Origin of the sequence: Streptomyces sp. NPDC059785 (genome assembly GCF_042732375.1) — a bacterium.
In the GTDB taxonomy this organism is placed as follows: Bacteria; Actinomycetota; Actinomycetes; order Streptomycetales; family Streptomycetaceae; genus Streptomyces.
Genome location: NZ_JBHWHV010000011.1, coordinates 56987 through 114657, shown reverse-complemented (window position 1 = coordinate 114657; position 57671 = coordinate 56987). Strand labels below are relative to the sequence as shown.

The 57671-nt window shown below is 73.4% G+C and carries 44 protein-coding genes and 1 pseudogene (2 of these 45 running past the window's edge); 18 read left to right on the top strand and 27 right to left on the bottom strand.

Going from position 1 to position 57671, the window contains the following annotated elements:
• A protein-coding gene (locus ACFV6E_RS11320; protein ID WP_385460691.1) for an ABC transporter permease crosses the window boundary here: on the top strand, nt 1-580 show its 3' portion. The gene continues 332 nt to the left of window position 1, outside the view; the window shows 580 of its 912 coding nt (coding positions 333-912); the start codon falls outside the window, past its left edge; its stop codon occupies nt 578-580.
• A 17-nt stretch (nt 581-597) separates the two neighbouring features.
• Nucleotides 598-1335, top strand: coding sequence for a sirohydrochlorin chelatase (locus tag ACFV6E_RS11315; protein WP_385161580.1), 738 nt, complete (start codon nt 598-600; stop codon nt 1333-1335).
• 10 nt (nt 1336-1345) lie between these two features.
• Here ACFV6E_RS11315 and ACFV6E_RS11310 read toward each other — a convergent pair whose 3' ends face one another.
• Nucleotides 1346-1954 carry a TIGR03086 family metal-binding protein gene (locus ACFV6E_RS11310; RefSeq protein WP_385161578.1) on the bottom strand — a complete coding sequence of 203 codons (609 nt, stop codon included), beginning with the start codon at nt 1952-1954 and terminating at the stop codon, nt 1346-1348.
• 63 nt (nt 1955-2017) lie between these two features.
• Nucleotides 2018-3040, bottom strand: coding sequence for a ketopantoate reductase family protein (locus tag ACFV6E_RS11305; protein WP_385460689.1), 1023 nt, complete (start codon nt 3038-3040; stop codon nt 2018-2020).
• Nucleotides 3041-3078: 38 nt separating this feature from the next.
• On the opposite strand from ACFV6E_RS11305, the gene ACFV6E_RS11300 reads away from it, so the two are divergent.
• Entirely contained in the window at nt 3079-3918 is an 840-nt protein-coding gene (locus ACFV6E_RS11300; RefSeq protein WP_385161574.1) for an aldo/keto reductase, read from the top strand.
• Nucleotides 3919-3963: 45 nt separating this feature from the next.
• Here ACFV6E_RS11300 and ACFV6E_RS11295 read toward each other — a convergent pair whose 3' ends face one another.
• The gene (locus ACFV6E_RS11295; protein WP_385460686.1) at nt 3964-4509 is read right to left on the bottom strand and encodes a DUF1697 domain-containing protein; all 546 of its coding nucleotides are present in this window, start codon (nt 4507-4509) and stop codon (nt 3964-3966) included.
• A gap of 253 nt (nt 4510-4762) precedes the next feature.
• Between ACFV6E_RS11295 and ACFV6E_RS11290 the strand changes: the two genes are divergently transcribed.
• Nucleotides 4763-7030 carry an MMPL family transporter gene (locus ACFV6E_RS11290; protein WP_385460683.1) on the top strand — a complete coding sequence of 756 codons (2268 nt, stop codon included), beginning with the start codon at nt 4763-4765 and terminating at the stop codon, nt 7028-7030.
• An 88-nt stretch (nt 7031-7118) separates the two neighbouring features.
• On the opposite strand, the gene ACFV6E_RS11285 is transcribed toward ACFV6E_RS11290, so the two are convergent.
• From ACFV6E_RS11285 to ACFV6E_RS11265, 5 genes and pseudogenes are all read right to left on the bottom strand, one after another.
• The gene (locus ACFV6E_RS11285; RefSeq protein ID WP_385161568.1) at nt 7119-8306 is read right to left on the bottom strand and encodes a CDP-alcohol phosphatidyltransferase family protein; all 1188 of its coding nucleotides are present in this window, start codon (nt 8304-8306) and stop codon (nt 7119-7121) included.
• A 237-nt stretch (nt 8307-8543) separates the two neighbouring features.
• Nucleotides 8544-9792, bottom strand: a pseudogene (mgt, locus tag ACFV6E_RS11280) (macrolide-inactivating glycosyltransferase).
• A 90-nt stretch (nt 9793-9882) separates the two neighbouring features.
• Nucleotides 9883-11226 (bottom strand): ABC transporter substrate-binding protein, encoded by a 1344-nt coding sequence (locus ACFV6E_RS11275; protein ID WP_385460680.1) that lies wholly within the window; start codon nt 11224-11226, stop codon nt 9883-9885.
• Nucleotides 11226-12059: a carbohydrate ABC transporter permease gene (locus ACFV6E_RS11270; protein ID WP_385161588.1), complete on the bottom strand. Its 834-nt coding sequence runs from the start codon at nt 12057-12059 to the stop codon at nt 11226-11228. Before ACFV6E_RS11270 ends, ACFV6E_RS11275 begins: the two co-directional genes overlap by 1 nt.
• A gap of 65 nt (nt 12060-12124) precedes the next feature.
• A complete protein-coding gene (locus ACFV6E_RS11265) occupies nt 12125-13060 on the bottom strand; it encodes a carbohydrate ABC transporter permease (RefSeq protein ID WP_385161564.1) in 936 nt (311 codons plus the stop codon).
• 215 nt (nt 13061-13275) lie between these two features.
• On the opposite strand from ACFV6E_RS11265, the gene ACFV6E_RS11260 reads away from it, so the two are divergent.
• Nucleotides 13276-14139 (top strand): phosphotransferase enzyme family protein, encoded by an 864-nt coding sequence (locus tag ACFV6E_RS11260; protein ID WP_385161562.1) that lies wholly within the window; start codon nt 13276-13278, stop codon nt 14137-14139.
• Nucleotides 14140-14182: 43 nt separating this feature from the next.
• Here ACFV6E_RS11260 and ACFV6E_RS11255 read toward each other — a convergent pair whose 3' ends face one another.
• From ACFV6E_RS11255 to ACFV6E_RS11240, 4 genes are all read right to left on the bottom strand, one after another.
• On the bottom strand, nt 14183-14902 hold the full coding sequence (locus tag ACFV6E_RS11255; RefSeq protein ID WP_385161560.1) for a 3'-5' exonuclease: 720 nt from the start codon (nt 14900-14902) through the stop codon (nt 14183-14185).
• A 163-nt stretch (nt 14903-15065) separates the two neighbouring features.
• Nucleotides 15066-16304, bottom strand: coding sequence for an SAV2148 family HEPN domain-containing protein (locus tag ACFV6E_RS11250; protein WP_385161558.1), 1239 nt, complete (start codon nt 16302-16304; stop codon nt 15066-15068).
• Nucleotides 16305-16415: 111 nt separating this feature from the next.
• Nucleotides 16416-17723 (bottom strand): copper amine oxidase, encoded by a 1308-nt coding sequence (locus tag ACFV6E_RS11245; protein ID WP_385161556.1) that lies wholly within the window; start codon nt 17721-17723, stop codon nt 16416-16418.
• A 110-nt stretch (nt 17724-17833) separates the two neighbouring features.
• Nucleotides 17834-18652 (bottom strand): Tat pathway signal sequence domain protein, encoded by an 819-nt coding sequence (locus ACFV6E_RS11240; RefSeq protein WP_385460677.1) that lies wholly within the window; start codon nt 18650-18652, stop codon nt 17834-17836.
• A gap of 180 nt (nt 18653-18832) precedes the next feature.
• Here ACFV6E_RS11240 and glgX point away from each other — a divergent pair, with 180 nt between their 5' ends.
• Both glgX and treY read left to right on the top strand, forming a co-directional pair.
• Nucleotides 18833-20941, top strand: a complete 2109-nt coding sequence (gene glgX, locus ACFV6E_RS11235) for a glycogen debranching protein GlgX (protein WP_385161552.1) — start codon at nt 18833-18835, stop codon at nt 20939-20941.
• Nucleotides 20942-21120: 179 nt separating this feature from the next.
• Nucleotides 21121-23571: a malto-oligosyltrehalose synthase gene (gene treY / locus ACFV6E_RS11230; RefSeq protein ID WP_385460674.1), complete on the top strand. Its 2451-nt coding sequence runs from the start codon at nt 21121-21123 to the stop codon at nt 23569-23571.
• 39 nt (nt 23572-23610) lie between these two features.
• Here treY and ACFV6E_RS11225 read toward each other — a convergent pair whose 3' ends face one another.
• Nucleotides 23611-24873 carry a cytochrome P450 gene (locus tag ACFV6E_RS11225; protein ID WP_385460672.1) on the bottom strand — a complete coding sequence of 421 codons (1263 nt, stop codon included), beginning with the start codon at nt 24871-24873 and terminating at the stop codon, nt 23611-23613.
• 359 nt (nt 24874-25232) lie between these two features.
• Here ACFV6E_RS11225 and ACFV6E_RS11220 point away from each other — a divergent pair, with 359 nt between their 5' ends.
• Nucleotides 25233-26483 (top strand): M14 family zinc carboxypeptidase, encoded by a 1251-nt coding sequence (locus ACFV6E_RS11220; RefSeq protein WP_385161546.1) that lies wholly within the window; start codon nt 25233-25235, stop codon nt 26481-26483.
• 46 nt (nt 26484-26529) lie between these two features.
• On the opposite strand, the gene ACFV6E_RS11215 is transcribed toward ACFV6E_RS11220, so the two are convergent.
• The 3 genes from ACFV6E_RS11215 to ACFV6E_RS11205 all read right to left on the bottom strand — a co-directional run bounded on the left by ACFV6E_RS11215 (nt 26530) and on the right by ACFV6E_RS11205 (nt 29302).
• The gene (locus tag ACFV6E_RS11215; RefSeq protein ID WP_385460669.1) at nt 26530-27111 is read right to left on the bottom strand and encodes an SSI family serine proteinase inhibitor; all 582 of its coding nucleotides are present in this window, start codon (nt 27109-27111) and stop codon (nt 26530-26532) included.
• Nucleotides 27108-28553 carry a M14 family zinc carboxypeptidase gene (locus ACFV6E_RS11210; protein WP_385460667.1) on the bottom strand — a complete coding sequence of 482 codons (1446 nt, stop codon included), beginning with the start codon at nt 28551-28553 and terminating at the stop codon, nt 27108-27110. Before ACFV6E_RS11210 ends, ACFV6E_RS11215 begins: the two co-directional genes overlap by 4 nt.
• Nucleotides 28554-28750: 197 nt before the next feature.
• Complete coding sequence (locus tag ACFV6E_RS11205) at nt 28751-29302, bottom strand: FHA domain-containing protein (RefSeq protein ID WP_385161540.1); 552 nt, start codon at nt 29300-29302, stop codon at nt 28751-28753.
• Between the two features lie 193 nt (nt 29303-29495).
• Here ACFV6E_RS11205 and treZ point away from each other — a divergent pair, with 193 nt between their 5' ends.
• Nucleotides 29496-31253, top strand: a complete 1758-nt coding sequence (treZ, locus tag ACFV6E_RS11200; RefSeq protein ID WP_385460665.1) for a malto-oligosyltrehalose trehalohydrolase — start codon at nt 29496-29498, stop codon at nt 31251-31253.
• A gap of 182 nt (nt 31254-31435) precedes the next feature.
• Here the strand turns inward: treZ and ACFV6E_RS11195 are convergent, their stop codons facing one another.
• The 7 genes from ACFV6E_RS11195 to ACFV6E_RS11165 form a co-directional block, all read right to left on the bottom strand.
• Entirely contained in the window at nt 31436-32377 is a 942-nt protein-coding gene (locus tag ACFV6E_RS11195) for an aminoglycoside phosphotransferase family protein (protein ID WP_385460663.1), read from the bottom strand.
• A 100-nt stretch (nt 32378-32477) separates the two neighbouring features.
• Nucleotides 32478-33593, bottom strand: coding sequence for an aminopeptidase P family protein (locus tag ACFV6E_RS11190; RefSeq protein ID WP_385161534.1), 1116 nt, complete (start codon nt 33591-33593; stop codon nt 32478-32480).
• Between the two features lie 206 nt (nt 33594-33799).
• Nucleotides 33800-34669, bottom strand: coding sequence for a PDZ domain-containing protein (locus ACFV6E_RS11185; RefSeq protein WP_385460660.1), 870 nt, complete (start codon nt 34667-34669; stop codon nt 33800-33802).
• A gap of 155 nt (nt 34670-34824) precedes the next feature.
• A complete protein-coding gene (gene phsA / locus ACFV6E_RS11180) occupies nt 34825-36717 on the bottom strand; it encodes an O-aminophenol oxidase PhsA (RefSeq protein WP_385460657.1) in 1893 nt (630 codons plus the stop codon).
• Nucleotides 36718-37049: 332 nt separating this feature from the next.
• A complete protein-coding gene (gene cyc2 / locus ACFV6E_RS11175) occupies nt 37050-39266 on the bottom strand; it encodes a germacradienol/geosmin synthase Cyc2 (protein ID WP_385460654.1) in 2217 nt (738 codons plus the stop codon).
• A 106-nt stretch (nt 39267-39372) separates the two neighbouring features.
• On the bottom strand, nt 39373-40050 hold the full coding sequence (locus ACFV6E_RS11170) for a hypothetical protein (RefSeq protein WP_385460651.1): 678 nt from the start codon (nt 40048-40050) through the stop codon (nt 39373-39375).
• A gap of 60 nt (nt 40051-40110) precedes the next feature.
• On the bottom strand, nt 40111-41277 hold the full coding sequence (locus tag ACFV6E_RS11165; protein ID WP_385460649.1) for a damage-control phosphatase ARMT1 family protein: 1167 nt from the start codon (nt 41275-41277) through the stop codon (nt 40111-40113).
• A 224-nt stretch (nt 41278-41501) separates the two neighbouring features.
• Here ACFV6E_RS11165 and ACFV6E_RS11160 point away from each other — a divergent pair, with 224 nt between their 5' ends.
• Nucleotides 41502-42467 carry a lytic polysaccharide monooxygenase gene (locus tag ACFV6E_RS11160; RefSeq protein ID WP_385460646.1) on the top strand — a complete coding sequence of 322 codons (966 nt, stop codon included), beginning with the start codon at nt 41502-41504 and terminating at the stop codon, nt 42465-42467.
• A 224-nt stretch (nt 42468-42691) separates the two neighbouring features.
• Nucleotides 42692-43975: a cytochrome P450 gene (locus tag ACFV6E_RS11155; protein ID WP_385460643.1), complete on the top strand. Its 1284-nt coding sequence runs from the start codon at nt 42692-42694 to the stop codon at nt 43973-43975.
• A 9-nt stretch (nt 43976-43984) separates the two neighbouring features.
• Here ACFV6E_RS11155 and ACFV6E_RS11150 read toward each other — a convergent pair whose 3' ends face one another.
• The 4 genes from ACFV6E_RS11150 to ACFV6E_RS11135 form a co-directional block, all read right to left on the bottom strand.
• Nucleotides 43985-44416: a DUF742 domain-containing protein gene (locus ACFV6E_RS11150; protein WP_385460641.1), complete on the bottom strand. Its 432-nt coding sequence runs from the start codon at nt 44414-44416 to the stop codon at nt 43985-43987.
• Nucleotides 44413-45909, bottom strand: a complete 1497-nt coding sequence (locus ACFV6E_RS11145; protein WP_385460638.1) for an ATP-binding protein — start codon at nt 45907-45909, stop codon at nt 44413-44415. Before ACFV6E_RS11145 ends, ACFV6E_RS11150 begins: the two co-directional genes overlap by 4 nt.
• A gap of 134 nt (nt 45910-46043) precedes the next feature.
• Nucleotides 46044-46847, bottom strand: a complete 804-nt coding sequence (locus ACFV6E_RS11140) for a VOC family protein (protein ID WP_385460635.1) — start codon at nt 46845-46847, stop codon at nt 46044-46046.
• Nucleotides 46848-46951: 104 nt separating this feature from the next.
• Nucleotides 46952-48001: a GAF domain-containing protein gene (locus ACFV6E_RS11135; RefSeq protein WP_385161513.1), complete on the bottom strand. Its 1050-nt coding sequence runs from the start codon at nt 47999-48001 to the stop codon at nt 46952-46954.
• An 814-nt stretch (nt 48002-48815) separates the two neighbouring features.
• Here ACFV6E_RS11135 and ACFV6E_RS11130 point away from each other — a divergent pair.
• The 7 genes from ACFV6E_RS11130 to ACFV6E_RS11100 form a co-directional block, all read left to right on the top strand.
• Nucleotides 48816-50795, top strand: a complete 1980-nt coding sequence (locus ACFV6E_RS11130; protein ID WP_385460632.1) for a beta-ketoacyl synthase N-terminal-like domain-containing protein — start codon at nt 48816-48818, stop codon at nt 50793-50795.
• Nucleotides 50792-52324 carry an amino acid adenylation domain-containing protein gene (locus ACFV6E_RS11125; RefSeq protein WP_385460629.1) on the top strand — a complete coding sequence of 511 codons (1533 nt, stop codon included), beginning with the start codon at nt 50792-50794 and terminating at the stop codon, nt 52322-52324. Before ACFV6E_RS11130 ends, ACFV6E_RS11125 begins: the two co-directional genes overlap by 4 nt.
• Before the next feature lie 38 nt (nt 52325-52362).
• Nucleotides 52363-53562 (top strand): FAD-dependent oxidoreductase, encoded by a 1200-nt coding sequence (locus tag ACFV6E_RS11120; protein WP_385460626.1) that lies wholly within the window; start codon nt 52363-52365, stop codon nt 53560-53562.
• A 263-nt stretch (nt 53563-53825) separates the two neighbouring features.
• Nucleotides 53826-56579 (top strand): nitrate- and nitrite sensing domain-containing protein, encoded by a 2754-nt coding sequence (locus tag ACFV6E_RS11115; protein WP_385460623.1) that lies wholly within the window; start codon nt 53826-53828, stop codon nt 56577-56579.
• Between the two features lie 19 nt (nt 56580-56598).
• Nucleotides 56599-57030, top strand: coding sequence for a roadblock/LC7 domain-containing protein (locus ACFV6E_RS11110; RefSeq protein WP_385161503.1), 432 nt, complete (start codon nt 56599-56601; stop codon nt 57028-57030).
• The gene (locus ACFV6E_RS11105) at nt 57023-57397 is read left to right on the top strand and encodes a DUF742 domain-containing protein (protein WP_385161501.1); all 375 of its coding nucleotides are present in this window, start codon (nt 57023-57025) and stop codon (nt 57395-57397) included. The genes ACFV6E_RS11110 and ACFV6E_RS11105 overlap by 8 nt, the downstream gene beginning before the upstream one ends.
• Nucleotides 57378-57671: the beginning of an ATP/GTP-binding protein gene (locus tag ACFV6E_RS11100; protein ID WP_385161499.1), read on the top strand. 303 nt of this gene lie beyond the right edge of the window; only the first 294 of its 597 coding nucleotides appear in the window; the start codon lies at nt 57378-57380; its stop codon lies off the right edge, out of view. Before ACFV6E_RS11105 ends, ACFV6E_RS11100 begins: the two co-directional genes overlap by 20 nt.

Below are 57671 nucleotides of genomic sequence, written 5' to 3'. Positions count from 1 at the left end.
CTTCTTCTTCGCCCTGCTGATCGGCACGCCGCTGGGTCTGCTGGTGGCGCGGGTGAAGTTCGTCCGGGCGGCCATCGGCCCGATCCTGTCCGGGCTACAGTCGCTGCCGTCGGTGGCCTGGGTGCCGCCGGCCGTGATCTGGCTGGGCCTGAACAACAAGATGATGTTCGCGGTGATCCTGCTGGGTGCCGTGCCGTCCATCGCCAACGGCCTGGTGTCGGGCGTCGACCAGGTGCCGCCGCTGTTCCTGCGGGCGGGCCGCACGCTGGGCGCCACGGGCCTCAAGGGCACCTGGCACATCGTGTTGCCGGCCGCGCTGCCCGGCTACGTGGCGGGTCTGAAGCAGGGCTGGGCGTTCGCCTGGCGCTCGCTGATGGCGGCGGAGATCATCGCGTCCTTCCCCGATCTCGGGGTCGGCCTCGGCCAGTTGCTGGAGAACGGCCGCAACGCCAGCGACATGGCCATGGTCTTCGAGGCGATCCTGCTCATCCTGATCGTCGGTATCGCCATCGACCTGCTGATCTTCAGCCCGCTGGAGCGATGGGTGCTGCGCAGCCGCGGTCTCCTCGTCAAGAGCTGAGTGAAGAGCTGAATCCCATGTCCCGACCGGTGCTTCTCGTCATCGCCCACGGCAGCCGCGACCCGCGGCACGCCGCGACGGTGCACGCCCTCGTACGGCGACTGCGGTCGCTGCGCCCCGGGCTGCGCGTGGAGACCGGCTTCCTGGACTTCAACATCCCGTCGGTGCACGGGGTCCTGGAGTCCCTGGCGGCGGAGGGCGTACGGGACGTGGTGGCGCTGCCGCTGCTGCTGACCCGCGCCTTCCACGCCAAGTCGGACATCCCGGCGGTGCTGCGGGACGCGCCGTCCCGGCTGCGGATCCGCCAGGCGGCGGTGCTCGGCCCGTCACCGCTGCTGACGGCCGCGCTCGAACGCCGGCTGTACGAGGCGGGGCTCGGCCCCGCCGACAAGCCCTCGACCGGGGTCGTACTGGCCTCGGCGGGGTCCTCCGACCCGGAGGCGATCGCAGTGATCGCTGATATCGCGCGGGAGTGGCGGCACACCGGTTGGTGCGCCGTGCGGCCTGCGTTCGCCTCCGCATCCCTGCCGCGCACCGAGGACGCCGTGCGCGAGCTGCGCGCCCTCGGCTGCGCGAGGGTGGCGGTCGCCCCGTACGTCCTCGCGCCCGGCTTCCTGCCGGACCGGATCGCCCGCGGCGCCGCCGGGGCCGACGTCCTCGCGGACGTCCTCGGCCCCTGCCCGGAGGTCGCCGAGCTGCTGCTGCTCCGCTACGACGAGGCGCGCAGGCCGGCGCTGGCGGCGGTGGGCGCGTAGCACCCCCGCGTCACCGGGGGTCGCGTCCGCTCAGGGCCAGCGCGCGGTCGAAGAGGGGGGCGTCGTCCGGTACGGCAACCGGGGCTGCGAAGCCGTCGTACTGGCGGTAGAGGTCGCCGTACCGGTCGACCACCTCCAGGACGAGGCGGGCGGTGCCGTCCGAGACACGGAAGCGCTGGCCGGTGGCGACGGCGACGTCCCAGCCGTGCACCGCCGTCTCCTTGACGATCATCGCGGCGAGTTCCCCGGCGGGCGTCTTCGCCATCCCGAGGTCGATCTCGCCCTCCCACACCGCCGGGTCGTCCCAGGCGGCCACGGCGCGGTCGAGCTGCGCGGCGTACGCCTCGGCCCAGCCGGGCTCCGCGGTGAAGTCGCGCCCGGTCAGCTCGTCGGGGAGCGGCGTGCGCCGGGCGCGGTGCTCCATGCCGTGCGAGGTGTAGAGCACCCAGTGGTTCACCAGGGTGCGCACGTCCCAGCCGGGGCAGCGGCTGGGGCTGCCGAGCCGGTCCGCGGGGACGCCGCGGGCCACCCGGGCGGCCTCGGCGGCGCACTCCACCATCGACGGACGCACGCTGTCGTACGCGCTGTTCGAGCTGTTGGCACTCTTGGTACTGGTCATGCGCTCCACGCTAGGAGCGGTCCGGCCCCTGCTTCTTGAACAAACGCGACAGCACCCGGATTCCTACGGGTTCCGGGCGTCGGCCACGGCCTCGTCCGCGAGCCGGACCAGTTCGCGCACCGGCAGCGAACCCGCCGCCCTGCCCTCCCGCGCGAAGGTGTTGGCGAGCCGCTGGAGCAGGTCGTTCAGCGGCGTCGGTACGCCGTGCAGCCGGCCGAGGAGGGCGATCTCGCCGTTGAGGTAGTCGGCCTCTATGGTGCCGGTGCCGCGGCTGAGGGACTGCCAGGAGGAGCCGCCGCCGCGCTCGGCGCCGTCGAGCGGCGCCAGGGTGATCCGGTCGCCGCGGACGGCGCGCTGTTCCGCCTCGCTCGTGTGGTCGATCCCGGCGGCGGCGAGCACCGCCTCGCCCTCCGCGCGCACCCGCCGGAAGAGCGCCGCGCCCTCGTCGCCGAAGCGGGCGCCGCTGACCGCCTCGATCGCGTTGGCCAGGTTGGTCAGGAGCTTGGCGTACTGCCAGCGCGCCACGTCGGGCACGACCGGCGCCTCGAACCGTGCCTTCTCCAGGTCGGCGGCTATCCGGTGGACCGTCTCGTCGGTGCCGTGCGGGTGGCGGCCGAGGTGCAGGATGCCGGTGAGCGGGGTGCCCGCGGCGGAGACGACGCCCGGTTCGACGAAGGTGGCGGGCAGCCAGACGCAGACGCCGTAGACCCGCCGGAAGCGGCGCAGCGCCATGCGCTGGCCCTCGACCCCGTTCTGCGCGCAGAGCAGCGGCAGCCGCTCCGCCGCCGTGCCGCCGCCCGCCACGGGTGCCGGGCCCCAGGCCGCGAGGGCCGCCTCGCTGTCCTGTGTCTTGACGGCGAGCAGCAGGACGTCGTCCGTCCGCAGCTCGCCGAGGTCCGCCGGGCCCCCGGCCGTGGGCAGCCGGTACGTGTGCGGGCCGTCCGGGGTCAGGAACCGCAGCCCGTCCGCTCTGAGCACGTCGAGGTGCGCGCCCCGCGCGACGAGCACGACCTCGTGTCCCGCTCCGGCCAGCCGTCCGCCGATCGCCGCGCCGACCGCTCCTGCTCCGATGATGATGTAACGCATGCGCGAAGCCTCGCACGAACGCCTGTACGCTGCATCGAATGATCGCGGAAAGTTGGGTGCTGGGCGGCGAACTGCCGGTGCGCCGGCTCGGGTTCGGGACCGCGCAGCTCACCGGGCCCGGCTACTGGGGTCCGCGCGGGGACGCCCGGGACGCGGTGGCCGTGCTGCGGCGGGCCGTGGAGCGCGGGGTCACCCTGATCGACACGGCCGACAACTACGGCCCGTCGATCGCCGAGGAGCTGATCGCCGAGGCCCTGTATCCGTACGCCGACGGCCTGGTGATCGCCACCAAGGGCGGTGTGGTCCGTACCGGCGCCGACGCCTGGCACGTCGACGGGCGGCCCGAGCGGCTGCGCGCGATGTGCGAGGCCAGCCTGCGGCGGCTGCGGCTCGACACCGTCGATCTGTACCAACTGCACCGGCTCGACCCCGGGGTGCCGATGGCGGACCAGCTCGGCGCACTGGACGCGCTGCGCGCGGAGGGCAAGATCCGGCACATCGGTCTGGACACCGTCACGGCCGGCGAACTGCGCGCGGCGCTGGAGCTGACGGACATCGCGTCCGTGCAGAACCGCTACAACCTGCTCGACCGCGCCTGTGAGCCGCTGCTCGCCCTCTGCGCGGCGCGCGGCATCGCGTTCCTGCCGTGGTTCCCGCTGGGCAACGGCGCGCTGACCGCGGACCCGGTGTGCGCCCGCATCGCCGCCGCGCACGGGGCGACGCCGGGCCAGGTCGCCCTGTCCTGGCTGCTGCACCACTCCCCGGCCCTGTGCCCGACACCGGGCACGGGCTCCCGGGACCACCTGGACGAGAACCTGGACGCGGCTTCCGTACGACTCACGGACGACGACCTCGCCCGGCTCGACGCGCCGGCGTGACCTTCCGGGGCGCGACGGCGGGCGGCGGGGTACGCCGGACCGGGGTCAGGCGCCGGTCAGTTCCTCGAGCCTGACGACCGTGTTCCAGTTGCGGGTCGTGGCGAGCAGACCCCGGTGCAGGCGCGGTCTCGACAGGGTCTCGCCCAGCTTGGAGCGGCCGAGGCCGTCGGGGGCGTACAGGTAGAGGACCCGGTCGCCCAGGCGGTAGTCCTCCGGGGCGAAGGCCGCCGGGTCCACCGCCGCGAACCGCTCCGCGTCGACGGGGTGCGAGAAGTACATGGCGTGCAGTTGCTTCGCCTCCAGCTCGGCGGCCGGGAACGGGCAGTTCTCCCGTACCGCGCGCAGATAGGCGTGGTCGCGCACCAGCACGCCGACGGGGAAGCCGAAGTGCCGCTCGACGGCCTCCGCCAGCTCGGCGGCGAGCGTCTCCTCGTCGCCGTGGTCGCTGCTGAAGACGGCGTTGCCGCTCTGGAGGTAGGTGGTCACGTCCCCGTACCCGAGGGACTGCATCAGGGTGCGCAGTTCTGCCATCGGCACCTTCTTGCTGCCGCCCACGTTGATCCCGCGCAGCAGCGCCGCGTACGTCGTCATCCGCACACCTTAAGTCCGCCCCCTCATGGCACGGGCGCCGGGCCGGGGACCCTGATCCAGGGCCCCGAGACGCCCCGATAGGTGTAAGGGGCGTTCATCCTCCCCAGTGCGGAGGGTCCGGGGTCCGCACGGAGGAGCCGGGCGGCCCGCGGTTCACCGGGGAGCACGATGAGACGTCCTTACGCCGCTCATACCTTCATAGGGCGAGGTGGCGGCAGGGGGCCGGCACCGCACACGAGGGGGCAGGCCCGCGATGGGGAACCGAGACACGAGGGTGCGCGGCATAGCCGCCAGGGCGGGCGGCTGGAGCGCCCGGCACCGCTGGGCGGCCGTCGGCATCTGGGTGCTGTTCGTCGTCCTGGCGATGGGGCTCGGCTCGGCCGCGGGCCGTGTCGACGTACAGGACAGTGATCAGCTCAAGGGCGAGACCAGCACGGCCGCGCACATCGTCGAGGACGCCGGGATCGAGGAACCGGCCAGTGAGACCGTCCTCGTGCAGGCGAAGGACGCGGGCACGAAGGCCACGGACGCCGCGTTCCGCGAGGCGGTCGCCGCCGTGATGAAGGCGGTCGACGCGACCGGCGAGGTCACCGACGTCACCTCGCCGTACGACACGCAGACCATCTCCGGGGACGGCCGCAGCGCGCTCGTGCAGTTCGACGTGCGCGGGGACTCCGACACCGCCGGCGAACGCATCGAGCCGGTGCTGAAGGCCGTCGAGGAGGTGCAGAAGGACCACTCAGGGCTGCGGATCGAGGAGATCGGCGGCGCCAGCATGAACAAGACGTTCGACGACGCGTTCGGCGACGACTTCCAGCAGGCCGAGTTGTCCGCGGTCCCGGTCGCGCTCGGCATCCTGCTGATCGCCTTCGGCGCGGTGGTGGCGGCGCTGCTGCCGGTGGCGCTCGCGATCACCGCGATCATGGCGACGATGGGCCTGATGGGCATCATCAGCCACGTCATCCCGATGAGCGACACCGCCAACTCCGTGATGCTCCTGGTCGGTCTGGCCGTCGGCGTCGACTACTGCCTGTTCTACCTGCGCCGCGAGCGCGAGGAGCGCGCGGCCGGGCGGGACGCCCGGACCGCGCTGCGGATCGCCGCCGCCACCAGCGGCCGCGCGATCATCGTCTCCGGGGTCACGGTGTGCGTGGCGATGGCGGGCATGCTGTTCACCGGGCTCGCCGAGTTCGAGGCGATGGGCCTGGCCTCGCTGATGGTCGTGGCGGTCGCCATGGTCGGCTCCGTGACCGTGCTGCCCGCGCTGCTCTCGCTCCTCGGCGAGCGGGTCGAGAAGGGGCGGATCCCGTTCCTGCGCAAGGCCATGGAGCGGCGCGCCGCCCGCACGGGCGGGGAGAGCCGGTTCTGGTCGGCCGTACTGCGCGGGGTGCTCGCCAAGCCGCTGGTCTCCGTCCTCGTCGCGGCGGGCGTCCTGCTGGCGATCGCCGCCCCCGCGGTCGGCATGAAGACCCAGAACCTCACCATCGACCAGGAGTTCGGCGACTCGCTGCCGATCGTGCAGACCTACGACCGGGTCAACGAGGCGTTCCCGGGCGGCACCGAGCCGGCCGAGGTGATCGTCAAGGCCAAGGACATCAACGCCCCCGAGGTGAAGTCCGCGCTCGCCGCGTTCAAGGAGCGGGCGATCAGTTCGGGCGCCTCGCGCGGCCCGGTGGAGATCAAGCTGCACGACGCGCAGAACCTCGCCTACGTGTACGTACCGCTGGTCGGCGGCTCCGACCTGGACAAGGCCGGGGCGAGCCTGGACAAGCTGCGCGACGAGGTGCGGCCCGCGACGCTCGGCAAGGTCGACGGCGTCGAGGCGCCGATCACCGGACAGGTCGCCGGGTCGAAGGACTTCAACGACCAGCTGGCCGGCGCGGTCGTCCCGGTCTTCGCCTTCGTCGTGATCTTCGCCTTCGCGCTGATGCTGCTCTCGTTCCGCTCACTGACGGTCGCGATCACCTCGATCGTGCTCAACCTGCTGTCGGTGGGCGCCGCGTACGGCATCCTCGTCGCCGTCTTCCAGCACGGCTGGGGCGCCTCGCTGGTCGGCGCGGAGGGCGTGGGCGCCATCATCACCTGGCTGCCGCTGTTCCTCTTCGTGATCCTCTTCGGCCTGTCGATGGACTACCACGTCTTCGTGGTCTCCCGGATCCGCGAGGCGCGGCTGCGGGGGCTGGCCACCAAGGACGCCATCCGGCACGGGGTGGTCACCACGGCGGGCGTCGTCACCAGCGCCGCGGTCATCATGGTCGCCGTGTTCGCGATCTTCGGCACGCTGTCCATGCAGTCGATGAAGCAGATGGGCGTGGGCCTCGCGGCGGCCGTCCTCATCGACGCGACGATCATCCGCGGAGTGCTGCTCCCGGCGGTGATGTCCCTGCTCGGCGAGCGCAACTGGTACCTGCCGAAGTGGCTGCACCGGCTGCCCGACCTCACCCACGACGAGTCGCCGGAGGCGGTCTCGGGACCGCCGCAGCAGCCGCCGGCGGTCGAGGGGGAGCCGGTACGGGTCTGACGGCCGCTCGTCGCTCAGGTGGCCGGGGTGCTCGGTGAGCACCCCGGCCACGTCTGCGTGCCGCCTGCCGTCCGGACGTCCGTTCCGGTCAGGCCGCGGTCGTCACGTTCTCGCGGTCGAAGGAGTCGAGGGTGCGGGTGAAGTCGCGCGTCGACAGCAGCAGCTTGTAGACGATGGCGAGTTCGAAGACGAGGAGCAGGGCACCGGACACGGCCGTCACCTCGATCACCGAGTCGAGCAGCGGCCCGACGATGAACACGCCCATCTGGAACTCGATGCCGCTGATCAGGTGCGTACGGATGCGGTGGCGCAGCAGGAACGAGCGCAGGCGCAGGTACGCCGGGAAGCGGTGGCGGAACTCCTGGTGCAGGTCGATGACCTGCTTGCGGGAGGGCGCGGTCGTGGTGGTGTCCGTGTCCGTGGAGGCGGGGTCGTCCGTGGCGGCGGAGGTGTGGGCGGGCGGGGCGTCGTGAGCGAGCTGGGCGGCCGGGGCCGCCGGGAAGCCGTCCGCGGCGGGTGCGGTCAGGTCGCCATGGGTGGCCGGGACGGCGGGGGCGGCCGGGGCGTCGTACGTGGACGGGGCGTCATGGGCGGCCAGATCGTCGTACGTGGCCGGGGTGGCGTCCGTCGTGGCGTAGGCGTCGCCCGCCGCCGCGGCCTTGCTGAGGTCCTGCTCGATGTCCGCCTCGGGGTTGTCGCGCAGCAGGTCCTCCATGAAGGCGACGCCGGCGTTGTTCTCCGCGCGGCGCGCCTCCCGGATGCGGGACTTGATCTGCTTGCGCATGGTGTGCCGGGTCTTGAAGATCTCCAGCGAGTTGATGTAACGCAGCCCGTCCAGGAAGACGACCGCGGCGGCGAGCCAGATGTAGAGGGTCTCGCCGGTGCGGTGGTACTGGCCGGCCATCAGCGCGACCGCGCAGGCCATGACCCGGATCCGGTCGAATATGTAGTCCAGCCAGGCGCCGAACACCGAGCCCTGCCCGGTGAGCCGGGCCACCTTGCCGTCCATGCAGTCGAGGATGAAGCTCAGGTGGTAGACGAGCGCGCCGGCGATCAGCCAGCGCCAGTCCCCCATCGCGAAGCAGCCCGCCGACACCAGCCCGAGCAGGAGCGCGCCCCAGGTGATCTGGTTCGGCGTGATCCGGGTGTATCTCGCCGTGAGCCGCACCAGGGGAGTCGCCACCGGATCGACGAGGATCACCGTCCACCACGCGTCGCGCTTCTTCTGGGTGATGCGGCGGACCTCGGCGAGCGGCGGGATGTCACGGGATGGCATGGGTCAACTTCCTGGCGGACGAATCAAGTTCATCTCACGGTAGGAATCCGTTAAGAGAAGGCACAAGATCCGCCTTGTGCAACCTTTCCCGAGGGGTAACGGTCATACCTGTCGAACGAGTCCGTGGACCCACCAGGAAGCGCCTGCGTTACCCGGCCGTTATCAAGTGATCTGACTGTTATGTGAAGTGCGCCAGCTTTTCACCGTTTCGAGGCAACCGCGGTACGCCGGAACACCTCAGGCGGGACGCCTCCCGGGCAGCTCCGCCTCGATCAGGTCCGCCGCGCGCGGTGTTCCGCCCTCCCGTGCCATCCCCTCCTGGATCTCCTTCAGCCGCCGCGCCACCTCGGGGTCGCCGGCCATCTCGAGCACCGCCGCACGCAGCGTCCGCGCGCTCGCCTCCGCCATCGGTACGTGCCGGGCGACGCCCAGCGCCTGGAGCATGTCCGCGTTGCCGAACTGGTCGACCGCCTGCGGTACGGCGACCATCGGCGTCCCGGTGGCCAGCCCCTCCTGACTGCCGCCCGCGCCGGCGTGCGTGATGAAGACGTCGGCCTGCCGGAGCACGGCGAGCTGCGGCACCCACGAGTGCACCTCCACGTTGTCCGGCACCTCGCCCAGCTCGGCCGGGTCCACGAACTTGCCGATCTGGAGCACGACATGCCAGCCCGGCAGATCGCCGAACGCCTCCACGCAGGCCCGGTAGAAGTCGGGCTGCTTGGTGAAGCTGGACCCCAGCGACACCAACAGCACCTTCTCGGCACCGGCGGGCCGCCGCCAGTCGCCCTGAGCCGCGCGGTCGCCCTGGCAGGCCCCGACGAAGGTGTACCGCTCCTCGTCGACACGGTCGGCGTTCGGCTGGAGCGCCTTCGGGATCAGGACGAGGCAGCGGTCGGGCCGCCCCATGAAGTCCTCGACGCTCAGCTCCATGCCGTTGTCCGCGATCCAGCGGCCGAAGGTCTCGTAGAAGGCGGCGCCGCGCGGCGTCCGCTTCAGCGGTTCGAACATCGGCCGCCCGACCTCCTCCTCGTACCCCTCCCAGGCCACCAGGTTCGGGGAGAGCTGCACGATCGGGACGCCCCAGCGGTGGGCGAGGACCCGCGCCGGGTAGGCCGTGATGTCGTACAGCACGAGGTCCGGTTCGTCGCCCGCGTACGCCGCCGCGAGCTGCGGCTCCGCCTGGAGCGCGTCCGCGAGAAACGGTTCGATGTGGTCGATGAGTTCGGTGCCCCAGGCCTCCGGGTCGTCGTCCGTGGGCAGCGTCGAGTTCCACAGGACCGGCTCGGCCCCGGTCGCGGCCACCTTGTCGGCGAAGGCGGGCGGGATCGCGTAGGTGACCCGGTGCCCCCGGTCCACGAGCTCGCGGACGACGTCGAGGCTCGGGTTCACATGGCCGTGGGCGGCGATGGAGAACATGGCGATATGAGCGCGCTGACTGGTCATGCCCGTGAGGCTAGGCGAGACGATACGTCTCGTGCAACGCGATTACGTCCCACCTGCCCTGCCCGGCCCCCGCTCCGCCGGGCGGGCCCTGCGTCGCCACGTGGGCCCGGCCCGGAATGCGGGCCGGACCGCGTCATCTCTGGTAGCGCGCCAGTACCAGGTTCCCGTCCTTCACCAGCCTGCGTCTCAGCTCGGCCAGGCCGATCGCCCCGCTGTAGTACTCCTGGAAGGCGGGCGTCGCGACCTTGTCCTTCCACTCGGGGTAGCCGCGGACGGACTGGGCGGGGGCCGAACGCAGCCGGGTGGCGAGCGCGGTGCCGGTCGCCCAGTCGTCCTTGGTGGTGTGCAGGGCCGGATCCGCCAGGGCCGCCGTGCCCGTGGGCAGCATCCAGTCGCCGAGCGCGAGACGGACCATGTTGTCCGGTCTGAGCAGGAAGTCGATGAACTCGGCGGCCTCCGTCTTGTGCGGGCTGTCCTCGGCGACGGACAGCGTCTGCGGGCTGACGCCCTGGGTGAGCCCGTCCGCGCCCGCCGGGGCCGGCAACACCTGCCAGTCGAAGCCCTTCGGCGCCTGCTGGGCGAGCTGCTGCCGGTAGGAGAACCCGAGCGGCACCATCGCGTACTTGCCGCCGAAGAACCCGGGCAGCGTGTCGGAGCCGCCCATGCCGAGCGTCGTGCCCGACGCGCTGCCGTCCTCGTTCACCTGGTCGTGCACGGTGCGCGGCACGACCTCGTCGGCGGCGTCGAAGCGGACCTCCACCCGGCCGTCCGCGCCCCGGTGGAACAGCTCGCCGCCGGTGGACAGCGACAGGTTGAGGGTGGCCGACACCGGCTCCTTGAGCGGCCAGGCCACGCCGTACTTCCCGTCACCGCTCAGGCGCTTCGTGACGGTCCGGAACTCCGCCCAGCTCCACGGCCGCTCGGGCGTCGGTATCCGCACGCCCGACTTCTTCAGCCACGTCGTGTTGGCGATCAGCACCCGCGGCTCCTGGAGGAACGGCACGCCGTAGATCCCGTCGCCGTCTCCCTCGCTGAAGGTCGTCGTCTCCCAACTGCGCTGCGGGATGTCCGACTTCAGGCGCCGCGGCAGCAGCTCGGTGAGGTCGGCGAGATAGCCGCCGTAGGCGAAGTCCGCGAGGTCGTCCGAGGCGTCGTGGATGATGTCCGGCGCCTCCCCGCCCTCGAACGCGGTGAGCAGCTGGTCGTGGACGCTGTCCCAGCTTCCCTGGACGTACTCGACCTGGACGTCCGGGTGGCTCGCGTTCCACTCCTGCACCAGCTCCTTGTTGGCGGTGACGGACTCGTCCTGCCAGGCCAGCGACTGGAATCTGAGCCGCACCGGACCGCCGTCGCCACCGTCGCCGCCCGCGCCCGAGCAGCCGGCGAGCAGCAGGCCCACTGCCGCCAGGACCCCGGTCCATCGCGTCCGCCGCGTCCCCCGCGACCGTCGCGTGCGTCGCGTCCGTCGGTTCCGCATCAGCTCTTCACCGCCCCGGCGAGCATGCCGCCCGTGATCCGCTTCTGGATGACCGCGAAGACGACGAGGGAGGGCAGCGTCGCGAGGAACGCCGCCGCGGCCAGCGGTCCCAGGTCCGCGACGCCCTCCGCCCCGATGAAGTGCGTCAGGACGACCGGCAGGGTCTGTTTCTCCGGCGTCTTGAGCAGCACGAGCGCGAAGAAGAACTCGTTCCACGCGGTGATGAAGGCGAACAGCGCCGTCGCCACGATGCCCGGCGCCAGCAGCGGCGCGGTGACCGAGAACAGGACGCGCGCCCGCCCGGCCCCGTCCACCGCCGCGGCCTCCTCCAGCTCGGCCGGCACGGCCCGTACGTACCCGACCAGCATCCACAGGGCGAACGGCAGCGCCCACACCACGTAGACCATGACCAGTCCCGGCACCGAGTTGATCAGCCGCAGGTTCTTCAGGACCAGGAACAGCGGGATGATCAGCAGCACGAAGGGGAACGCCTGGCTGACCACGACCCACCCGGTGGCCGCTCTCGCGAGCAGCGTGCGGCGCCGGGCCATCACGTAGGCCATGGGGGTCGCGACGACGACGGCGATGACGGCCGCGCCGACCGCGGCGAGCAGCGAGTTGAGCGCGGCGTGCAGCAGCGGCTGCTCGTCGAACGCCTGCCGGAAGTTGTCCAGCGTGGGGTTCTTCGGGATCCAGGTGGGGTGCAGGTCGGCCAGCTCGCGCGGCGGCTTGAAGGCGGTGGAGATCAGCCAGAGGAACGGGAAGGCGAGGAAGACGAGGTAGGCAAGGAGCGCGAGGTACTGCCCGGCCCGCGCCTTGCGGTTGGTACGGATGCCCGTACCGGAGCCGGTGCGGGCGCCGCGTCCACCGGTGCGTGCTTGTGTTCGTGCTCGTGCCGTCATCGGTCGCCGTCTCCCCTCAGCCGCCCCACCAGGTGCACGGCGAGCAGCACCGAGATCACCGCGACCATCACGCATCCCATCGCCGCCGCGTAGCCGAACTGCCCGTACCGGAACGCCTCCTCGTACGCGAACAGCATCGGCAGCCGGGTCCGTCCGCCGGGGCCGCCGTTGGTGAGCACGTAGACCAGGGCGAAGGAGTTGAAGTTCCAGATGAGGTTGAGCGCCGTGATGGCCGCGGCGACCGGTCTGAGGGCGGGCCAGGTGACGGTGCGGAAACGGCGCCAGGCGCCCGCGCCGTCCATGGCGGCCGCCTCGTGCAGCTCGCGCGGGGTGTTCTGGAGTCCCGCGAGGAGGGCGACCGTGGTCTGCGGCAGGCCCGCCCAGACGCCGACGACGATCACCGCGGGCAGCGCCGTGGCCAGTCCGCTCAGCCAGTCCCGGCCGTCGCCGAGGCCCAGGTCGCGCAGCGTCTCGTTGAGGATGCCCGCGTCCGGGTTGTAGACGAGCCGCCACATGATGCCCACCACGACCTCGGGCATCGCCCAGGGGATGATCGCAAGGGCGCGCGCCAGCCAGCGCAGTCTCAGCTCCTGGTTCAGCAGCAGGGCGAGGCCGAGCGCGAGCAGGAACTGCGGCACGGTCACGCCGACCGCCCACAGCAGGCCGATCCGGAACGAGTCCCAGAAGAGCGTGTCGTGCAGCAGGTCCTGGAAGTTCAGCGTGCCGATCCACTGCGTCGCCCGGGTCCGGCCCGACTGGGCATCGGTGAAGGCCAGCGCGATCCCGTAGAGCAGCGGTCCCACGCTGAGCACCAGGATCGGGATGAGCGCGGGCAGCACCAGGAACCAGGCGCCGTGGTCGGCGGGGCGGGTGTCCCCGGTCCGCCCGCGGGCGCTCTTCGTGGACCGCCTCGTCGCGGTCGCCAGTGTCACGGTTGCGGCTCCTTCGGGCGGCTCGGGGCGGTCCGGGCCCTGGTCGGCACCGTGACGACCAGGCCGGACGCCCGGACGGCTCCCGTCATGTTCCTGACCAACGGAGGGGACGTCAAGGCGGTGCGCACACCCTCATGAGGCGTCCCACCAGTGCGAATGCGACACTGACGGTGCCTGGTGCACCGGGTGGACGAGGACACGGAGGCGAACGGACGATGGACGAGGCACGGGCGCGGGAGGTCCTGGCCGCGGCGGGCGTGCTGCCCGGGGCGCCGGAGGAAGCGCGGCTGCTCTCCCTGGGCGAGAACGCGGTGTTCACCGCCGGTGACCTGGTGGTCAAGGTCGGGCGGGACGCCGAACTCCTGGACCGCGCGCGCCGTGAACTGGACATCGCGGGCTGGCTCGCCGGGGCGGGCGTCCCCGCCGTGCGGGCCGCCGAGCCCGAGCCGCTGCTCGTCGACGGCTGTCCGGTGACCCTCTGGCACCGGCTGCCCGACCCGGTGCGCCCCGCCGAGCCGCGCGACCTGGCCGAGCTGCTGCGTGTGGTGCATGCGCTGCCCTCCCCTCCGTTCACCCTGCCGCCCCGCGAACTGCTGGGCGGTGTGGAGCGCTGGCTGCGTCTCGCGGGCGACGCGATCGATCCCGCGGACGCGGCGTATCTGCGGCAGCGCCGGGACGGCTTCGCCGCCGCCGCTGCCGCGCTCGTCCCCGCGCTGCCGCCGGGCCCGATCCACGGCGACGCGCTGCCCCGCAACGTCCATGTCGGACCCGACGGTCCCGTCCTGGTCGACCTGGAGACCTTCTCCGCCGACCTGCGCGAGCACGACCTGGTGGTGATGGCCCTGTCCCGCGACCGCTACGGGCTGCCCGCCGAGGCGTACGACTCCTTCACCCGGACCTACGGCTGGGACGTGCGGGAGTGGGCGGGCTGCGAGGTGCTGCGCGGGGCCCGGGAGACGGCCAGCTGCGCCTGGGTCGCCCAGCACGCACCGGCCGGCCCCAAGGCCCTGGCCGAGTTCGAACGGCGCGTGGCGTCCCTGCGCGACGGGGACGCGACGGTCCGCTGGTACCCGTTCTGAGGACGCGGCCCCGGTACCGGCCCGTGCCCCGCCGGTCAGGCCGTCAGACCAGGTCGTCCGCCAGGTCCCGCAGGGGCCACGCCCCGTCCACCACGGCGGCCGGGTCCTTGCGCCGCAGGAAGTTCTGGAAGTCCGCCGCCCACTCGGCGTACCACTCGATCTGGCGGCGGTGCAGCTCCGCCGGGCCGAGGGTCGCGACCTTCGGGTGGCGGCCGGCTATCGCGCCGGCCAGCCGGGCCGCGGCGAGCGCGTCGGCCGTCGCGTCGTGCGCCGTGCCGAGCGCGATCCCGTACTCCGTGCAGACCGCTTCCAGGTTGCGCTTGCCGCGGCGGTAGCGGTCCACCGAGCGGTCGATGGTGTAGGGGTCGATGACCGGGGCGGGGTCCGTCCCGCCGAGGCGCTCGCGCAGCGACGGCAGTCCGTACCGCCGCAGTTCGGCGGAGAGCAGCGTGAGGTCGAAGGCCGCGTTGTACGCCACGACCGGGACGCCCGCCTGCCAGTACCCCACGAGGACCGTGGCGATGGCGTCGGCGACCTGGTCGGCCGGGCGGCCCTCGGCCGCCGCCCGCTCATTGCTGATGCCGTGCACGGCGACGGCGTCGGCGGGGATCTCCACGCCCGGGTCGGCCAGCCACTCGCGGCGTCCGACCGGCTCTTGGCCCCTGACCTCTATCACCGCTCCGGTGACGATGCGCGCCTCGCGCGGATCCGTCCCGGTCGTCTCCAGGTCGAAGCCGATCAGCAGCTCCCGGTGCCAGCCCATGGGCGGCCCCCCTTCTTCATGGTGCTTTCCCCCAGTGGTCCCCACCATCGCACGGGCCACTGACAATGCCCGGAGCGCGGTCCCGCGACGGCCGCACCGCCCGGCCCTGCGGCCCGCGGAACAGCCCTCCCGGCCGCCCGCCGCACCACCCGCCGCGTCGCCTTCAGGACACGGGCCGCGAGTCCACCCACGCGGCCTCGAACTCCTCGCGGTACGTGGGGAAAAGACCTTCTTCGCCGGAATCGTCCGCTTTGAGTATCCGGCCGCCGCCGCGCAGCACGAGCACGGGCGCCTCCATGCCCCGGGTCCGCCGCAGATACGACTGCACGACGGCGATGCCGTCCGAGCCGTCGCCGTCGACGAGGTAGGCGGTGAAGCGCGGCGTCTCGTCGAAGACCTGGATCTCGAAGGCGCCGGGGTCCCGCAGCTTCGAGCGGACCCGGCGCATGTGCAGGATGTTCGTCTCGACCGAGCGGCTCAGCTCGCCGCGCTTGATGCCGAGTTCCCGCTCGCGCCGCTTCACCGCGCTGGAGGCCGGGTTGAGGAACAGCAGCCGCACCCGGCAGCCCGTCTCGGCGAGCCGCACGAGGCGCCGCCCCGAGAAGTTCTGCACCAGCAGGTTCAACCCGATGCCGATGGCGTCGAGCCGGCGGGCCCCGCCGAACAGGTCCTCCGCGGGGAACTGCCGCAGCAGCCGCACCCGGTCGGAGTGGACCCCGACCACGTCCGCGTACCGGTCGCCGACCAGGTCCTCGACCGCGTCGACGGGCAGCCGGCGCGCGGAGGGCACGTCGCTGCCCGCGCCGAGGATCTCCAGGAGCCGGGCGGCGGCGCGCTCGGCCTGGGCGAGCACGGTCTCCGACAGGGCCCGGTTGCGGGAGACCACGTTGCGGGTGACCTCCAGCTCGTCCAGGGCCAGCTCGACGTCGCGGCGCTCGTCGAAGTAGGGCTCGAAGCACGGCCAGTGCTGCACCATCAGCTCGCGGAGCTGCGGCAGCGTCAGGAAGCTGAGCACGTTGTCGTCGGCGGGGTCGAGCAGATAGCCCTTGCGGCGGCTCACCTCGCGCACGGCGACCGCCCGCTGCACCCACTCCTGCCCGGCGGGTCCGGCCGCGGCGACCACCCAGTCGTCGCCGTGGACCGGTTCGTAGATCGGGCGCAGGACGGCGGCGACGACCGCGCGCAGCCGCTGCTCGACCAGGTTCAGCCAGATGTAGGCGCGGCCGGCCCGCTGGGCGCGGGTGCGCACCTCGTGCCAGGCGTCGGCGCCCCAGTCCAGTTCGGGGCCGATGGAACCCATCTCCATCGGCCGCGCCAGGGACACCGCCCCGGGTGGGACATCTGTGGAGGTCCCCTCGTGACTCTCGTCACCAGGAGGCAACTCCAGCCCTCCCGAGCCCACCCGCGCACCGCCTTCCGCTCCCCCGAGCACTCCCCTAGCCAACGATCAAGGAAGGGTACTCCGGGAGCGGCGGGCGGTGCAGCCGGATGGACAGGTCGTTTCTCAACTACCTTATTGCTGTTGGCCGTTCTGGTCGGCGAGCTCGGCGGGAGTGAGCGGATTCATAGCGGTGACGTCGCGCGGGGCGATGGAGAAGCCCTGCCAGTGGACCGGCATGGGCTGCTGGTCCTCGTCCCGGGCTATGTGGTGGAAGCCGACGTTCATCCACACGACGGGGTGTGTGAGGGTCTGCCCGTTGACCCACTTGTCGACGGACTTACCGGCTCCGGTACCGCAGTTGCGCAGGTTGTCACTGGCGAACTGCTCGCACTTCTTGTACTCGGTGAAGTAGATGTCGTGCTTGGTGTAGGAGCGGCCGAGGTACTTGGTGGTGGCCCCGGGCACGATCTCGTACGAGCGCGGGTGGTTGTCCTTGTTCTTGCCGGTGTTGCTGACGACGCGCCACCAGCGCGAGTTCTTGGCGTCGCCCGCGAGCTCCTTGGTGACCTTGGTGCGGGTGGTCTTGTTGGTCGGGCCCTCGTTGCCGCTCGCGGGCGCGCTCACCTTCGAGTCGTACTGCTCGACGCGGCTCTTGGGGGAGCCGTCCAGACCGAAGTTGAGCCGCCAGAAGACGTTGTGGCTGTGGCTGGTGGCGTACGAGGTGGCGTTCTTGCCGAGGGGCCAGCCGCGGCCGTCACCGGCGTCGTAGTCGCCGGGCGACAGGCTGCCGGTGGCGCCCACGTTCATGTTGACGGTGCCGTCGTCCTGGAAGCGCCACTCGGTGATGTACTCGTACCAGCCGGTCTGGTTCACGGTGTAGACGAGCAGGTCCTTGCCCTGGCTCTGCCAGACCTTGCTGGCGCTGTCGCCCTGCATGCGGTAGGCGTGACCGCGGGTCCTGGTGGTCGTGCACAACCCCTTGACCTGGTCGTTCTCCGGGTCCCAGGCGTCGGGCACCTTGACGGTCCTGATCGTGCCGCCGGGGCATTCCCCGGGGACCATGTTCATCAGGCCCTGGCCGAAGCCGGCGCCCGTGAGGTCGCTGTACTCGGCCCCGCCGTCGTCGTAGGGGACGTGGATCTGGGCGAGCTTGGCGCTGGTGAGGATCTTGATCGGCTGGGCCTCGCCCTTGGGCTGGTAGGAGATGTTCTCCAGGACGAGCCCCGCCTCGCTCTCGTAGTGCCAGCACATCCGCCAGGTGGTGCCGCCCGACAGTTTCTGTTCGATCTTGTACGCCGCGCTGCACTCGGCGGCCGCCGCGGCGGCCTTCGGCTGGGCGGCCGCGGGATGCGCGGCCGTGGTCAGGCCGGCGGCGAGCACGGCCACGGACAGGCCCACCGCCGCCCGGGTGCGGGCACGGCTGTTTCTGTTGACGCGCATGGAGAGGTGACTCCCTCGCAGAAGAGCACGAAAAAAGACGGAAGAAGGAAGGCGGAAGAAGCCCGGAAAGGAACGCGGACGGGCGCGCACGCAGAGGCGCGCGGCCGGGTTCAGCCGAGCTTGCCGACCTTGCGGGCGCTCAGGTCGACGATCAGGCTGCGGGCGTCGATCCAGGGCCCGTTCTCGACCTTCGGGAACAGCCGCACACAGCGGTGCTCCCCGCAGGCGTCCAGGACGGCGGGCTGCGCGCCCGGGGCCGCCCGGTAGACCATGCTCTGGAGCAAGAGCTGCCCCGGGGCGGTCAGTTCCTTGCCGGTGGCGTCCTTGTAGTCGGCCTTCAGACCGGCGCCGAGCGGGTCGGCGATCAGCAGCCGGGCGGCCTCGGTCATCTCGTCCCGGCTGATGGGCGGCTGCACACCGTGCTGGGTGCCGGTCTGCTCGACCTTCCCGGTGTCGAGGTTGACGGTCCTCGTGACGAGCGTGTCGTTCTTGTAGTCGTAGAACCGGGCCTCCGCGCGGCGCGGCGCGGACGGGTCGGCCAGTTCGTCCGTCTCGGGCTCGGCGAGGTCGACGCCGACGCGCTCGGGGCCGCGGTCGCCCTCGACGTCCTCGCCGGTGGAGAGCAGCCGCTGGTTGAGCGCGACCTGTTCGGCGCGCTTCAGCTCGTCGTCGGTCAGCGGGTCGCGTCCGGTGCCCTTGTCCCCCTCGGCCGGTGCCTGCTCGACGACACCCGGCTGTACCGCCCCCTGTTCCTGTCCCGCGGCCCCCGCGGCCCCCTGGGCGGAGCTGCCGCCTCCCGTACCGCCGGCCGACTCCCCGGCCCCCGCCGAGCCCGGCAGCGTGACGGCGACCATGGCCGCCGTCCCCGCCACCGCAATGGCCGCACCGGCCACCACCTTGCCCAGATGGCGGTGCACTGTCTTGCGCACATTTTCCCCCTCGCCCCCTGTGGTCAGCAGGAGTCTCTTGGGCCCCACGAAATGGGCATGTTTGCTCTGCCCTGGTCACCCGGTAAGAGGGGCGTAAGTCCTAGGAGGTTCCATCACTTTCGGGGAGACTCGGATCCGAGTCGCCCCCACGGGCACAGCACTACTGGGAGAGTCGTATCCATGCAGGTCTGGCCTGGAGAGGCGTATCCACTCGGCGCGACGTACGACGGCGCCGGAACCAATTTCGCGGTCTTCTCGGAGGCCGCCGACCGGATCGAGCTGTGTCTGCTGCACGACGACGGCTCGGAGACAGCGGTGGAGCTGCGCGAGACCGACGCGTTCGTACGGCACGCCTACCTGCCGGGAGTCATGCCGGGACAACGCTACGGGTTCCGCGTGCACGGCCCGTACGCGCCGGGGCGCGGCTTGCGCTGCAACTCCGCGAAGCTGCTCCTCGACCCGTACGCGAAGGCGATCAGCGGCGAGATCAAGTGGGGCGAGGAGGTCTACGGCTACCACTTCGGGGCGCCCGACAAGCGCAACGACCTGGACTCGGCACCGCACACCATGGCGTCGGTCGTGGTCAACCCGTACTTCGACTGGGGCGACGACCGGCGCCCCCGCATCGAGTACCACCACACGGTGCTCTACGAGGCCCATGTCAAGGGCCTGACCATGAAGCACCCGGAGCTGCCCGACGAGCTGCGCGGCACCTACGCGGCGCTCGCCCACCCGGCGATCATCGAACATCTGACCGCACTCGGTGTCACCACTCTCGAGCTGATGCCGGTTCACCAGTTCGTGAACGACCACCGGCTGGTCGACATGGGCCTCAACAACTACTGGGGCTACAACACCATCGGCTTCTTCGCCCCGCACAACGCGTACGCGTCCTGGGGCGACCGGGGGCAGCAGGTCCTGGAGTTCAAGTCCGCCGTCCGGGCGCTGCACGAGGCCGGTATCGAGGTCATCCTGGACGTCGTCTACAACCACACCGCCGAGGGCAACCACCTGGGGCCCACCCTGTCCTTCAAGGGCCTCGACAACCCCTCGTACTACCGGCTGACCGACGACCCGACCTACTACATGGACACCACGGGGACGGGCAATTCGCTGCTCATGCGCTCCCCGCACGTACTGCAACTGATCATGGACTCACTGCGCTACTGGGTGACCGAGATGCACGTCGACGGCTTCCGCTTCGACCTCGCGGCGACGCTGGCCCGGCAGTTCCACGAGGTGGACCGGCTGTCCTCGTTCTTCGACCTGGTGCAGCAGGACCCGGTGGTCTCCCAGGTGAAGCTGATCGCCGAGCCCTGGGACGTCGGCGAGGGCGGCTACCAGGTGGGCAACTTCCCGCCGATGTGGACCGAGTGGAACGGCAAGTACCGGGACACCGTGCGGGACATGTGGCGGGGCGAGCCGCGCACGCTCGCGGAGTTCGCCTCCCGGCTGACGGGCTCGTCCGACCTCTACCAGGACGACGGCCGCCGCCCGCTGGCCTCGATCAACTTCGTCACCTGCCACGACGGCTTCACCCTGCACGACCTCGTCTCGTACAACGAGAAGCACAACGACGCCAACGGCGAGGACAACCGCGACGGCGAGAGCCACAACCGCTCGTGGAACTGCGGCGCCGAGGGCGAGACCGACGACCCGGGGGTGCTGGCACTGCGGGGGCGTCAGATGCGCAACTTCTTAGCGACGCTGATGCTCTCCCAGGGTGTGCCGATGCTCAGCCACGGCGACGAGTTCGCCCGCACCCAGCGCGGCAACAACAACGGCTACTGCCAGGACGGCGATCTGTCCTGGGTGCCGTGGCCGGAGGACGGCAGCGAGCTGCTCGAGTTCACGCGCGCGATGGTGTGGCTGCGCCGCGACCACCCCGTCTTCCGGCGCCGCCGCTTCTTCCACGGGCGGCCGGTGGAGGGCACGCACGACGACCTGTCCGACATCGCCTGGTTCACGCCCGCGGGCAAGGAGATGACCCAGCGCGACTGGGACTCCGCGCACGCCCGCGCGCTGACCGTGTTCCTCAACGGGAACGCGATCTCCGAACCGGGGCCGCGCGGGGAGCGGATCTCCGACGACTCGTTCCTGCTGATGTTCAACGCCTCCCCCAAGACCCTGGACTTCGTCGTCCCGGTCGACCACGGGCGGCAGTGGCAGGTGATCGTCGACACCGCGCGCTCCGAGGGGGTGCCGGCGCACACGGGTCCCAAGGTGAAGGCCGGGGACCGGCTGTCCCTGATCGACCGGAGCATGACGGTGCTCCAGCGGCCCGCCTAGAGAGGTGTGCCGTGCGGCCACGCGCGCGTGGAGGGCGTCTCGCGGGAGACGCCCTCCAGGGGGTGCCTTTCCCGGATGCTTCCCGGGGGCGTGCGGCGCGGCGCGAATCGGCCGACCGCGCGCGTGCGTACGCGTGAGCGGGTGACAGGAAAGCCGGCCGGGCGGGTACGTAGGTCTTCATGACCCCTGAGCGCCCTGACCCGGTGGCAGTCCCCACGGCCACGTACCGGTTGCAGCTCCAGCCGGAGTTCCCCTTCGCCGCCGCCGAGGCGGCCGTGCCGTACCTCGCCTCGCTCGGCGTCTCGCACCTGCACCTCTCCCCCGTCCTGGAGGCCGTCCCCGGCTCCCTCCACGGCTACGACGTGGTGGACCACGCGCGCGTGCGCGAGGAACTGGGCGGCGAGGCGGGCCTGCGCTCACTGGCCCGCGCCGCCCGGGAGCACGGCCTCGGCCTGGTGGCCGACATCGTGCCGAACCACATGGCCATGGCGCCCCGCCACAACCGGGCCCTGTGGGAGGTGCTGCGCGAGGGCCCCGATTCGCCGTACGCGCGCTGGTTCGACATCGACTGGCGGGCCCAGGACGGCCGGCTGCTGCTGCCCGTGCTCGGCGGGCCCCTCGGCACGGAACTCGGCCGCCTTGAGGCCGACGGCGACGTCCTGCGCTATTACGACCACGCCTTCCCGCTGCGCGAGGGCACCGGGAAGCTGCCGCTGCCGGAGCTGCTCGACGCCCAGTGGTACCGCCTCGGCTGGTGGCGGCTGGCCCGCACCGAGCTGAACTACCGCCGGTTCTTCAGCATTTCCGAGCTCATCGGGGTACGGGTGGAGGACCCGGAGGTGTTCGACGCCACCCACCGGACGATCCTGCGCCTGCTCCACGAGGGCGTCCTCGACGGGCTGCGCGTCGACCACCCCGACGGCCTCGCCGACCCCGACGCGTATCTGCGCCGGCTGCACGAGGCCACCGGCGGACGCTGGACGGTGGTCGAGAAGATCCTCGCGGACGGCGAACCGCTGCCCGCGGCCTGGCCCGTCGCCGGAACCACCGGGTACGACGCGCTGCGACAGCTCGACGGCGTCTTCGTGGACCCGGCGGGCGCGGGCGAGCTGCTCGGCCAGTTCCGGCGGTTCGCGGGGCCGCAGGGCGACCGGGGCGGCCACTGGGAGTCCACGGTCCGCCGGGCCGCGTACAAGGTCCTCACGCATGAGCTGGCCGCCGAGGTCGACCGGCTCACGCGCGCGGCGGACCGGGTGTGCGCGGCCGCCCCGGACCCCGCGCTGCGCGACCGCGCCCCTTGGGCCCTGCGCACGGCGCTGCGGGAGCTGCTGGTGCGCATGGAGGTCTACCGGCCGTACACGTCGACCGACGCCTCCCTGGTCGTCACCGGGGAGGCCGCCGCCGAGGCCCGCCAGGTGTTCACGGTGCCCGAGGAGGCCGCCGCCGTGGACGCCGTACGCGATCTTCTGCTCGGGCGGGCCGACGGGCCGGGCGCCGGGGAGTTCCGGGCCCGGTTCGCGCAGACCGCGTCGGCGCTGCGGGCCAAGTCCGTGGAGGACACGGCGTTCTACCGCTACGTGCCGCTTCTGTCGGCCAACGAGGTGGGCGGCGACCCGGGGCGCCCCGCGGTGTCCCCTGAGGACTTCCACGCGTACTGCGCGCGCGTGCAGCGCGACTGGCCCGCCACGGGGACCGTGCTGTCGACGCACGACACCAAGCGCAGCGGCGACGTGCGCGCGGCCCTGGCCGTGCTCACGGAGTGCCCCCGCCGGTGGGGCGACGTGCTCGCCGAGGTGACCCGGGTCGGCCCCGGCGTCCCGGACCCGCTGCTGGCCTGGGCCGCCTGGCAGACCGCCTTCGGCCTCGGCCCGGCCGCCGGGGACACCGGAGACTCCGGGGACGCCGGAGACGCCGGAGACGCCGAGGACAGCGGAGAAGCCGGGGACATCGGAGATGTCGAGGGCGTCGGGGAACGGCTCGGCGGAGCGCTGTTGAAGCACGTGCGCGAGGCCGGGCTGCACACCTCCTGGACCGAGCAGGATCCCGCGTACGAGGATGCCGTGGCCGCGTTCGTCCGGGAGGGGCCGGGCGGCGCCCCTGGCCGGCTGATCGGCGACCTGCGCGACGACCTCGCGCCCCAGGTACGGGCGAACATGCTGGGCGCCGCCCTGCTCCAGCTCACGATGCCGGGCGTGCCGGACCTCTACCAGGGCACCGAGGGCGAGTACCGCGCCCTGGTCGATCCGGACAACCGGCGCCCGTTCGCGCCGCGGCGCGCGCCCTCCGAGAAGTCGTCGCTCACCGGAGCCGCCCTGAAGCTGCGCCGGCGGCGCCCGGACGTCTTCGGCGACAGGTCGGCGTACACGCCGCTGACGGCCGAGGGTCCGGCGGCGGCGCACCTGTTGGCCTTCGCCAGGGCCGGTGAGGTGGTCACGGCGGTCACACGGCTGTCGCTGCGCCTCGCCGAACAGGGCGGCTGGCAGGACACCCGGCTGGAACTGCCCCCGGGGCGGTGGTCCGATGTGCTCGCCCCGGAGCGGGAGTTCACCGGGCACGCGCGCGTGGCGGAGCTTTTCGGACCGCTCCCGGTGGTGCTGCTGGAACGGACCGGCGAGGCCGACGGGAACTGAGGCGAGGACCTGGGCGGGGGCTGACCGGGGGGCGCCGCGTCAGCGGAGGCGGACCAGGAGGCTCCGCGGCGAACGGCCGGCCAGGCCCTCGGGGGCGGGCCGGAAGCCCGGGACCCAGCGCGGTGCCGGTGCGACGGCGAGCAGGGCGCGCAGCGCGTGCTCGGCGGTACGCCGGGCGAGCCGGGCACCCGGGGGCACGGCGACCACGGAGGATCCGGCGTGGGCCCCGGTGCCGGTGCCGGTGCCGGTGCCGGTGCCGGTGCCGGTGGCCCAGTGGGCCGGGTCCGAATCCCGGTCCCTGTCCCGGTCCCGGCGGAAGACGTCGTAGCGGTCCGGGTCGGTGTAGCGGTCCGGGTCGCGGCCCGCGGCGCCCGGCAGACAGGCGACGGCCGCCCCGGCGGGTATCGCGCCGATCCGCTCGGCGGCCCGGCGCAGGACGACGTGGAGCGGCGGGTCCCGGCGCAGGGACTCCGTCCAGGCATGGGGTATCAGTCGCGGATCCGCCCGGACCAGCTCCAGTTGGCCCGGGTGGTCCAGGAGGTTGGCGAGGAACGACGCCAGGGCGTGTTCGGTCTCCGCCACCGCGTCCAGCACCGTGCCCGCGAGCCGGATCACGGTCTCGTCGGACAGCGGACGGCCGTCGGCCCGGGCGGCGCACAGCACCGAGAGCGCACCGGGCCGCGGACGGGCCCGGCACCGCGCCACGTACGGACGCAACAGGGCGTCCCAGGGCGCCCGTCCGGCGGTCCCGGCGCCCGCCGGACGTCCGTCTCCCGCCCACTGCCGTACGCGTGCGATGTCCGCGCGGGGCAGGCCCAGCACCACGACGGCCGCGGCGGCGGGCAGCCACTGGCAGAACTCGCCGACGAGATCGGCCTCCCGGCGCCCGGAGAGCCGGCCGGCCAGCACGTGGGCGACGCGTCCGATCCCGGCCGTGAGGGCGTCCTCCTGGAGCGCCGAGTCCAGCAGGGCCGAGGCGCCCTCCGCGCACGGCGCATCGTGGGTCGTGTCGTACGGCGGGACGAGGCGGGGGTCCGCGAGGGCGGCGCGCACATCGCGGTACCGGCTGATCAGCCAGGCCCCGAAGGGCTCGTCGTACACGAGCGGGAAGCGGTCGCGCAGGGCGCGGTACAGCGGGAAGGGATCGCGCGCGGTCCCGGGGGCACGCAGACTCGGCGGCACCGCGTACGGGGAGAGGTACGACGGGGCGTACGAGGACGTGTACGAGGGCGCCGTCGGCGTCGTGGACGGCGTACCGCCGGGCGGGCCGTGCGCGCACAGCAGACCGTGAGCACACAGCACCGTCGGCCTCCCGCCTCGCCGTCGCCCGGGTCGCCCGGACATCTCGCCCGGGTGTCGTCCTGGCCGCGTGGTGGCGCCTCACCGGGTCCGCGCGGGGCGATGGACGCGCGTTGTGTCCAGCCGACCACCGCGCCTCACCGGCCGCAGTTCTCCCGCACCCCTACGGGTGAATCCGCCATCATTCGAGTGGTGAACGAGACGGCCGTTGACGGCGTGCAGTGGTGGTAGCGGCAGTACACGGCTTCCGGCTGCCGGTAAACGCATCTGGGCGCCCCCTGGAGCCGCCACGGCACCCGCTTGACACCGCACCGCGTCCGTGGACTACTGCGGGTTGGCGACACCGGGCGGAGAGGTCGGGGGTGAGTCACCTGCCGGAGCTGCGCTATCCCAGTGTGACCGAACTTCAGTCGTCCGCCCGATCGCTGGCAGCACACCGGCCGGGCCTGTGCTCCTTCCAGCAGGTCGGTGTCTCACGCGGAGGCCGGCCCCTGCAACTGCTGTCCGTCGGCCACGCGCCCCGCGCCGTCCTCGTCGTCGCGGGTGCCCACGCCAACGAGCCGACCGGCGGCCCGACGCTGCTCCGGCTGGCCGAACGCGTCCTGGCCGAGCGGCGGTTGCGGGCCGACACGAGCTGGCACTTCCTGCTCTGCGCCGACCCGGACGGGGCGAGCCTGCATGTGACACCGGCGCCGCGCACCCTGCTCGACTACCACCTGGGCTTCTTCCGCCCGGCGGGCCCCGAGCAGCCGGAGTGGTCGCCCTCGGTGCTGCCGCCCCACCTGCTGCCGCCCGAGACCCGCACCCTGTTCCGGGTGATCGACGGACTGCGGCCCTACCTCCAGGTGACCCTGCACGGCACCGACCTCGGCGGCAGCTGGGTCCAGCTCACCCGCGACATCCCGGGGCTCGCCGAGCCGTTCGCCAAGTCGGCGGCGGAGCTGAACATCCCCGTGGAGGTCGGCGCCTCCGACGCCGTCGGCTGGCCCGCCTCGGGACCCGGAGTGCACGTCATGCCGGCCCCGGGCTCGGACACGGCGTACCCGAGCATGCCCGACGACGCACGGCACAGCACCTGGTACCACGCCCACCGGTACGGCGGTCTCACCGCGGTCGTGGAGGTGCCTATGTGGGCCAGCGACCGCGTGGACGACCCGACGCCGCATCCCGCTCCGGGACCGGCGCTGCGGCTGCTGGCCCGGCGGCTGCTGCGGGACGCGGCCCAGGTGGAACGGGTGCTCGCCGAGGCACAGCCGCGGCTGCCGGAACCCGAGGGTCCGCTGCTGCGGGCGGCCAAGTGGGCGCTCGAACTGGTACCGGGGCTGGCCGGGGACTGGGCCGGGGCGCCGCCGCCGGACACCACCAGGGCGTACGTCGCCAGCGTCGACGCGTTCGGCCGCCGGCTGCCGCTGCGGGCGGCGTCGATGCTGCTCCGGGTTCTCCAGGAGACCGACGACCCGGCCGCCCCGCAGCTGCTGCGCCTCGTCGCTGCCTGGAGCGACTCCTTCGCCGAACGCTTCCGCGCCCGCTGGGTACCGCTGGACCACCAGGTCGAGCACCAGACGCGTACGGTCGTCGCGGCGGCCGTCCACGCGCGCGGGGACGTGGCGTAACGGCCCCGTTCGTACGACCGTACGAGCCGTGGGGGACGCGACGACGTCAGCCGGAGACGGAGCCGGGGTCGGCGTCAGGGCCGGCCCCGGACCCATGACCGGCGCCGAACCCGCCGAACCCGCCGAATCCGTGGTCGGGCCCGGGCTCGGACTCGGTGAGGGTGAACACCGTCCTCGTCTCCGCCTCCATCACACACGGGTTGGCGAAGGTGTGGCGGTACTCCGTCGCGCGGCCCGCCCACCGGCCCCGCGCGGAGACGGTCACCGGCGCGTAGACCATGGGGCACACGGCGTCGGCCAGGGGGCGGATACGGGCGATGTCGCCGTCCGCCGCACGGAGCTCGGCGCAGGCCTGTGCCGCGCGGGCGTGCCCCTGCGGCGGGTCGCAGAGCAGCAGCGTGCCGTGGGTCTCGCCGGACCGTGAGCCGTCGCCGGTGGCCACCGTCAGATACAGCCAGTCGCCCGGCGCGCCGGGCCCCTGCCGGGCCTGGTCCGCGCCCGCAGGTCCGGGCCCGGCCGGGAACGGAACCGCCGCCCGGGCGGCCGGCAACGCGGCCGTCGCCGCCGCCGGCACCACTGCCGTCGTGAGCGTCATGAACGTCGTGAGGAGGATCGCCGTTCGCGTCATTCCAGATGCATCGGCACGGCGGCCCCCGAACCCCACCCCCGCTCACCCGAACGTGAGCGTGTGTGTACGGGTGCGGGTGCGGACCGGCCGGCGAGTGCGAAGGCGGCGAGCACGACCCGGGTCTGGAACTCGGCCTGGCGGGCGACCGGTATCCACCGGGCGCCGCGGCCCCGCTGGTAGTCGGCGCACCACTGGTCGATGAGCCGGTCGAGTTCGGGCAGTACGCCGGCCGCCGCCGGTCCCGCGGCGGTGGCCAGTTGGTGCAGCAGCCCGGCCGTACGCAGCGCGACGCGCCGCCCGGAGATGCTCAGGGCCGTCAGCCGGGCGGTGTCGAGCGGCGGCAGCGGCCGCGCGGCCGTGACACCAGTACCAGTACCAGTACCAGGACCGGCACCAGCACCCGAACCGCCACCGCCACCGCCACCGATCGCGCCCTCCCCGACAGCCGTGCCGTTCGTGTCGTTCATGCCGTTCATGTCGGGGTCCCACGAGTCGGCGAGTCCGGGGCCGACCAGTAAATAGTCGTCCACCGGGGCGAGCAGCCGTTCCGCGTCCGGGACGGCGCCGAGGGCCGGCCTGATCCGTGCCAGGACGCCCTCCAGGAGCCCCGTGTCATGGCGCAGGGTGCGGCTGACGGTCCGCAGGACCCCGTCCGCGTCGGCGGGCGGCAGAGCGTCCTGCACGGCCGCCACGCCCCACATGGGCGCCTCGACCACGGCCGTCACCGTGCCGTACGGATGCGGGTGGAACCACGTGGACTCCACGGCGGCCTCCGTGATGGCGGCGGCGAGGTCGCCACGGCGCGGGGGCGGGATGCGGTAGACGGCGGGGCCGAGCGTCGGCCAGTACAGGGTGTCGTACGGGCCGAGTTCGCGCGGGATGCCGAGCCGGGCGGCGGCGTGCGCGACCCGGCGGGCGAGCCCCGGCAGGTCGCGGGTCAGCTCGACGAAGCCGCCGCCGACGTCGACGCCGTGCAGGGAGCACTGGAAGAACGGCCGCAGTTCGTCCTGGAGGTCGAGCAGGGCGCGGGTCTCGGGCAGTACCGCGCCGTCGGGACCGTCCGGCAGCCACTCGGGCTGCTCCATGAAGCCGGGCCGGAAGAAGTGCCGGAAGTAGTGGCCCAGGGTGTACGGGCCCGACAGCCAGCCCTCGTTGCGGCGGGAGCCGTCCGGGTCGAGGCAGAGCAGCAGGTGCCAGGTGGCGTCCGCGCCCTCGGACAGCCGGGGATCGGCGAGGACCCGCTCGGCGAGCCGCAGGGCCGTGGCACCGCCGACCGGCTCGTTGGCGTGCGGTCCGGCGACGACGAGGGCCTGCCGGCCGCCGTGCCCGACGGAGAGCAGCCACAGCGGCAGGCCCGCCCGTGACGTCCCCACGCGGCGCAGCCGGGCGTCCCCCGGGTGTCGGGCGACGAGCGCGGACGCCCGGGCGCCCAGCTCGTCCACGGTCGGGAAGCGGTGGAGTGGCAGCAGGGCACACCTCCGCTGTTCCGGTGCCGCCGTTTCACCTGAGATGCGTGGTGTACGCACAGTCAGTCACGCGCCCTGGGGTACGTCAACACCGTGGGACAGATCGGACGTTGGCGACCGCAGCGGGTTAATCCCGGGCCAGAGCCCCGGCCCCCTGACCCCCGGCCCCCGGTTCAGTCCGCGGCGAGCCGGAACGCCATCTGGCCGAAGCTCACCTGGTCGCCGCCCTGGACGACGGCGGAGCCGATCACCCGGCGCCCGTTCACCGTCGTACCGTTGGTCGAACCGAGATCGCGCAGCACCCACAGACCGCCCTGCCGGCTCAGCTCCGCGTGCACCCGGGAGACCGTCTCGTGGTTGAGCCGCAGGCCGCTGGCGGGGTCGCGCCCTATGCGCAGCGGATAGCCGCTGCCGGGGTTCGGGAGCTGGAGCTTGGGCAGCCGCTCGGCCTGCCAGGCCCTGCGCAGCCGTACGGTGAAGCCGGAGACGGCCTCCACGGCGCCGAACACCACGCGTGACCAACGGTTTTCGTTCGGCAGGTCGGCGGTGAGCACGGCGAGTTCGTCCGGGCGGCGGGCGGTCAGCGCCAGTTCCATCCGGCGGATGAACGTGTCGTGCGAGAGGCGCCCGACGGCGACACCGTCCCGGAGCGCCTTGAGCGCCCGGTCACGCTCGGCGTCGGACAGCCGAGCGGGGTACGTGTGGAACTCGAAGGACGATGTCACAAGGGCGATTGTCCGACAGCCCGTACACAGTGTCCAGAAAAGCAAGGGCCGCCGTCCGTGACCGGACCGCCAACAGCGGAAGACCGGCAGAATTCTCCGACACGGCAAAAGGGTGGATTCGAAAGCGAATTGATCTCGCGTGACGCACCATGGTCCCACTACGTCACGCTGAGCAGACGAGGGAGAACCGTCCGTGCAGTTCGAGGTGTGGGCACCACAGGCCGACCGGGTGACGCTCCACTGCGGCACCGCCACGCGCGCGTTGGACCCCGATCCGGAGCGGGCGGGCTGGTGGACGGGGGAGGCCGACGCGCAGGACGGGACGCGGTACGGGTTCGCGCTGGACGACGGACCCGTCCTGCCCGACCCGCGGTCGCGGCGGCAGCCGGAGGGCCCCGACGGGACGAGCGTGGTCGTCGAGCACGGGCGGTACGCCTGGCGCCGCGAGTGGGCGGGGCGCGACCTGCCGGGCGCGGTCCTGTACGAGCTGCACGTGGGCACGTACACGCGTGAGGGCACGCTCGATGCCGCCGCGCAACGGCTGGAACACCTGGTGGACCTGGGCGTCACGCACGTCGAGCTGATGCCCCTGTGCCCGTTCCCCGGACGGCACGGCTGGGGGTACGAGGGCGTGTCCCTGTGGGCGGTGCACGAGCCGTACGGCGGGCCCGAGGGGCTGAAGCGGTTCGTCGACCGGGCGCACGAGCTGGGGCTCGGAGTCGTCCTGGACGTGGTCCACAACCACCTCGGCCCGTCGGGCAACCACCTTCCCGCCTTCGGGCCCTACTTCACGGACACTCACCACACGCCCTGGGGCTCCGCCGTGAACCTGGACGCGCCCGGCTCGGACGAGGTGCGGGCGTATCTGGTAGGCAGCGCGCTGGCCTGGCTGCGCGACTACCGGCTCGACGGGCTGCGGCTGGACGCGGTGCACGCGCTGGCCGACACGCGCGCGTGCCACTTCCTGGAGGAGCTGTCGACGGCCGTGGACACGCTCGCCGCCGAGCTGGGCCGGCCGCTGTTCCTGATCGCCGAGTCCGACCTGAACGACCCGCGGCTCGTCACCTCCCGCGCGGCCGGCGGCCTGGGGCTGCACGCGCAGTGGAACGACGACTTCCACCACTGTCTGCACACGGCCCTGACGGGCGAGTCCCAGGGCTACTACGCGGACTTCGCGCGGTCGCCGCTGGCCGCGCTCGCCAAGACGTACACCTCCGGCTACTTCCACGACGGCACCTATTCGAGCTTCCGGGGGCGGCGGCACGGCCGTCCGCTGGACCGCACCCGGGTCTCGGCGCACCGGCTGCTCGGCTACTCCCAGACCCACGACCAGATCGGCAACCGCGCCCTGGGGGACCGGCTCGCGGCGTCCCTCTCCCCCGGGCTGCTGGCCTGCGCGGCCGCGCTGACCCTGACCGGCCCGCTCACGCCGATGCTGTTCATGGGTGAGGAGTGGGCGGCGGGCACCCCCTGGCAGTTCTTCACCGACCACACGGACCGCGCGCTCGGCGAGGCCGTGAGCCGGGGCAGGCGGCGGGAGTTCGCGGCGCACGGCTGGGCCGAGGAGGACGTGCCCGACCCGCAGGACCCGGCGACCCGGGAGCGGTCCTGCCTGGACTGGTCGGAGCTGGAGCCCGGACCGGAGAACGAGGTCCACGCGCGCGTACTGGCCTGGTACCGCGAGCTGATCGCGCTGCGCCGTGCCCAGGCCGACCTCGCCAACCCGGACTTCGGGTCGGTGAAGGTGGCGTACGACGAGGCGGCCCGCTGGCTGGCCCTGCGGCGGGGCGACGTACGGGTGGCCGTGAACCTCGGCCGGGAACCGGCCGTCATCCCCCTCGGGCTGCGGCACGCGCGCGTGCTCGCCGCCTGGGAACCGGTCGAGACGCCCGGCACGGACGGACTGCTGCGGCTGCCCGGCGAGTCGTGCGTGGTGCTGACCCAGGCGTGACCCAGACCTGATTCAGACCTCATTCAGACCTCATTCAGACCTCATTCAGACCTCATTCAGACCTGATCCACACCTGATCCACACCTGATCCAGGCGTGACCCAGGCGTGACGCGGCCCGAGCGCCGACTCCGGGCGTGACGCACGGTCCCTCGGCGCGGGCGCGTACGTCTCCGCGTACGGCTCAGGGCGTCTCGTCCGTCGCGTCCCTCAGGTCCGTCACGCGTTCCAGCATGATCGGCTCCCAGGCGCGCCGCAGCCGGGTCCGCAGCAGCGGCAGGGGGCCCTCGTCCACGCCCCGGAGCCGCCCCGACAGCCGGAGCACGGTGTCGCAGCGGGCCAGCCAGAGCCCGCGCAGGGACGGCCGGGCGCCGTACCCGGCGAGGGTCGCCGCGCGCACGGCCGCGGGGGCGCCGACGGCGATCGCGAGCCCGGCGATGTCCTCGGCCGGATCGCCGAGGACCGCGTCCGTCCAGTCGAGCACGCCCCGTACGCGTCCGTCGGCGCCGACCGCGAGGCGTCCGCCCTCGAGGCCGTGGTGGACGAGGACCGCGGCGCCGGGCTGCGCGGAGAGCTGGCCCGCGGCGGCCGCGGTGAGCCGGCCGGACCTGGCGGGGTCGAACTCGTCGGCGGCGGCCAGCTCGCGGCCGGCCTCGTCGAGCGGCGCGCGCAGCGTCTCCAGCGAGCGTGGCGCGGCGCGCGGGACGCCCAGGGCGTCGGCCCGCGCCGCCGGTACCTCGCGCAGCCCGCCGAGCAGCCCCGCCAGGTCCGTCTCGCCGACCGCCGATACGGTCTGCTCCTCGGCGCTGCCGCCGGGCAGCCGGGTGTCGAGGGTGCAGGCCAGGCCGTCGGCCCACTCGCCGTGGGCCACGCTCACCGGGACCGCGACGGGCAAGTGCGGGCGTACCAGGTCGCGCAGCCGCAGTTCGCGGCGGAGCCGGACGGAGGCGTCGCCGTCCCGGGCGAGACGCAGCACGTGACGGGCGCCGACCCGCCAGGTGAGGTGGTCGCGGTCCGCGGCGACGGGCCGGACGTCCGGGTCCCGGCCCGCCGCCCCGCTGTCGGTGAGCAGGGAGCGGGCCAGGTGCCTGACGGTCTCCGCGGTCGGTGTCGATGCCTGAGTCATGGTCGCGCCGTTGCCGTTCGAGGACGGAGGGGACGGAGGGGACGGGAAGGGACGGGAAGGGCTGCCGCCCCGCGGGGCGGACGGGTGTGCGGGGGCGGGGTCAGTCGACGATCGCGAGCTCCCGTGAGGTGGTGTTGAGGCGGCGGGCGCCGTCCTCGGTGACCGTCACGATGTCCTCGATGCGCACCCCGAAGCGGCCGGGCAGATAGATGCCGGGCTCGACCGAGAAGCACATCCCGGGTACGAGGGTCCGCTCCTCGCCCTCGATCATGTACGGCGGTTCGTGGGTGGTGACGCCGATGCCGTGGCCGGTGCGGTGGATGAAGCGGTCGCCGTACCCGGCCTCGGCGATGACCGCGCGGGCGGCCCGGTCGACGTCCTGGCAGGCGGCGCCCGGCCGGGCCGCCCGGACGCCCGCCTCCTGGGCGGCGCGCACGAGGTCGTGCACCCTGCGCTCCTCGTCGGTGGGCTCGCCTACGTGGACGGTGCGGGAGGTGTCGGAGCCGTAGCCGTGCTTGAGGCCGCCGAAGTCGAGGACGACCATGTCGCCGCGCTCGATGACGCGGTCGCCCGCCTCGTGGTGCGGGTTGGCGCCGTTCGGCCCCGAGCCGACGACCGTGAAGTCGACCTGCGAGTGCCCGAACCGCCGCAGCAGATCGGCCAGGTCGGCGGCGACGTCCGTCTCCCGGCGGCCGGCGAAGGGGACGGTCAGGATCTCCTCGTACGTGGCGTCCGCCGCCGCGCCCGCCGCCGCGAGACGCTCCAGCTCCGCCGCGTCCTTGACCGCGCGCAGCATCGGCAGGACCTCGGTGAGGGCGGCGTACCGGCTGTCCGGCAGGCGCTTCTGGAGGCCGAGCAGATGCATGGCCCAGGCGTTGTCACTGACGCCGAAGCGGCCGTCACGGCCGAGCAGGGACGCGGCCGCCTCGTAGGGATCCTTGCCGTCGGTCCAGTCGCGCAGCGCCAGCGTGGGTGCCGCCGCGGCGGCGTCCGGCGCCTCCAGGGTGGGGACGACCAGCACGGGGTCCTGCTCCGGCCTGAGCACCAGCAGGGTCAGGCGCTCGGTCTCCACGGGCCGGTAACCGGTCAGCCACAGCAGATCGGGGCCCGGCGCGACGAGCAGGCCGTCGAGCCCGGCCTCCGCGGCGGCCCGCGCCGCCCGCTCCATCCGGGCCTCGTAGTCGCCGGCCGTGAAGGGCGCTGGCGTGCCGGTCATCCGTACCTCCGTCGCTTCGGAGTCCCCCAGGGGCCTACGGGCAGCATCCTGCCCCTCCGGCGGGACGCGCGCGAGCCGGTTAGGGGTTGTTCGGCCGCCCCACCCCATGCCGGGGTCCGTCTCGACCATCAGGTCAGCCGTCGGGCCCGCTGCGAATGGGTCAGCCATTGGGCCCGCTTCGAACGGGCCGGGCCGTCCGCCGTGGCTCAGGTGGCGACGCCGGGGATCGCGGACAGCCGTTGGTGGCTGCCGTCGGCGTGCCGGAGCGTGAGGGCGAGGGCGCGACCGGGGCGGGCGGCCGCGACCGCGCGGGCGAGACCGCCGGCCGACCGGACGCGGACGGCGCCGACGGCGAGCAGGGTGTCGCCACGCACCAGCCCCGCGCGGTGGCCGGGGCCGCGAACGTGGACGAAGACGACCAGCGCTCCCCCGCCTCCGGCGGCGTCGACGGCCTCGATGCCGAGCGTCCCCCGGACACCTCCCCGCACGGACGCGGGCGCCGCCCCGCCGGTGGCGGACCCCGACCTCGGTTCCGCGACGCGAGCGCCGGGGCCGGAGGCGGGGACGGAGCCGGAACCGGAGCCGGAGCCGGGGACGGGGACGGAGCCAGCACCCGAGCCGGCGCCGGAGCGCGGGACGGCGCCGGAGCGCGGGACGGGAGCCGGGGCCGCCGGGTGCGGAACCACGGGCGCTCCCGTCTCCGTCCCCGCCGCACCCGCCGCCCCCGCTGCGGACGCCCCTGCCGCCGCTCCCGCCGCTCCCGGCGCGGACGCCCCCGCCGCCGGTGTGTCCGCGCCGGCCCCCGCCGGGGCGTCCGCACCGCCCGCCGCCAACATCCCCGTCCGCTGCCGCAGGTCCAGTCCGGGCACGCCGAGGACCGTCGCGCTCACCGTGCCGAGCCCGACGCCCGACAGGACCAGTCCCGTGCCGACGAGCAGGCCGAGGAGCGTGGTCAGCAGCCGTCTGCCGCGCCGCCGGACGGCGCGCGGACGCCTCGGCGGTCCCCCTTCCGGTCCGTACTCGTCACCCGGATCCCGGCCCGGCATCGGCTTGGGACGCAACGCGGTCTGTTCCATGGCTCGCCTCCGGCTGATGCCCTACCCGGTGCCCACCCGCCCGACGATCCACGAACGAGTGAGACTGACCGGGCCGGCCCGGAACGGGGCCGGTTCAGGGCCGGTCCGGCGAGCGCAGGCGCCGGGGAGCCTGCGCCCGGCGGAATCCGGCCGCGTCAGCCGGAGTGGCCCTCGTGACCGCCGTGTCCCGCGGCGTGGTCGAACTTCAGCGCCTCGGCGGGCGCGACCACGAAGGGCCGCATCATGCCCATGTCCTCGTGCTCCAGCAGATGGCAGTGGTACATGAACCGTCCGTACGCCCCGTCGAAGCGGCCCATGACGCGCAGCGCCTGGCCGCCGGGCACCCGGAAGACGTCCTTGTGGCCGAGCTCGTTCGGCGCCAGCGGGATCTGGACGTCCGGCTTGTACGCGATCGGGGTGCGGGTGCCGCCGATGGCCGGGTCGAACCCCGAGACGTCGTACGGATCGCGGCCGAGGAGCTGGAAGTCGGCCAGGTGGATGTGCATCGGGTGGACGATCGGCGCCAGGTTCAGGAAGCTCCACTGCTCGTAGCTGCCCTCGGCGATGGTGAAGCCGAGCCCGTCGTTGAACGTCCGTGCCGTGCGGCGGTACGTCTTCGTCGTGCCGTCCGCGCCCGTGAGCTGGATGATGCCCTCGGTGGGGATCTGGACGGTGCTCGCGTCCTCGACCAGGATCATCTCCCACATCTCCGGGTGCCCGCCGCCGCCCTTGGTGGCCGGCGGGGTGAGCACGACCAGGCGGTGGCCGTGCTCGACGTCGTGCGTGAGCCGGCGGAAGGAGCCCGAGAGCACCTCGGGCAGCTCGAAGGTGTCGGCCGCGTCCGGGCCGCAGACCTCGCGGATCCGGAACTCGAGGACGTCCGGGAAGGGCACGTCGTTCGCCGGGTCGGGCACCCCCGGTGCCTGACCGGCGCCCTTGTTCACCAGGCGCAGTCGCTTGCCCGCCAGGCCCCGGAAGTCGATCAGCAGGTCGAAGCGCTCCGCCGGGGCGGCGGTGAGCGTGGGCAGCGCCTCGTCGAAGTCGACCGGCACCGGGCGGGGCAACAGCCCGCCGTCGCTGCCGATCTGGTGCAGCACGCCCGGCACCGGATTGCCGTCCTCGTCGATCAGGACGAGGTCGTAGATGCGCGCGTTGGACGCGTTGACCAGACGGAAGCGGTACCACGCCGCGTCGACGTCCGCGTAGGGCCAGATGCGGCCGTTGACCGTCGTGTACGGGCCGGTGAAGGGGATGGAGACCGGCTTGTGCGTCTCCGGGTTCTCCGCCTGCACGATCGTGGTCTTGTGCAGGAGCCGGCCGTTGAGCCGGCCGTCCTCGTCGGTGTCCAGGTTCCGGTCGGCGATGAGGAGCGGGATCTCCCGCTCGCCGGACGGGAGGCGGAGCGCGTCCTCCTCGTCGTCCCGGACCAGGTAGGTGCCGTACAGACCCGCGAACACGTTCCACCGGGTGATGTTCATGGCGTGGTCGTGGTACCACCAGTGCACCGCCTGGTGGTCGTTCGGGTATTCCGAGAGCTGGGCGTCGCCGTAGCCCACCGCGTTGTCGGTCCAGCCGTCGTTGCCCCCGCCGGTCTGGGCGCCGTGCACGTGGGTCACCAGCCAGGCGGGCAGGGCGGCCACGTCCGCGTTCGCCTTGACGTCCTGGCGGCCCGGCACCGTGCTGGGCAGCGGGGCGCCCGGGGTGAGCGGCACCTCCACGGCGGTGACCGGGAACTCACTGCCCCTGGGGATGCGGTTGGTCCAGGCGATGCGCACGCGCTCGCCGCGGCGCACCTCGATGGTCGGGCCCGGAACCGAGCCGTTGTACCCCCACATCAGGGTCGGCGGAAGCTGCGGGTGCAGCCGCACCCACGTCGGGCGCAGCGCGATCTCCGTCTCCCTGAGCACATCGCCCGAGGCGGGCCGCAGCACCGGCGGCACCGTCAACGGCGCCACGTACGGCAGCAGTTCCCCCGGAGCCGCGGACGGAAGTCCGCTCCCCTTCGCCTCCGCGGTCTGCCCGGTCGCCCTCTCGATCAGGTCGGTCAAGGTAGAACACCCCCGTGTTCGTCGGCCTGTCGGCCCCCGTGATGCGGCCCGGTCGAGGCCGCCTTCACCTCGGATGACTCGCCAGAACCCGCCTAAGTTCCCTGAATCTCCCATTCCGGCCGAAAAATCGCCGAAACCGGTGAAGCGACCGGAAACGGCGCCGCCGTGGACGGAACGGCACCGCCTGTGGACGCCGAACGGCTTTGTCTGCGGCGGCTGCGCACCGGCGGGCACCGCCGGGGCCGACCGCGCTCCCGCCGACCGGGTCCGCGAGGTCACCGGGGCCGCTGTGGCGCTTCTCGGGGAGCTGTCCGAGGCGGGCCGGGCCGCCGTCAGGCCGAGGCGGGCACCGGACGGCCCGGCTGCCGGGCCGGGTCCGGCAGCGGACGCTCCGGCCGAATGAAGGGCAGGTCCGGCGCCCGGTCGGGCCGGAAGCCGTGGAAGCGGCGGGCGAGGTCGGCGGCCCCGTAGCGGTGGCAGTCCTGGTGCCACTTCAGGATTCCGGACAGCCAGTGCTCCAGCTCGCGGACGTAGCCCCGCAGGGTGTCGCGGGCCTCCTCACCGAGGTCGAAGTCCTCGAAGAGGAGGGGCAGTTCGTGCGCGGCCACGTGCTGGAACTGCTTCATGCGCTGCGTCATCAGGTCGTTCACGATGTGCAGGGCGGCCGGGTAGTCGCAGCCGAAGAAGTGCTGCACGACGAGAATGCCGTTGTGGATCTCGCCCTCGTACTGGATCTCCTTCTGGTACGAGAAGACGTCGTTCACGAGCATGCCGCAGTCCATGGCCGCGTTCTCCAGGGAGCGGACCGGGCCGCTGCGGTAGACCTCCGGGGGGATCGTGGGGCCGTGGCCGAGCCGGCACAGGCTCGTCGTCAGTTCGGAGCCGAAGGTGTGGCGGCGCATCTCCAGGTAGTCGACCGGGTCCGGGACGCGGTGCTGCGCCTGGTTGGACAGCTCCCACAGCCAGCTGTCCGTCATCACGTCGACCGCGCCGCGCATCGTGCGCTTGGCGTCCGGTGTCATGTCCGCGGTGGTCCGGGTCCACAGGTCGACGAGTCCGCGCTCCATCGCGTTGGCCGGGACGAGGGGCGGCTCGCCGTCGACGGGCATGCAGGCGGACAGCCGCGCGGTGCAGACCTTGGCCGCCGCCAGGTCCTTGCGGTGCCCGAAGACCAGCGGGTAGTAGTCGTCGCCGTAGGTGCCCCAGGCCAGCCACTGGGACGACAGGTCGAGGCCGTCCGCGGTGGCGTCGGGATGGATGCCCGCGGCGCACAGCGGCAGGTCGTAGGCGATGAGTTTGTCCTCGTCCCAGACGCCCTCGGAGAGGATGCCCATGGCGTGCGACCAGCAGGTGAGGCGCCCGCGCGCCCCGTCCAGGTGCGGGCTGAGCGTCACCTCGAAGGGCATGTGAATGTCGGGGATCAGGGACGGGCCGACCTCCTGGTAGGGCACGTGGCTGTAGGAGCGCAGGCGCTCCGCCCCGGCCGCGGAGAGCAGGGCGCCGACGTCCGCGGCGGACCCGCCGAAGCCGGCGGCACCGGGGATCCGCGGCTCCCGCACGGCGCCCTCGTTCATGTACCGGCTGGAGCGCAAGTGCCACTCGTGGCCGCCCGACTGCCAGTCCTGGAGCCCCCGCGTGTACGCGGCCACAGCCGCCACCCGGTCGGGCGTGAGCGCCCGCTCCGCCGCGAGCGCGGGCACCTCGGTGAGCGCCGTGTGCTCGAACTGGTGCAGCCGGGAGGTGAGGATGTCGTTGACGGCGTCGGCGGCCTCCTGCGTCGAGCAGCCGAAGAACGTCTCCAGGACGAGCACGCCGTTGCTGAGCTCGCCCTCGTCCTCGACCTCGCGCTGGTAGGAGAACAGGTCGTTGCGCAGGTGCACGCCGTCGGCGAACGTCTCCATCAGCACCCGCAGCGGCCGGGAGTCCGCGACCTCCGCGGGTACTTCGGCGGTCGCGTACTCGACCAGGCCCGCGGACCACGGGGCGCCGCCCACCTTGCGGCGCATCTCGATGTACTCGACGGGGTTGGCGACCCGCCCCTCGTTGATGTTCGACAGCTCCCACAGCGACTCGTTCAGCAGGTGCTCGGTGGCGATGGAGAACCGTTCCCGCCACGGCCGGGACATCGACGGCACCGTGCGCGCCCAGAGGTCGGCGAGACCGGCCTCCACCGGGTTCTCCGGCTCCGGCACGGGGGTGCCGGGGTCGAGCGGCATGAACAGCGGCAGCCGGTCCAGGTACGCCTTGCCGCCCGCGCGGTCCTGGGTGCGTTTGAAGGTTTCCAGGAAGTGGTCGTCGAAGAAGAACACCCACACGTACCAGTCGGTGATGAGCGACAGGGCGGGGCCGTCGCACTCGGGGTGGGTGTACGCGCACAACAGCCCGTAGTCGTGCGCCTCGAGGTCGGACTGCTCCCAGATGCCGGAACCTTCCAGCATGCCCATCCCGCGCGCCCACTCGGCCGAGTGCGTCCTGGCCTCGTCCAGGTGCGGGTTCAGCCGCGCGGGATACGGCATGTAGAAGTGCGGAAGTCGGAACGGCTGCGTCATGGCCCGGCTCTACCCAGGGCCTGCGGAAGGCATCCTTCCGCCCGCAGATGAACACACCATCGCGTGAATGGCCGGGCACAGGTCCGGCACCGGGCGGGCAGCCCTCCTACGGAAGGGGCTGTTCGGGGGCCGTCCGGTCCTCCTCGGCGGGTGCGTGGCCCCGTACCGCACGGCCCACCCGGGCGCGCAGCGCCACGAACTCCGGCAGGGCTCGGGTGGTGATCTGGTCCCGGTCGGCGGGCAGTTCCAAGGGGAGGTCGAGCACCACGTGCGAGCCGGGGCCCGGGGAGAGCACCACGACCCGGTCGCCCACGTACACGCTCTCGTCCATGTCGTGGGTGACGAAGACGATGGTGGTGTCGTACGGCTCCAGGCGCGCGGTGAGCCGGTCGGCCACCGGCGGCAGGAAGCCCTGGAAGAGCGGGTGGGACTCGGGAAAGCCGGAGCGCCCGGAGAGCGGGCTGATCCACACGGCCGCCCGGAGCCGTTCGGCGAGGGCGAGGACTTCGGGCAGGGCGTGCTCGTCGTCCACGCCGGGGCCGACGACCAGGGCGGGGCGCGCGCACGCGTCGAGACGGGCGGCGAGGGCGGCGAGCGCACGCGGGTCCGCGGTGAACTCGGCGTGCACGGTGCGCGGCGCGACCGGTTCGGCCGGCCGGTCCCAGTCGTCCTCGGGGACGGACACGAACACCGGCCCGCGCGGGTGCGTCATGGCGATCCGGTGCGCCTCGGCGAGCACGGCCGGTACGCCGGCGGCGCGCTCGGGCTGGCGGCTGGACTTCACGTACGGGCGCGGGAAACGGGCCGGTTCGTCGGCGCCGGGGAAAGGGCGTACCGCCGGACGTCAGGGCCCGACCTGGATGAGCGCGTGCGTGCCGCTGGTGCGCCAGCGCTGTCCCTCGGCCGAGACGAGCGCCGCCTCCGTGGCCGTGTCGAGGCCGGTGATCACATCGGACTTGAGGGTGCGCAGGGCGGCGACGGGGCCGGGGAAGTACGCCGTGGGCTCCGTGAAGGGCGTGGTGGGCGACCACATGCGGTCGCCCACCAGGCGACGGTAGTTGAGGTCGCCCTTCATGATCGTCACGGTGGCGTCGGCGAAGTCGCGCCGCAGGTCGTCGGGCATGTCGGCGTACGGCAGCGGGGCGCAGGAGAAGGGGTGGGCGCGGACCGTCAGCCGGCCGTCGCCCGCGGCGGCCCAGAGCCGGTGCCCGGCCTCGGCGGCGGCGCCGGTGGTGCTGCCGTCGCGGGTCAGCCGGCGCAGCGCGTCGATCAGGTCGGCGGTGGTCGCGTCCGACACGTAGTAGGGGTACGGCTTCAGGTGCAGGACGACGCGGTCCGCCCGGCCGTGGCGCAGCAGGTGGTCGGCGAGCAGCAGGTCGGGGATCAGCTCGCGGCCCGCGTTGTCGGCGACCAGGCACACCGTGCCGCCGGTCAGCAGCGCCCGGAGCGCTTCACCGTCGTCGGCGACGAGCCGGCTGTCGGCGCCGCTCTCCTGACCGGCGGAGAGCTGGAAGCCGAGGTCCGCGCGGTTGCCCCAGACCGCGCCGTGCAGCAGGGCCTCCGTTTGTTCCGCGGCCGGTCGCGCCGCCAGTCCGTCGAGCGCCGCCAGCTCCGCACCGGCTTCCGGAGTGTCCAATTCCGCGAGTTTGAACGGGCGGAACGGGTCGATTCCGCGCCAGGGGCCCGGGCCGAAGTACCCGACGGCCTCGAGGAGCTTGCGGTAGAAGTAGCTCTCCGCCCAGAGGAAGGGCAGCTCGAACCAGGAGCGCCCCGTGTGCTGACGGCAGCCCCACGCCTCCCACCGCTCGCGGTCCGCCGCGTCCGCGCCGAGCGGTTCGACGACGCCCTCGGTGGCGCTCTCCAGCAGCGCGTCGAGCGCCCGGCGCTGCTCGGGCCCGTACGGGAAGGCGTCCCGCACCTTCCGGATGAGCGCCGGGTGCCGCTCGGCCAGCACGCTGTGCGGGAACGACTCCGGGTCGGCACTGACGATCACGGGGGCTGCTACGGGCATGAGGGTGCGTTCCTCCGGGTTCGGGCGGGCTTTCGGGGCCGGGCGGACGTCAGGGGTGGGCGGGCCCTCGGGAGCGGGCGGGCCTTCGGGGCACAGTAACGGGCGGGGGCGGTTTGAACGCGGCACGCGGCCGCCTCGTACATCAGGGTGCCCCGCACACCGGGTTGCCCCACGCATCAGGGAGCGCACGGGCCCCGTCGCGACCGACCGAGGAGTTCCGTCGGATGACAGCACACCGCACCGTCGTCGAGGAGTTCCGTCGGATGACAGCACACCGCACCGTCGTCGCGGCCGCCGCCGTCGCGGCGGTCCCGTTCCTGCTGCTGCCGTGGACCGCCGGTCCCGCCGCGGCCCACGGCGCGCCCACGGACCCGGTCAGCCGGGTGGTGGCGTGCTCGCCGGACGGCACGAGCCGGGGCTCGGCCGCCTGCCGGGCGGCCATCACGGCGAACGGCGCCCCCTTCACCGCCTGGGACAACCTGCGGGTCGCGAACGTCGACGGCCGGGACCGCCAGGTCATCCCCGACGGGCGGCTGTGCAGCGGCGGCCTGCCCGCCTACCGGGGCCTCGACCTGGCGCGCTCCGACTGGCCCGCGACCCGTCTCTCCCCCGGCGCCCCGCTGACGCTCGTCTACAGCTCGACGATCCCGCACACGGGGACCTTCAAGCTTTTCCTGACCAAGCCGGGCTACGACCCGAAGAAGGCCCTGACCTGGTCCGACCTGCCCAGCCGTCCGTTCGCCACCGTCACCGACCCGGCCCTGACGGACGGCGCCTACCGGATCCCCGCGCGGCTGCCCGCCGACCGCTCCGGCCGCCACGTCCTCTACACCGTCTGGCAGAACTCCAGCACCTCGGACACGTACTACTCCTGCTCGGACGTCGTCTTCCCGAAGGCCGCGAGCGGCGCGGGCGCCTCCACCGGGCCGGAGGCGACGCCGACCCCGACCCCGACCCCGACTCCGACTCCGACTCCGGCGGCGAAGACGCCCGCGCCCACAGACACGCCCACTCCGACGCGGACGCCCGTCGCGGCGGAGACGTCCGCCCACGACACCGCCGCCGACCGGTCCGAGCCCGTCGCGCACACCGACTCCGGCGGCCCGGCGACGCTCCCGCTGATCGCGGGCGGCGCCGGGGCGCTGGCGCTGACCGCGGGCGTCGCGATCGGTCTGCGCCGGCGGCGCTGAGCACCGTTGCCCGGCCGCGGGAGGCCGGGCAACGGCATACGTGCGCGGGCACGGTGATCCGTAGCCCGGTCGTCCAGCAACTCGGGCTCGGTGGTGGGAGGTTGATGCAGCGCGCAGGCGGATTCCGGCCGTCCCTCCTGTTTCGGACACAGCCCCTTCGACGCCCCGGTACGGCGGCGTAGCGTGCCCAGCGGGTACCGCTTCCAACTGCCACGGAGGCTCCGATGGGAACTGCACCGCCGGAAGACCCGAGGGGACACGCGCACCCTCTGACGATCGACCCGACCGGCCGCGACATCCACGGCGAAGCCGCCCGCATCCGCGCGCGCGGAGCCGCGACCCGCGTCGAACTCCCCGGTCAGGTGACGGCCTGGGCGGTCAGCAGTCCGAAACTGCTGCGCCGGCTGCTCACCGACGCCCGGGTGTCCAAAGACCCGCGCCTGCACTGGCCCGCCTTCGCCGAAGGCCGGATAACGCCCGACTGGCCGCTGTTCACCTGGGTCGCGGTGCAGAACATGTTCACCGCGTACGGCGGCGACCACAAACGCTTACGGGTCCTCGTCTCCAAGGCGTTCACCGCCCGGCGCACCGCGGCGCTCCAGCCCCGGATCGAGGAGATCACCAAGGGACTGCTCGACCGGCTCGCCGAGGCGGGCCGCCGCAGCGCGGTGGTCGACCTGCGGGAGCTGTACTGCTACCCGCTGCCGATCCAGGTGATCAGCGAACTCTTCGGCCTGCCCGAGGAGCGCGGCGCCGTGCTCAAGGCCCACGTGGACGACCTCTTCCACACCTCCGCCGACCCCGGCGAGATGACGGCCAGCTACACCCGGATGTACGCGCTCATGGCCGAACTCGTCGCCACGAAGCGGGAGTCGCCCGGCGACGACCTCACCACCGCGCTCATCGCGGCCCGCGACGACGAGGGCCGCGCCCCGCTGAGCGAGCAGGAACTGCTCGACACCCTGACGCTGTTCATCGCCGCCGGGCACGAGACCACGGTCAACCTCCTCGACAACGCTGTCCACGCGCTCCTCACCCATCCGGACCAGCTCGCCCTCGTCCGGTCCGGCGACGTCGCGTGGCAGGACGTGATCGAGGAGACCCTGCGGGTCCGGGCCCCGGTCGCCAGCCTGCCGCTGCGCTACGCCGTCGCGGACATCGACCTCGGCGCGCTCGGCGACCCCGCCGGTACGGTGATCGCCGCGGGCGAGCCCGTCCTCGCCGCGTACGCCGCCGCCGGACGCAGTCCCGAGCAGTACGGCGCGGACGCGGACCGCTTCGACGTCACCCGGGCCGACAAGGAGCACCTCGCCTTCGGGCACGGCGTGCACTTCTGTCTCGGCGCGCCGCTGGGCCGGCTCGAGGCCCGGATCGCCCTCCCGGCCCTCTTCGAACGGTTTCCCGACCTCCAACTCGCCGTTCCCGACGACGAGTTGGTCCCCGTGGACTCCTTCATCTCCAACGGCCACCGCGCGCTCCCGGTCCGGCTGGACCCGGCGGCCGGCTGAGCGCGGCCTTCACAGGCGGGCGCGGAGGCCGTCGAGGACCTCCTGGAGGATCCTCGGGTCCGCGGCCTCGGCGGGCGGTACGGGCGGGCGGACGACCAGGGCGCCGCTGTCGACAAGGTCGGCGACCAGCACCTTGGTGACGCTGACCGGCAGCCCGAGCCGCCCGGCGGCCTCGGCGACCGACAGGGCGCCGGGCCCGCACAGCGCGAGCAGCCGCCGCTTCTCCGGCCCGAGCACGGTGACGGGGCTCCGACCGGCGGCCTGCCCCGCGTCGCCCGGCTCCCCCTGGTCACCGGAAGCAACCCGGTCGCCGGGCGCCTCCTCGTCGGCGGCCAGCACCAGCGTGTCCGCCTCCAGGGTGTTCCGGCTCGGGTACGCCCGCCCCTCCGTGACCACGTACGTCCGTACCAGGCGCGGCGCGGCGCGCTCCCGGGGCGTCACGGCGCACCGCCGTCCCCGTCGCGCCCCGGCTCACCCGCGCCCCGGTCCGGAGGCGACGCCCCACCCTCACCATCCCCGTCGCCCCCCGGCTCACCCGCGCCCCGACCCAAAGGCGACGCCCCGCACGCTCCGTCCCCGTCGCCCTCTCCGTCCCCGTTGCTTTCGACGCCCTCCGCTCCCGGCGCCGTGCCAGGTCCCCCGCCCTCCGCGCGCCCCCGCCGGAAGCCCTCCGCGAAGGCGCTGACCCGCCGCGCGTTCTCCTCGGCGGCCCGCAGGATGGCCTCGTCGGACTCGGCTCCGGCGGCCGGACCAGTGGCCGTACCAGACGTCCTCCCCTCGGCCGGTGACCGCTGCGGCCCCCGGGCCCCGCGCCGCCGCCGACGCCGCGGCAGCCCGCCCGCCGTGACCGCCGGCTCCTCGGCAGCGTCGGCCGCCCCGTGCCCCGTATCCCCCGCATGCTTCGCGTCTCCCGCATCCCCCGCCCCGAGCAGTTCCGCCGGTACGGAGACCACCGCCCGTACGCCCCCGTGCGGCGACCGCGCGTCCACCGTGACGGCGAAGCCGTACCGGGCGGCGAGTGTCCCGGCGACGGCGAGACCGAGGCGCGGGGGGTCGCCGAGGCGGGCGAGGGGGACCGGGACGGGGCCGGTGAGCACGTCGGCGGCGTACTCGGCGTCCTCCGCGCGCAGACCGGTGCCCGCGTCGTCGATCAGTACGCGGGCGCCGTCGGGGCCCGTCTCGAGGACGGCCTCGACGGTCGTGTCCGGCGGGGAGTGGCGGGCGGCGTTGTCGAGCAGTTCGGCGAGGGCGAGGACCACGGGTGCGACGGCCCGCCCGGCGACGGTGCGGCCGGCCGGTCCGGTGACGCGGATCCGCCGGTAGTCGCGGACGCGGGAGACGGCGCCGCGTACGACGTCCAGGAGCGGGGTGTCCGGGTGCTCCCGGCGCGGCGGGGCGCCGCACAGCACGGCGAGGGCCTGGGCGCGGTGGCCGAGCTGGGCGTTGAGGTGGTCGATGCCGAGGAGGTCGCGCAGGACGCCGGGGTCGTCGTGCCGGTCCTGGGCCTCGGCGATGGCGCTCTGCTGGGCGAGGGCGAGGGCCTCGACCGGGCCCACGGCTTCCCTGAGGGCGGCCCGTGCGGAGCGCTCGGCGGCGGTGCGGGCCTGCTCCACGGCGTCGACGAACCGTTCCAGCACGTGGTCGAGGCAGTCGGCGACGGCGGTCCCGGCCAGCCGCGCGTCGAGCGGTCCGGTGTCCAGGAAGGCGGCGGCCCGGCCGGGCCCCGGCGGCCACGGTTCGTCGGCCGGCCGCGGCAGCCGTACCGCCACCAGGTGCCGTACCTCGTTCTCCCAGGCCCGCAGCCGGTCCGCGAGCCGGGCGTTGCGTTCGCGCTGGCGGACGTGGGCCCGGTGCCGGAGCAGCAGGAGCACGGCCAGCACCGGCACTGCGACCGCCAGGACCCAGCTCGCCGCCTCCGGTGTCCGTCCGGGCATGGATCCCCCTCCGCGCCGACGTGCCGTGTCCGGGCCTCTCCTGGTGACACGATCTCAACTACGTACGCGTTCACCGGCTTGCTCACCGGCCGGCGGGGTGCGCGCCGCGAGGGGTGTCTTACGGCCACGGCCGGTCACTTGCGCGCGGGCCGTGCGGTCACCGTGAAGCGTGCGCCGTCGGGGTCGCTCAGGATGATCTCGCCGCGCTCCGGGTCGTGCCGGACGACGCCGCCTCCGTGGGCGACGGCGGCCTCGGCGCGGCCCGCCACGTCCGGGACGGCGAAGACGACCTGCCAGTGCGGTCTGAGAGTGGGGTCGGGCGCCTCGCCCAGGGCGCCGGAGAAGATCCGGGCGACCACGTCGCCCTGGTTGCTCAGGACGACCTCGTCGCCGTCGTAGACGACCTCGCAGGAGCCCGGTCCGCCGGAGGCCCACCGCAGGACCTCGCCGTAGAAGATGGCGGCGTCGAAGGCGTCGCGGGTGTGCAGCCGTACGAAGGCGGGGGCCGACTCGCGCCAGTGCTCCCAGCCGGCCACGAGCGCGCCCTCCCAGACGCCGAAGACGGCTCCGTCCCGGTCGGCCAGCAGCGCCGCCCGGCCGGACGGGAAGGCGATGGGGCCGACGGCGGGGGTGCCGCCGCGTTCCTTGCCGCGCGAGACCGCCTCGTCGGCGTCGGCGACGGCGAAGTACGGGGTCCAGGCGACGGCCGTCTGCCAGGCGCCGGCGACCTCCGCGGCGCCCGCGACGGGGACGCCGTCCGCGCAGGCGAGGCGGAACCGGTCACCGTGACCGGCGCGGCTCCACTCCCAGCCGAGCACGGCCGCGTAGAAGTGCTGCGCGGCCGCCAGGTCGCGTGCGCTGAGGCTGACCCAGCAGGGCGCGCCGGCCACCGCGTGGCTGGAGCGGACCGCTCCGTGAAGCGTTCTGTCGCTGTTCATCGCCGTACCGTCCCGCGTCCGAGCCGCACTGCTTCACAATCCAGCATCCCCCGACCCGGGCCGGGGCGCACCGCGGGGGCCGGGGCGGCCCGGTCGGGCCGCGCTCAGTGCGGGTACGTGACGTTCTCGGTGCGCCGGCCGGGGGCCGCGCCGGGCAGGCCGCCGGTGCCGAGCCGTTCGAAGCGTTCCTGCACGTTCGCGGCGAACTGCTGCTGTTCGGTCCCCGGGTAGGACTGCCCGGTGATGTTCATGGCCACGGTCAGGACGCCGCTGATCGGCGAGCCGGGCGAGGTGCGCACGGGCGTGCACAGGAAGCTGAAGTCCTGGGGCGCGTGGAAGTCGTACGTGGTGAGCGTCGCGCGGGCCAGGGTGGTGGCCTGGCCGCTGTGGTAGGCGTCGTCCATCGCGTTGAAGACGCCGATCGCGTCGAGGCCCGGCAGGGCCATGCGGCCGGGGCTGAACTGCGCGGCCATGCCGAAGGCGGCGCCCTGCTTGCCGTTGGCGTAGCGCAGCAGGTGGTTGGCGCCCTCGGTGAGCATGATGGGGAAGGGCGCGCCGTCGAACACGGCGAACAGCTCCTGCTGCTGGGCGAGGAGGCTGTCGCGCAGCTTGAAGTCGGCCAGCAGGGTCTCGGTCAACTCCCGCATTCCCTCGCGGAGTTTGCGGTCCCAGGAGCGCGGCACCATGTCGGCGACGCACACGGTGCCGAGGATCATGCCCGTGTTGTCGCGCAGCGGGGTGCCGAGGTAGGAGCGCACGCCCATGTCGTTGACGAGCGGGTTGCCCTTGAAGCGCGGGTAGTCGAAGACGTCGTCCAGGGCGAGCTGGGAGCCCTGGGCGACCACGTGCGGGCAGAAACCGTAGTCGGCGGGGGCCTCGCGGGCCACGCTGCTGAGGTCGAACACGATGCCGCCGCCGGTGGCGTCGGCCCGGTCGTCGGGAGAGGTGGGCGGGACGTACATGCCCCGGAACATCTGCTGCTCGTCGTTGATGAAGTTGACCATGGCCAACGGAGATTGTGTGAAGCTCGCCGCAAGCCGTGCGACACGGTCGAAGGTCTCCTCCGCGTCGGAACTGTTGAGGCCGAGAACCTGCAGTCGCAGCCTGCGCTGTTCGCCCGCGAGCCGGGCCTGATCAGTTGTCAGGGGATCCATGGGATCAGATGAAATCAGAATCCGGGCTTCCGTGGATCGTCTCGCACGGTAATTTCATCATCACCCGTCACACTGGACACACGGTGATGTCCCGTCGTTCCGGCCCGGGACGTCCCCTTCGGTCCCCCTGCACCGCTCGTCCCGTCTGTCCCCAACCTCGAATTCTGTCCAAGTAATTATGGGTTTCAACCTTGGGCGATCACTTCCCGCCAAACCTGTCTTCAGGAATGAGCAGAAACCTTTTCGCGTACGACAATCGTGCGGTGGGCTGGTTTTCGACGATGACGCGTGCGATCCGACGCACCATCAGCCGCCCTCCATGCGCGAGAACCGGTGCAGTGGGCTGCGAGAGAGGGCACAGCGGCGTGGGTCAGGTGGACTTCGAGCTGCGGGCGTCCCGCCCCGCGCACGAACGGCAGGCTGTTGCCGGCCAACACGTCAGCGGCCATTTCCCGCCAAGATCAACAACCGCGTGGTCCGCACCGCCCGCACCGTCCGCACCGCCCGCGGCGGCTTCCTGCCGCTTCCCCAGCGACCGCCCGCCGACCCGGGCCGGCACGGCACCCCGTGCCGCCCGTCCGGGTGCCGGGCCCGCCACGACGGCCGGGGCGTTACCGCTGTCGTAACCGTTCCCCGTCCGACCGGGACCGCGGGCCCCGCGGCGACCCGGGGGCACGGCACGAAGGGCCCCCACGCCCAGTGCCGTCCCCCGCGAGCGCCGCCGCCCCCGCCCGGTTCCGGGCCACCGCGCAAAGCCACCCCCCGCACACGCACGGTCATCACGGTCATCGGGAAGCACCAGAAGGGAAAGCTCATGAATGGGTCGGACGACGGACGGTCCGTGGCAGTGATCGGCATGGCCTGCCGACTGCCGGGCGCGCCGGGCACCGACGAGCTGTGGGAGCTGCTGTGCGGCGGCATCGACGCCACGAGCGAGACCCCGCCCGAGCGGTACGACGTCGACACCCTGTACTCGCCGCGGCGGCGGCCCGGCCGCATAGGCAGCCGCCGGGCCGGATACGTGGACGAGGTCGCCGACTTCGACGCCGAGTTCTTCGGGATGTCCGCCACCGAGGCGGTCGAACTCGACCCGCAGCAGCGGCTGTTGCTGATGACCGCCTACGAGGCGCTGGAGGACGCCGGGCAGCGGCCCGACCTGCTGGCCGGCAGCCGCACCGGCGTCTTCGTCGGCAACGCCCGCTCCGACTACCTGGAGTCGGCCTTCCGCCAGGGCCTCGACGCCGTGACGGCCGCGCAGTTCCACAACTTCCGCTCTCTCATACCGGCGCGCCTGTCCTACGAGTTCGACTTCCGCGGCCCCAGCGAGGTGATCGACACCGCCTGCTCCTCGTCGCTGGTCGCCGTCCACCGGGCGGTGCAGAGCCTGCGGGCCGGGGAGATCCCGCTGGCGCTGGCCGCCGGGGTGAACATCAAACTGCGCCCGGACGAAGGCGTTCTGATGACCCAGGCCGGCACGCTCGCCGCGGACGGCCGCAGCAAGTTCGCCGACGCGGACGCCGACGGGCACGCCCCGAGCGACGCGGTCGCCGTGGTCGTCCTCAAGCCGCTGGGCCTCGCGCTGGCCGACGGCGACCGCATCCGGGCCGTCGTCCGGGGCAGCGCGGTCGGCAACGACGGCCGTACCAGCGACTCGGTGCTCAACCCCTCCCTGGCCGGGCAGGTCGAGGTGCTGCGCTGGGCGTACGCGGACGCCGGGGTGGAGCCCGGCGACGTCGACTACGTCGAGGCGCACGGCGCGGGCTCCCCCGCCCTGGACGCGCTCGAACTGCGGGCCCTGGGCGAGGTGCTCGGCCGGGGCCGCCCCGCTGAACGGCCGCTGCTCGTCGGCTCGGTGAAGACGAACATCGGGCACGCCGAGGCGGCCGGCAGCCTCGCCGGGCTGATCAAGGCCGTGCTCTGCCTGGAGCACGGCCAGGTGCCGCCCAGCCTCCATCTCGCCACCCCGCGGCCCGACGTGGACTGGGCCGGGCTGCCGCTGGCGGTGCCCGGTCAGGTGCACGACCTGCCGGACCTCGACCGCCCCGCCCTCGCGGGCGTCTCAGGGCAGGGCTCCTCGGCCCTGAACGCGCACGTCGTCCTCGGCCAGGCGAGCCGCCCCGCCGCCCCGCCCGAACCGGTGGCGGACGGCGCCCCGTACGTGCTGGCGCTGTCCGCCCGCTCCCCCGCCGCCCTGGCCGAGCTGGTCCGGGCGTACGCCGCCTACCTCGCCCCCGACGGGCCGGGCGCAGAACACCCGGTGCGGGACATCTGCTGGAGCGCGGCCCTGCGCCGGCAGCACCACGAGCACCGCGCGGCCGTCGTCGGCTCCTCGCACGAGGAGCTGGCGGCGGCCCTGGCCGGGGCGGCGGGCCCGGCGCGGCCCAAGCGGCAGTGGCGCGAGCGCGGCGCGCTGCTCGCCGCGGTCGCCGACCTCTACCGGGCGGGCGCGGCGGTGGACTGGGGCCAGGTGTTCGGACTGCCGGGCCGGTACGTGCCGCTGCCCCGCTACCCCTGGCAGACCAGACGGTTCTGGCCGGGCGAGGAGTCCGGCACGGACGGCGGCGCGGACGGCGGCGACCTGGCGTCCCGGGTGCTGCGCGAGCACGCGCGCACCCGCTTCGACGACGGGTCCGCGCTCACCGACATCGGCATCGACTCGCTGGCGAAACTGCGGATCGTGGTGGAGCTGAACAAAATCTCCGGCGGTGACATCGACCCCGAGGAGTTCGGCCGGCTGCGCACCGTGGGCGAGCTGCGCCGGTGGACCCGCGCACTGGAGGCTCCCGCACGATGAGCGACCCGCAGACGGTGTACGGCTGGTTCGCCCGCTCGGCCGACTCGTTCACCGGCCATCCGGCTCTGGAGGTGGACGGCTCGCGGCTCACCTACGGCGAGCTGCGCGCGCTGGCCGAGCGGCTCGCCGCCCGCCTGGTCCGGGCCCACGGCGGCACCCCGCCCGCCCGGGTCGGCCTGCTGACCGGCCGCTCGGTGACCGCGTACGCCGGTTATCTGGCCGTGCTCAGGGCGGGCGCGGCGGTCGTCCCGCTCAACCCCGAGCACCCCCCGGCCCGTACGGCGACGATCGCGCGGGCCGCCGGGCTCGATCTGCTGCTGACCGACACGCCGGGCGCGGGGGACGGCCTCGGGGTGCCGGAACTAGCCGTCGGGGACCCGGAGTTGGCGGTCGTGGCGGGCGATCCCGCTCCCGCCGTGCCGTTCCCCCGGGCGGCCGCGGACGGCATCGCCTACATCATCTTCACCTCCGGCTCCACCGGCACCCCCAAGGGCGTGCCGATCCTGCACCGCAACCTCGGCGCCTACCTCGAACACATGGCGTCCCGGTACGGCATCGGCCCGGACAGCCGGCTGTCGGCGGCCTTCGACCTGACCTTCGACGGCTCGGTGCACGACCTGTTCGTCACCTGGGCGGCGGGCGGCACCCTGGTGGTGCCCCGGCGCGGACAACTGCTGTCGCCGGTGAAGACGGTCAACGACCTGCGGCTCACCCACTGGTTCTCCGTGCCCTCGCTGATCTCGTTCGCCTCGCGTCTGGGCACCCTGACGCCGGGCAGCATGCCGACCCTGCGGTGGAGCGTCTTCGGCGGCGAACCGCTCACCCTGGCGGCAGCCCGCGAATGGCAGGCCGCCGCGCCGGACAGCGCCCTCGAAGTCCTCTACGGGCCGACGGAACTCACCATCTCCTGCACCGCCTACCGGCTGCCCCGCGACCCGGCCGACTGGCCCGACACCCCCAACGGCACCGTCCCCATCGGCACCGGCCACCCCGCGCTCGATCTGCTGCTGCTCGACGAGGAGGGCAACCCGGCCGACAGCGGCGAGCTGTGCGTCCGGGGCCCGCAGCGCTTCCCCGGCTACCTCGACGCGGCGAACAACCGGGGGCGCTTCCTGCCGCCCGAGCCGCACCACCCGGACGACGGCGCGCCCCCGGGCGACCTGCACTGGTACCGCACCGGCGACCGGGTCGCCGTCCGCGACGGCGGCCTGGTCCACCTCGGACGCACCGACCAGCAGGTGAAGATCCGCGGACACCGCATCGAGCTCGGGGAGATCGAGGCGATGCTGCGGGAGCGGCCCGGCGTCCGCGACGCGATCGTGCTCGCCCGGTTGGCCGCCGACGGCGAACCGGAGCTGGAAGCGGCGGTCAGCGGCACCGGCTGCGACGCGGACGCCCTGTACGCCGCACTCGGCGACCGGCTCCCCCCGTACATGCTGCCGCGCCGGATCGCGGTCCTCGAGCGGCTGCCGCTCAACGCCAACGGCAAGATCGACCGGCGGGCGCTGCTCGCCGAACTCGGCCGCTGAACGGCCCGCTCCTCACCCACCCCATCCCCGACCCCGTTGTGAGGCACCCATTGTTCGACGCCATCGTGGTAGGAGCGCGCTGCGCGGGAGCGCCCACCGCCATGCTGCTCGCCCGCGCGGGACACCGGGTACTGCTGCTGGACCGCGGGACCTTCCCCTCCGACACGCTGTCCACCCACCTGATCCACCAGCCCGGCGTGGCCGCGCTCGCCCGCTGGGGCCTGCTCGACGCCGTACGGGCCACCGGCTGTCCGCCGCTGGACCGGGTGGTCTACCAGGTGGCGGACGTCCGCCTGGAGGGCAGCGCCCGGGGCGTGGACGGCCAGCGCGCGGCGTACGCGCCGCGGCGCCACGTCCTCGACACCCTGCTGGTCGAGGCGGCGGCGGCCGAGCCGAACGTCGAGTTCCGCGACCACGCCCTCGTCACCGGACTGCTGCGGGACGGCACGGGCCGGGTCGTCGGCGTCGAGGGCAGGCACGGGGAGCACGCCTTCACCGCGCACGCCCGGCTGGTGATCGGCGCGGACGGCATGCGCTCCACGGTCGCCCGGCTCGCCGGGGCCCCGTACACCCGCGAGGACCCGCGTCTGACCTGCGCCTACTACACGTACTGGCAGGACGTGCCGGCCACGATGGAGCTGTACGAGAAGGCGGCCGGCTGGGTCGCCGCCGTGGCCACCAACGACGACGCGACGCTGGTCCTCGCCTACTTCCCGCAGGCCCGCTTCGAAGGGGTCCGCGTCGACGCGCGGCACGCCTACCTGGAGCAGATACGGACCACCGCGCCGGGCCTGTACGAGCGGCTCGAGGGCGACCGGCGCAGCGAACGGCTGCGCGGCACGGGCGACCAGCAGAACTTCTTCCGGCGGGCGACGGGACCGGGCTGGGCGCTGGTCGGCGACGCCGGGCACCACAAGGACTCGATCACCGCCCGCGGGATCAGCGACGCCTTCCTCCAGGTGGAGACGCTCGTGCGGCGGGTGACAGGACGCCTCGGGGGCGACCCGCGCCGGCTCGACGAGGCCCTGGACGGTTACGCGCGGGAGCGGGACCAGGCCCTGCTGCCCGGGTACGAGGCCACGCTCGGTGTCGCCCGGCTCACCCCGCACGAACAGCGTCTGTCACTGCTGCGGGCCGTGCGGACCGATCCCGAACTGACGTCGATCTATTTCGACATGGTCGCCGGGATAGGTTCTGCGGGCGCCTTGTACACCCCTAAACTGCTGGCCCTCCTTTAGGGCCTTTCCATGGCCTTTTCCCCGGGTTTCCGTGGGCCTGTCACCAGGCTTTTCACAGGGGTTTCTTTGAACCTTCTTCAACTGCCCGGGAGTCGGCGGCAGTTGCCACTGGCGGATGCTGACGGTGCGGCATGATCCTGATACGGTGCAACCCATCGCCGACTTTTGATCACGGTGAGTCAAGGCGCCGCGCCGGGGGAAAGTCAGGCATCCCGCACCGTCCGTTACCGACTCCAGCGTTTCGCTGCCGTACGAGGAATCAGATGCCAGGCACACGCGACCGGCGGACCCGCCATCGGTCCGCCCCGCGCAGATCTCTCCGGTTCTCGTTCGTGCTGCCGTACGTCGTCCCGGCGGTGTTCCTCACCGGCCTGTGGGGCTACACGGCGGCCGAACTCGTCGACGAGCAGCTCCAGTTGCACGCCGACGCGGACCGGGCCGAGTCCGTGGCCCGACCGGCCCAGTCGGTCCTGTCCCGGCTCCAGGACGAACGCCGTCTGACCGCCGTCTGGCAGGCGACCCACTCGGGCTCGGCCCGCACGGCCCTCGACGAGGCCCGCGAGAAGACGGACGCCGCGGTCGAGACGTTCCGCGGCGGCTCCGCCGCGGCGACGGACGCCTCCGCCTCGCGGGCCGGGAAGCTGGACGAGGCGCTGGACGCCCTGGCCGCGCGGCGCGAGGCGATCGACGGCCACAAGCTGAACACCGGGGACGCCTTCCAGTACTTCACCAACACCATCACCGACAGCACCGACCTGCTCGCCGCCGCGCTGCGCAGCGACGACGGCGAGCTGTCCCACTCCGGCGCCGCCGCCACCTCCGTGGTGCGGTTCACGGAGATGCTCTCCCGCCAGGACGCGCTGCTCTCCGGCGCGCTGCGCTCCGGAGAGCTGTCCCCGGCCGCCCGCGTGCAGTTCGCCCAGTACCTGGCGATCCAGCGGCAGATCCGCGCCGACCTGGACACCGGGGACCTGGCCGCCGCCGAGGCCACCGCCTACGCGCAGCTCACCGGCAGCGCGCAGTGGACGTCGACGGCCTCGATCGCGGAAGCGGTCGTGGCGGCGAAGGGCAGCTCCGTGCCGCGACAGGCGTCGGCCTGGCCCGAGGCCGCGGACAGCGTTGTCAGCGACGCGCGGGAACTGGGCGCGAACGCCCTGGACAGCCAGGCCGCGGCGGCCGACGACCGGGCCGGCGGCCTGCTGCTCGGGCTGCTCCTCGGCACCGCCGCCACCATCGCCGCGCTGGCCGCCGGCGCGGTACTGGCCCGGCGCGGCCGGGCCTCGACGCTGGCCCGCCTCACCGGACTCCAGCGCCGGACCGAGGACCTGGCGAGCACCTGGCTGCCGCAGCTCCTGGAGCGAATAGGCCGCGGCGAGCACATCGACCCCGACACGCTCGCCCCGCAGCCGCAGCACACCACCGACGAACTGGCCAAGCTGGGCACGGCGATCGACCACCTGGCCCGCACCGCCGCCGACACCGCCGTACAGCAGTCCCTCGGCCGCGAGGGCACCGAGAAGGTCTTCGCCCAGCTCATCCGCCGTACGCAGATCCTGGTCCACCGCCTCATCTCGCTCCTGGACGACCTGGAGCGCAAGCACGAGGACTCGGACCTGCTCAAGGACATCTTCAAGGTCGACCACCTCGCCACCCGGGTGCGCCGGCACGCGGAGAACCTGGTGATCCTGAGCGGCTCCCCGCCCAGCCGCCGGATGACCGCGCCGGTCTCCGTCACCGACGTGATGCGCAGCGCGGTCGCCGAGACCGAGCAGTACACCCGGGTCAAGGTGAAGAACCTGCCCACCGACCGGCCGCTGGCCGTCGGCGGCCGGGCCGTCGCGGACGTCACCCACCTGCTCGCCGAGCTCATCGAGAACGGCACCAGCTTCTCCCCGCCGGACACCCAGGTCTTCGTCAGCGCGACCAAGGTGGCCAAGGGGCTCGCGATCCACGTCGAGGACCACGGCCTCGGCATGCCCGACGAGCTGCGGGCGCACGCCAACCACCTGCTCGCCCACCCGCCCAAGCTGGACATGACGGCGCTCGGCGAGGACCCGCGGCTCGGCCACTTCGTGGTGGGGCGGCTCGCGGAGCGCCACAAGATCAAGGTGGAGCTGCGCGAGTCCGTCTACGGCGGCACCCTCGTCGTCGTCCTGGTGCCCTCGGCGCTGCTGGAGGAGCACGACTCGCCGGTCCTGGAACAGCTCAAGTCGGCCGCGGCGGCGGGCGGCGCCCGCACCGCGGTCACCGGTCCGGGGCCCGCCGAGGCCGCCGAGCACGCCGGGGACGGCGTCCTGGTCGGCGCCGGTGCCACGGCCGGCGCGGGCGCGGGGCTCAGCACGATGCGGGCAGCCGCCGCCGAGACCATCCGGCACTCGCGCCCGGTGGATCACAGCGGGTTCCCCGAGTACGGCGGCGCGGGACTGCTGCCCGCCCCTTCCGGTCATCCCGCCCCTACCGGTCATCCCGCCCCGTCCGGTCATCCCGCGCCGGGCCCCGCCGCCGCGCAGTGGACGCCCGCGCAGGAACGTCCCGGCTCCCACGGACAGCCCGGTGCGCACGCCGGTCACGGGGGCCCGCACACCGGACAGCCCGCGGCCGGGCGGGACGGCTCGGCGGCGCCGCGGCCGGACGTCCGTGCCGCGCACCCCGGCACCGCGCACCCCGGCACCGGACGCCCCGGCCCCGCGGCCGGGCAGGCACCGCCCGGGGCCGGCACCCCCGCGACCGTCCCCGCCGCGGGCACCGGCGCGCAGCCGCCGGGCCCGCTCACCACTCCCAGCGTCCTGCCGCAGCGGACCAGGGGAGCGAGCCTCGCGCAGCAACTGCGCAAGGAGGCCGCCGAGGCGGGGTCCCCGCGGGACGACCGGGGCGAGGGCGGCATCTCGCCCGACCGGTCGGCCCGCGCCATGACCGCCATTCAGCAGGGGCTCAAGCGCGCACGGATCTCCGACGCCGACGAGTCGGACGGTACGGACGGACGGCAGGCCCCGTCGCACGGTCCCGGCGACTACTAACTGTGAGGAACATTCAGCAATGACTGAGCAGGTACATCCCGGTCCCCAGCTGGACTGGCTCCTGGACGGGCTCGTGGACCAGATACCCGAGATCCGCTGTGCCATCGTGCTCTCCGGGGACGGCCTCCTCATCGGCAAGTCGAAGGACCTGCGCCGGGACGACGCCGAGCACCTGTCCGCCGTCGGTTCGGGCATGCACAGCCTCGCCAGAGGCGTGGCCCGGCACTTCCGCGGCGGCGAGGTCCAGCAGACGGTCATCCAGATGGAACGGGCGTTCCTCTTCGTCACCGCGGCGGGCCGGGGGGCCCGGCTGGCCGCGATCGCCTCGGAGGAGGTGGACGTCGGGATGATGGCGTTCGAGATGGGCACGCTCGTCAAGCAGGTCGGCAAGTACCTCAGCGCCGCGCCTCGCGTGACGGATCCGTCCGGCAGCCGCATCCAGGATGCCTGAGCCGGAGTGGCTCGACGGTGGGCGGGCCGGACGCCATGTCCGGCCGTACGCCATCACCGGCGGACGTACCCGCCACAGTCAGCACGACTTCACGCTGATCACGCTGGTCGTCGCGCTCTCCCCCGACGGGGCGCGCCGCGACCGGCTGGAGCCCGAGGAGCTCCAGATCCTGACGCTGTGCCGGGACCGGGCCGTGGCCGTGGCGGAGATCGCGGCCACGCTGGACTTACCGGTCAGTGTGGTCAAGATCCTCTGCGGGGATCTGCTCAACGCCTCGCTGGTCCTGGTCCAGGCACCGCCCGGACAGGAGGAGCAGCCGAGCGTGGAACTCATCGAAAGGGTGATGGATGCCGTCCGTCAGCTCTGAAACGCTCCTGCCGACCGCGCTGAAGATCCTGATCGCGGGCGGGTTCGGCGTGGGCAAGACGACCATGGTGGGCTCGGTCAGCGAGGTGCCGCCGCTGGAGACCGAGGAACGCATCACCGAGGCGAGCCTGGGCGTCGACGACCTGGCGGGTGTGGAGGCGAAGCTCGCGACCACGGTGGCGATGGACTTCGGCCGCATCACGGTCGCCCCCGAACTGGTCCTCTATCTCTTCGGTACGCCGGGCCAGGACCGCTTCTGGTTCATGTGGGACGAC

What these genes read in the sequence shown, in the direction of transcription:
- ACFV6E_RS11130 (WP_385460632.1), top strand. Translation starts at nt 48,816, where the DNA reads ATGAATGGGTCGGACGACGGACGGTCCGTGGCAGTGATCGGCATGGCC.
- ACFV6E_RS11285 (WP_385161568.1), bottom strand. Translation starts at nt 8,306, where the DNA reads ATGCCATCCCGTGACATCCCGCCGCTCGCCGAGGTCCGCCGCATCACC.
- ACFV6E_RS11165 (WP_385460649.1), bottom strand. Translation starts at nt 41,277, where the DNA reads ATGCCCGTAGCAGCCCCCGTGATCGTCAGTGCCGACCCGGAGTCGTTC.
- ACFV6E_RS11155 (WP_385460643.1), top strand. Translation starts at nt 42,692, where the DNA reads ATGGGAACTGCACCGCCGGAAGACCCGAGGGGACACGCGCACCCTCTG.
- ACFV6E_RS11300 (WP_385161574.1), top strand. Translation starts at nt 3,079, where the DNA reads ATGATCGCGGAAAGTTGGGTGCTGGGCGGCGAACTGCCGGTGCGCCGG.
- ACFV6E_RS11260 (WP_385161562.1), top strand. Translation starts at nt 13,276, where the DNA reads ATGGACGAGGCACGGGCGCGGGAGGTCCTGGCCGCGGCGGGCGTGCTG.
- ACFV6E_RS11275 (WP_385460680.1), bottom strand. Translation starts at nt 11,226, where the DNA reads ATGCGGAACCGACGGACGCGACGCACGCGACGGTCGCGGGGGACGCGG.
- ACFV6E_RS11160 (WP_385460646.1), top strand. Translation starts at nt 41,502, where the DNA reads ATGACAGCACACCGCACCGTCGTCGAGGAGTTCCGTCGGATGACAGCA.
- ACFV6E_RS11105 (WP_385161501.1), top strand. Translation starts at nt 57,023, where the DNA reads ATGCCTGAGCCGGAGTGGCTCGACGGTGGGCGGGCCGGACGCCATGTC.
- ACFV6E_RS11290 (WP_385460683.1), top strand. Translation starts at nt 4,763, where the DNA reads ATGGGGAACCGAGACACGAGGGTGCGCGGCATAGCCGCCAGGGCGGGC.
- treY (WP_385460674.1), top strand. Translation starts at nt 21,121, where the DNA reads ATGACCCCTGAGCGCCCTGACCCGGTGGCAGTCCCCACGGCCACGTAC.
- ACFV6E_RS11315 (WP_385161580.1), top strand. Translation starts at nt 598, where the DNA reads ATGTCCCGACCGGTGCTTCTCGTCATCGCCCACGGCAGCCGCGACCCG.
- glgX (WP_385161552.1), top strand. Translation starts at nt 18,833, where the DNA reads ATGCAGGTCTGGCCTGGAGAGGCGTATCCACTCGGCGCGACGTACGAC.
- ACFV6E_RS11255 (WP_385161560.1), bottom strand. Translation starts at nt 14,902, where the DNA reads ATGGGCTGGCACCGGGAGCTGCTGATCGGCTTCGACCTGGAGACGACC.
- ACFV6E_RS11135 (WP_385161513.1), bottom strand. Translation starts at nt 48,001, where the DNA reads ATGGATCCCCTGACAACTGATCAGGCCCGGCTCGCGGGCGAACAGCGC.
- ACFV6E_RS11190 (WP_385161534.1), bottom strand. Translation starts at nt 33,593, where the DNA reads ATGACCGGCACGCCAGCGCCCTTCACGGCCGGCGACTACGAGGCCCGG.
- ACFV6E_RS11125 (WP_385460629.1), top strand. Translation starts at nt 50,792, where the DNA reads ATGAGCGACCCGCAGACGGTGTACGGCTGGTTCGCCCGCTCGGCCGAC.
- ACFV6E_RS11145 (WP_385460638.1), bottom strand. Translation starts at nt 45,909, where the DNA reads ATGCCCGGACGGACACCGGAGGCGGCGAGCTGGGTCCTGGCGGTCGCA.
- ACFV6E_RS11110 (WP_385161503.1), top strand. Translation starts at nt 56,599, where the DNA reads ATGACTGAGCAGGTACATCCCGGTCCCCAGCTGGACTGGCTCCTGGAC.
- ACFV6E_RS11245 (WP_385161556.1), bottom strand. Translation starts at nt 17,723, where the DNA reads ATGCGCGTCAACAGAAACAGCCGTGCCCGCACCCGGGCGGCGGTGGGC.
- cyc2 (WP_385460654.1), bottom strand. Translation starts at nt 39,266, where the DNA reads ATGACGCAGCCGTTCCGACTTCCGCACTTCTACATGCCGTATCCCGCG.
- ACFV6E_RS11310 (WP_385161578.1), bottom strand. Translation starts at nt 1,954, where the DNA reads ATGACCAGTACCAAGAGTGCCAACAGCTCGAACAGCGCGTACGACAGC.
- ACFV6E_RS11305 (WP_385460689.1), bottom strand. Translation starts at nt 3,040, where the DNA reads ATGCGTTACATCATCATCGGAGCAGGAGCGGTCGGCGCGGCGATCGGC.
- ACFV6E_RS11140 (WP_385460635.1), bottom strand. Translation starts at nt 46,847, where the DNA reads ATGAACAGCGACAGAACGCTTCACGGAGCGGTCCGCTCCAGCCACGCG.
- ACFV6E_RS11295 (WP_385460686.1), bottom strand. Translation starts at nt 4,509, where the DNA reads ATGACGACGTACGCGGCGCTGCTGCGCGGGATCAACGTGGGCGGCAGC.
- ACFV6E_RS11185 (WP_385460660.1), bottom strand. Translation starts at nt 34,669, where the DNA reads ATGGAACAGACCGCGTTGCGTCCCAAGCCGATGCCGGGCCGGGATCCG.
- ACFV6E_RS11215 (WP_385460669.1), bottom strand. Translation starts at nt 27,111, where the DNA reads ATGACGCGAACGGCGATCCTCCTCACGACGTTCATGACGCTCACGACG.
- ACFV6E_RS11195 (WP_385460663.1), bottom strand. Translation starts at nt 32,377, where the DNA reads ATGACTCAGGCATCGACACCGACCGCGGAGACCGTCAGGCACCTGGCC.
- ACFV6E_RS11115 (WP_385460623.1), top strand. Translation starts at nt 53,826, where the DNA reads ATGCCAGGCACACGCGACCGGCGGACCCGCCATCGGTCCGCCCCGCGC.